The organism is Paenibacillus pinihumi DSM 23905 = JCM 16419 (assembly GCF_000422505.1).
Classification (GTDB): domain Bacteria; phylum Bacillota; class Bacilli; order Paenibacillales; family Paenibacillaceae; genus Paenibacillus_D; species Paenibacillus_D pinihumi.
This window is the reverse complement of record NZ_AULX01000019.1, coordinates 57,672-115,342: the sequence shown is the minus strand read 5'-3', so window position 1 is coordinate 115,342 and position 57,671 is coordinate 57,672. Positions and strand designations below refer to the sequence as shown.

Below are 57,671 nucleotides of genomic sequence, written 5' to 3'. Positions count from 1 at the left end.
GTCGCTTCTATCCAGATCGGCTTCTCTACCTGGCCGGGCCGGAGATCATTTCCGCGATTGTCCTGTACAATCTTCTCCCGCGCATTGGCCCAGACCCGGGAGAAAGTAAGCGTACGTGCACCCTCAAATGGGGACTTGCCGTCGATTAACAGCTCCCGCTCAATGGCTGAGCTCTTCCCGGAAATCGGGAAGTATCTCAGACGAATGTTATACAACCCGGCCTTTGGGACATCTACCTCCCAACTGACAGAACCTGTCTCCTCCGTCAGAATCGATGGAGATGCGGCTCCTTCAAATTCAGGCAGCGTTTGTACCGTCATTCCTTCCGCATGCACGTATGAATCCGCCTCTATGACGATTCGCTCTTGCGGTCTTGGATGATTTTCGTATGTACGCATGTAATGATCATATCCGTCCTTGCGGAAGGAGACGATCTCCTCAGCCTGCCTGGCCGTTTGGCTTGCTCCCTGCGCAAATAACTCATGGCTGATGACCGGGCCGACAGAAAGCGTCAACACCGATATGAACAGGAGGACGACACCAAGATGACGACTGTGTCGATTCAGCAGATTTCTCATCCGATTGCAACGCTCCTCATGATACGTAATCAGGAAAAACAAGAGCCCATTCCATTGATAACCGCATAAGTGAAATCAATTCAGCAGGGCTCTTGCATTCACTGTTTGATTACTTCTTCAGTATTTCGTTCATCTTGTTTTGTGCCACTTGCTTGATTCGTTCTACAGCAGTTGCCGGAGGCTCTTTTCCACTGGTAATATTGACCACCGCATCAATGAATTCGCCCTCGAAGCGATAGCCTCTCCAGCCTTCAAAAACTCCTTTGTCCATCATTCGTTTCGCTGTGTTGATCGAGCTTTCATCCGGCAGGTTGGCCTCCAGGAAGTCTTGATAGCTCTCTTCCTGCGTATCCCACAGAACAAGCTCCTTCCACATTTCAAAGCTTTCTTTGGCGTGGGGCGCGCCTTTTGGAATGAAGTACATATCGGCAATCGTTACCGGCACAACAAAGTCTGCCGCTTTCGGGCCTTTCGGGAAGAAGACATATCCCCAATCATCCGTCATCGTCTTCATACGCTCTTCGCCTTCCCATACTCCAGCCTGGGTCATTGCGACATGGCCTTGTGTAAAGAAGTTTTTCGGGTCGAGCCAATTGTTGCCTTCGTTCGCCTTGACTACTTTATGCACATTGTACAAATCATTCATGAATTGAAGCGCTTCCATCGATTCGGCAGAATCGAAAGCAATTTTACCGTTCTCCGGATCGACGATTCGTCCGTTATTGGAAAGAATCAGATGCTCGGCTAAAACCGCCTGGTCAAAGCTAAGACCGTACTGGTCGATTTTACCGTCGCCATTGGTGTCCTTGGTGAGCGCCTTCGCCGCATTCAGCAATGCCTCCCAGGTCCATTCGTCCCTCTCTTGCAATTCATAAGGATCAGGCAAGCCGGCTTCAGCAAACATGCGCTTGTTGTATACCAGACCGCTGCTCGGGTTAAAGGAATCGACAAAGCCGTACTGCAATCCGTTAAACTTGCCGACCTGCTTGACCGATTCCGGAAGCAGAGATTCCTTGCCCACATCTGTAAAATCATCGAGTGGTGTTAAGTAGCCGCCGGCAGCAAGTCCCGGAATCCACTTGAGGTCAAGACGAACCATATCTGCAAACGGCTCGCCCGCCATAACAGTTGAGGTCAATCTCTCCTCCAGCTCTCCCCATGGGATGGTGATATACTCGATGTCCGCATTAAATTTCTTTTTCACTTCATCATGTTTGGCTACATTGCGGTCTCCAAGCTCTGTTCCTGCTGCCGGAGCACCATCCCACCACATTGCCATTTTGATTTTATCCCCACCCAGATCAAAAGCAGGTGTCTCTTCACCCGCCGGAACAGACTCTGGTTCTGTCGTTGATTCTGCTGCCTGCGGTGGCGTCGCCTCCGGCTTGGAACCTCCGCTGCACGCTGCAACAAATACAAGCGCGAGCACTAACCCCAGGCTCAAAAACATTTTTGCCTTGTTCACTGAAATTGCCTCCCTTTTATCTTTGTTTTTATCTGAATGAATTGCCCGGCAAAAGAGAACCGGGGCAATCCATTAAGATCACGTCAACCTCTATTGATCAATGTTCCTTGACGATAGTATAATATCCTACCTTGGTTTGCTCATGTAGGGATTTGTACTTGAATGTAATCATGTCACCGTCGGAATGCGACTCTACTTTCCCAATCTGTTCACCGTCGCAGGTGTAAGAAATTACGCTGCCACTGTTCCATGACTTCGGAAGCTTGACCGATAGTGATGTTGCCCATCCTACAGGCTGGAATACCTTTACCTCATCCTGAGACCGGACTTCCAACAAGTAATGCTCTCCGGTGTCGAGTGGCACACCGTTGTAGGCGTCAAACACCCCGCCTGTAACCGTGCCATCCGCTGATGCAAGAGCCGCCCCTCCCTTGGAGATGACATGCTCTTCCCATGGGTAAGCATCTTCCTCGTTCCAATTCGCTACGACCTGGAAGGTTTCAAACTTTGTTTGTGTGATATCCGGAGCCACCCGCTCAAAGCCTGTCACCAACTCATCCGCATAACGGGACAACGCATATTTTTGGAAAACACCGATTAATTGAAGCCATGAATCGAATTCCAGACTGGAGGGACTGGCAATTTCACCACTAAATTGATAGCCCTGGGCCAGATTCCAGCGGAACATCTCCTTGTCATCCGTCCATGTATCCGCAGCCAGATCATGCTGATACAGCAATACTTTGTCACGGGCAAGCATTCCGATCATCGGATAGTATTGTGTAAAGTCTGCTGTCTCCTTGCGGTAGCCGGCTATATCCCACAAATAATTAGTGCCCATAAATCCGACTTCATGCTCCGCCAGCATATCGATGCCGACCTCTGTCATCAGCAGGTTATCTTTGTGTCTGCGCGCATGGTCCAGAACGCCTTCAAAGTAAGCTGTCGACGGATCATATCCGCTCGTTGGAGCCTGTGCGAAATGGTAGTCCATCGGTGCCGTCCGCGCCCCCCATTGATCCTCGAATATGCCATCCATCCCGATTTCCTTCATAAGCAGGCCGTGCTGTTCTGAAATCGTCTGTTTCACATATTCATCATGCGGATTGACAACGTAACCCTGGTGCGGTCCATATTGCTCCATTGCCGGCAAGCCGTCCGCCCCTTTCACCGTCGCTTGCTGAAGGGCTTCCGGTGACAAACCGGCCATGTAACGGGATTCCCCGTCCCACCAGGAGAAGTTCGTATACGGTACGACCAGGTTTCCGCGCTCCTGGGCATACGTTGTAAATTTTCTGAAGTCATCCACTGTACCCCATCTCGCATCCGGAGGAACAAAGTCCGGATAGCTTTGATCATGCCCTTGCTGCTGGAAGGCAACCGGGTGGATCATCCCGGGAATTTGAATTTGGTCCACGACCTCTGTCTTCAACTCGTTGAATGAAAGCCCTAACCGCTCCAGATCGAGCTTATACATCGCAGAATTGAAGTAGGCTTCGCTCTTCTCCCCCAGTTTAGCCGCCAGATTCTCAAACTTGTCAAATCTATTATCTGACCGGTAGCCTGCAATCGTGTCCCCGTAATCCTGCCCGACGCGGATTGCAATTCGGGGAGAAATCCACTCTTCCTTCCCATATGTCCGAAACTCCCGGATGATCCGGGCTTTATCCGAATCGCTATCCCCCTCGAGACGGAAACCGATGTTTACAGGCTGTACAGTATCCCCCCGGATACCATAAACGGATAAATTGCCATGCGCCGTGCGTAACCCCATATAATCTGCGAACATTACACCGGGGTACAGTGCGCTGAACGTCCGTTTGGCGTCGAAAAATCCCCTTGTGAGAAGCGCGCCAGGCAGCATCGGAACCAGACCATCCTCAACTGCTTCTGCATCGACAGTCAGCTCATGCGGGAAGCTGAACTTCTCCAGCACTTTATCCGACCCGTTATGAACAGAAGCCTGCATCAAAAGTTCATGTCCCCCGGTCAGCTCGACCACCACTGTTACAGACAACTCACCGTCATATTGAAAGGTCAGTTTTGAATCGTTTTTGTCGAACTCATAACTGAAAGCGCCTACATATGTATGACTGCTTCGTGTCTCTCCATCGGATAGAGTGGCCTCCCATAGTTTCCCCTCCTTATTTCCCAAAGAGATTTGTTGTTTTGTCGTGTTATCTATTATGTATGCGATTTCACCAGTAACTTTTGAAAAGCTGATCTCGTAGAATTTGTTTTTAAATCGGATATAACTTTGATCGCTTTGGTCCATAATCAATTGGGATTCACATCCTGTCGCAAGTATTATGAGGATTGAAAGACAAAGCAGGAATATGCGCTTATATAAAGCACAGAAAATAGGGTACACCTCCCTTCTTGTTTGGCCCGGTCCAATGTGTTGCTCTTACAGGTTTCTTGCCGTGCTCTGTCTTACCTTTAACGTGATGGGAAGCACGATATTTTTCTGAATTGGGGGCACGCCTTCGATTTGATCCAGGAGCAGACGTACGGCCCGTTGGCCTTTATCAATAATATTCTGGTTGATCGTTGTCAAAGGGGGAGAAGAATATTCCGTATAACGGATATCGTCAAATCCCAATACCGAAATTGTACCCGGGACGGAGTACCCCAGTTCAGTTAATCCTTTAATTAATCCGATAGCTGTTACGTCAGACAGGACAAACACTGCCGTTACGTCCCCGTCTTTTTGAAAAATCTGCTGGGCAGCATGATAACCTCCGTCGAAGGTCAGGCCGCTTTCGATAATCAAATTCGGATCGTACTCAATCTGATGCTCTTCCAATGCTGTCTTATAGCCCAGCCACCGTTTATAATTTAACCCACGGTCCAGCAGCAAATCTGTAATGAACGCAATTCTCCGGTGTCCTAAATCAATGAGGTGCTTGGCACCGACATAACCGCCCATCCTGTCATCCAGATGCACTTGAAAGACCTCGGGGTCGGACAAGTAGCTGTCCAGCACAACGAAGGGCACGCCATAACCTTTGAGCTGGGCAACGAGCGGAGATTCATCACTGGTACCGATTACAATCACACCGTCCAGATTGCGGTCACGCACAAAGGAGACATCCTGATCTTTATCAAGTCCGGTAAGCAAGACATGCAAATTATGATCCCTCGCCCCCGCCTCGATGCTGGTTGCCAGTTCCCAATAAAACGGGGAATCATGAATGGTGGATTTCTCAAGAAAAGGTACAATCAGAGCAATAAGATGCGACTTTTGGGCCCGCAAATTTCTTGCTGAACTGTTGGGCGTATACTTCAGTGCCTCGGCTACCTTTTTCACTTTAAGAATCGTATCTTCCGCTACACGGCCTGTTCCATTGAGCACATTGGAGACTGTACCGATCGACACGCCTGCTTCCCTGGCGATCGATTTAATCGTTATTTTTGAGCTCTCTTCCATTTGTTCTCCTGTTATTCATAGTTTAATGAAACGTTTTATCATTATTTCATTTGAATTATTGTACTTCAGAATAAATTGATTATAATTTCATCCTTTTCATCTGTCAATAAAAATAATGAAACGTTTCATCAAAAATTCATTTCAAACGGCAACAATTGATTTAAGAAAATGAATAAGACTTATAATCAGCGCAAAAAGAAGCGTTAACTGTGACCGAAGTTTCCTGATCATAGTTAACGCTTGGCAGGTCTTTATAAAACCTTCTTCAATAACATAAAAATCTGCAGATGAAGACATTATTGAAGTTGGATCGCTGCAAGCTTGCATCAAGTAGTGGGCAGTGGGATGGGAGCATTTTTTCGTATAGCCTGTAACCAATTGCCTCCCCATAATACTATGAATTATTGTAAATCAAAGGCAGCGAGTACATCGTCGATTTTCATACTGTCTGCTGTAGGTCCGTTCAGCATCCAATGTCTGGATGACATCTTGTACACATGTCCTTGCTTAACCGCAGGAATTGACTTCCATGCATTCAGCTCTTCCACTGCATTCATTTCCTTTAAAGCAGCCTGCGCTTCAACCTCAGAATCAAACGAGCCGCCTACCGTGACAAATAAATAGTCCGCGGTCAAATCAGGCAGTGTCTCAAGCGATGCTTCTATCCCCCAAGCTCCTTCTTCCTCTTTATCCTGCAAACTTGCCAACATCGGTTCAAGTGTCAAACCTAAATCTTTGTAAGCGATGCTCGTATAGGAGAAAGCCGGAAAAAATAGTTGAACATCATGCTGCGATGGCCGGATAAAAGCTAGCGTTCGATCAGCCCCTATTTTTGCAACAATAGCCTCTTTAGCCTTAAGCAACTTTTCCTCGTAGTCTTGAATGACAGACTGAGCTTTCTCTTCGAGGTCAAGTGCTTTGCCGATCGCAGCTATGGACGCCTTCCAGTCGCTGCGATCATAGACGATAGTCGGGGCAATTTTGCTTAGCTGTTTATATGACTCTGTATCCGAGGCCAAAAGATTGGCAATAATCAAATCAGGTTTAGAATTGAGAATGGACTCAAAATTCAAACTGCCTGGCGTGTAGACGGACGGAACTTTTTTTGCTTGCAGTGTTTCATACAAGTATTGTCCCTTCATGGATTGGGCATGAACCATCGGAGCATCAAGCGCAAGCATAATGTCTTCCAGCCCGTTCACGGCTATGCGCTGCGGGTTGACTGGAATTTCGCTTTCTCCCATCATATGATTAACCTTCTTTGTATGCTGTTGCTCCTGTGCGGCAGTTGCTGGAGAGCCAACTGCAACGGATGAATCATTGAAACCTGTTGAAGCCCCGCAACCACTGAATAACAAAGTCATGCAGAGCAGCATCACTGCGCCTGCTGACAGCTTCAAATCTTTGTACATCGTTAAATCTCCCTCTTTTTCATAATGAGAATAATTATCATTATAGCTGTGAGCTTTGCGAGGGACAATAGCTTGTTCTGAACTATTGAATGGATTTTTCTGAACCGGTTTCTGTGCTGCCAGTGATCTATAGCGCAGCGGCGGTACACCGGTTTGTTTTTTGAACACGCGGCTGAAATAGTAGACGTCCAAATATCCTATGCTCGATGAAATTTCTTGCAGAGATGCCTTCGTTTCTGTCAACAGCCTGCTGGCATGCCCGATACGAACTTGGATCAAATATTCATTAGGCGTTATTCCTAGCTGCTTTTTGAATAAACGGGACAAATAACTGGAGCTGCATCCGAACAGCTCGGCCAGACCCTGAACCGTAATGGCTTCCGAATAGCTAGTCTCTATGTAATGTGTAGCTCGGGACACAAGGTCAACTCGTTTCACCCCTAGCTCCTGCCTTGCCATCTGACCAAGGCATTCATGTACAAATCGATAAAGAACAGCTTTTGCATACAGCTTGTCCAACAGCGTAAGCTTGCGCCAGCTTTGTTCCATGATCTCGAATTTTGAATGGAGGGCAAGCGGAGCATGAGGCGTGAATCCATATTGAATTTGGAAAGGATTGCTGCGTTTTAACAAGCGGTCCACGTAGCGGTTGCCCGGGACAGCTAACAGCGCCTTGTACATAATAAGATCATATTCGAGGCGATCCCCTGAGGAGATAATATCCAGATTCATGCCTTTGCCGCCGTGAAGCAAATGAAAGCCATCGATGGCATAACCAACTCCGTCCAGCATCACCCGCCCGCGTCCGTATGTCACCCACAGAAAAGCATTGGATGGAAGCTTGTAACTGCGAAGCTCGTCTCCTTGTGCCAACGACTGATGTCTAATGTCGAGCAGCTTGACATTAGCTTCGTTCCACAGCAACAGATGTTCATCCCAATTCATACCCATCACTTCCTGCTACTAAAAAATTGCCTATCCATTGAGACTGTACCTCATTATAATTGAAATTGATTCTCATAACTAGTATTTTGTATGACCTATGAAAGCTAGTAAGAAATTTCCCTGAACTGTTCAACGGTAAGAAACATCATCTTTAGGATTCGACTGTTACATATACAAGTAAATTTGTGAAAGATGGAACTACAGTGATTGGGGAGTTTAGACTATATTCCTCAAGAGGCGCACGCATCGACCGTTCTGGTTTCTTCTTTTCCCCTTACGGATACGGCCAAACACCAAAAAGAAGAAATACAAAACTGTATTTCTTCTTCCCTGCTGCTTTTATTCTATTCCATGTTCTGTTTTGCAAAAAGTGACTCTTCAGCAACCTGAGCCAATTCCTCTGACTTCACGCTAATCTCTTGGATCGTAGCAGCAAATTCCTGTATGGCTTCGGATTGGCTATCTGTTAACTTGTTAATGTCAGCAAAAGCCTGGTTTAAGCGAAGTAAGAGGTCCTGAATATTGTTCGTAACCTCATTAATCTGATTCACATTTTCTTTGGAGCTCGTTGCCAGCTTCCGGATCTCATCCGCAACGACGGAGAAGCCTCTGCCCGCTTCGCCGGCTCTTGCCGCTTCAATGGCAGCATTGAGCCCCAGCAGGTTACTCTGGTCGGAAATTTGCTTGACTACCGAGGAAATCTTGTCTATCTCCTGTGCACTGGAGCTGACGTCCTTCATTTGATGCGTTACGTCCGACACACTGTTGGTAAGATGTGACACGGACTGTCTGATATCTTCAATGGACGCCGTTGTCTGTTCTACAATAGCTGAAAAACTTTCCGCCATCTCAAACAATTTATTCGCTTTCTCGAGACTAGTCCCCATACCTACGCCACCGATGACTCTCCCCTGCTCGTCATGCAGCGGGATGGCGCGTGCAGCAAGCGGAAATCCAAACAATTCTTTTGGAACAAGAGCCGACAGAGCCGTGTTATTCCGAATCGCGTTGTACACGATATCCCCTTCCACTAGCGGGTCGCCGGGGCTGACATTCAGAGAGAACGTTTTGCCCGGAATGTTGATGATCAGCTTCTCCGTGTCATAAATGCCAATTGTAATATCATCATTCGTAAGATTTTGCAGCAGCGGCGCTATCTTTACGAAAGCTCCGACCAACTCATGCTGTGCTTGCTCTTCTTTAACATTGCTCATCCTTGATCCCCCAGACCTTAATACGGGAATTTTCTTTGACCATAATTGACTGAAATCCATTTCAACGTTGTAAATTCATCCAGACTCCATTGACCATTCAAACGGCCCAAACCAGACTGCTTCTCTCCGCCAAAAGCTACAATCGGCTCGTCATTGATCGTAATGTCGTTGACGTGAATCATACCGGTGTGAATCTTCTTCGCCATTTCGACACCACGTTCAATATTGGAAGTATGAATAGCCCCGCTAAGCCCGAAACGAGTATCGTTAGCGATTTCAATTGCTTCCTCTTCCGTTTCAAATGGAATAATACATACAACCGGACCGAACAATTCCTCTTGGGCTACATCCATTTCTGGTGTCACATTGACGAATACAGTAGGCTCTACCATTCTGCCGGCAATACTGCCTTGTACAAGAGGAACGGCTCCTTGCTCAATACCCTTGGCAATTAACTTCTCCAGCGTCTCTGCTTGGCGGTTGTTTATGACCGGGCCAATAATGGTCTGCGGATCACCCGGATCACCAGTTGTAAGTGTAGAAACTTTCTCTTTATATTGGTCCACAAAATTTTGATAAATAGCCTTATGTATGAGAATACGGTTGGCGGACATACAAATTTGGCCTTGATGCGTAAATCTGCTAAATGTAGCCGCTTGTACTGCATAATCGATATCGGCATCCTCCAGAATGATGAATGCACTATTTCCTCCGAGCTCCAGCAACGGCTTTTTGAAGTGTTTGACTGCTATTTGGCCAATATGGCTCCCGACCTTTGTCGAACCCGTAAAGGAAATGATACGGGGAATCGGATGTTCGACGAATGAATCACCAATCTCCTTAATATCTGTCACGACAACATTCAATAGACCTTTGGGTACACCAGCTTCTTCAAAGATTTTGCCGATCAGAGTGCCTCCCGTAATCGGTGAATCCTCATGCGGCTTCAACACCACGCCATTTCCTGCACCGAGCGCTGGAGCAACGGACTTTATAGATAAGAAGAAAGGGAAGTTAAACGGACTGATAACCCCAACAACGCCAGCCGGAATCCGGTACAAGCGGTTCTCCTTCCCATCTTCTGTAGAAGGCAAAATTTTACCCTCCATTCGAAGCGGGAACGTTGCCGCTTCTTTAATCATATTTTTCACAAGACCGATCTCAAAGGCGGCCTTCAGCCGGGTCCCTCCGAGTTCCTGAACAATAATAGAAGCAATCTCTTCCTCATGCGCTTCAATATATTTGACAGCATTCTCAAGAATATCACGTTTGTTGTATGCGTTAACTTTGTCCCATTCCAGCTTAGCTTTTAGTGCAGCCTGATAAGCATCATCGATATCTTCAACATTGGCAATTTTAAAAGATGTGATAACCTCACTAGTATATGGATTGATATCAATTAGCGTGTTATCGCTCTTTCCGTCTCTCCATTCCCCGCCTATAAATTGTTGTCCTAGCTGTGAGTAGATCATACTTATCCCTCCAATGTCAATAAACCTCTATCTATACTTATTATTTATCGACATAATACCCTTAATTGTTAATTTTTTATATGCAGTTGTTCAATTGAATGACTCCCCACATGTTTCCATTAAGATCAATAAATTTAAGAACCCATCCAAACCCTTCATCTTGATAAAACGTTATTTCAACATTCTTCGACTTTAAATGATCATGCAATGTATGTATTTCCCTTGTATTAAAGAGTAGTACCGGCATTGTTTGTCCGTTAAATTTAAAGTTTGCATGGGTATCTTCCTTGGTTTCCCATAACATCAGCATGGGGCCTTCTTCTAAAGATAGAAAAGCATGATGATGTTCTATTGATTTACCTGTTAATTGAAATCCCAGATTCGTTACATACCAATGAATAGATTGATCTAAATCTCTAACAGGTATTTGCATGTGTTCCAGTTTGGTTAAAAAAGCATCGTTCATTTTATTCGCTCCTTTTGGTTCAGAAGACCAGCAGCAAAAACGCCGCGGCGCCGGATGGCCATCCTCGTTCAGCAGCTCCAGCTCTGATTTTTGCCATGCCTTCACTCCATGTTCTTCTGCCGGGATCTAAATCGACGAACTTTCATCAAGTTACCGCATTCTTTGTCATCGCACCAACGACGTGCTCGGTTACGGCTCTGATCAAAAAACACTTCATTCAAATCATCAAATTGATTCTGATGCACCTCTTGTTATACTGGCAGGTGGTTTTGAATTAGTCTATTTCTTTTAATCTATACAGCGAAGAAGCTGCCAACCAGTACGGTGTATGCCGTATTTGTCGGTTTAGGCACAATGGGGACAGTCATGAATGAAATGACATTTTTTGATGAGCCGTTTCGTTGGAGCAAGATTGGACTTATCGTCGTTCTTATAATAGGCATCTTGGGTCTTAAAATGGTAACGGATGAAGCCGAAATTTCCCCATCCAGAACGGAGCTAATTTATTTGTTTTCATCTGTATTACTAGAAATTATCCATCATAGCATCCATGATCATACTATTATGGATATAAAATTAACATTGTAGTTCTCAAAAGTAAAGCTCACCTTATGAATAGTTTCTGCTACGCTTTTTTGAAGCACATAGTAAAGCACCAATTTCAGTTTTGCTCAAAACACTGTGGCTGGAGCGGGGAGAATTGACCGCTTGGGGACGGCTTTCATTCCCCGTAAAAAAATAGAGTTCACAAGCCTGCCGCTTGTAAACTCTATTTTTTCGTTGATGCAAAATATCTAACATAACCTTCGGGAAATATTTCAGTATCCCATATCCTTTAATATTTTGGATAACGTACGCAGACGTTCGCCGATCAGTTCATCGTCATCGCTCAAAGCTTGGCTGAACAGCTTTATGTCTTCATTAATTTTCTCATTGTCCGTACATATCTCTACCGTCATGGCATCGCCTTGCAGGCCAATCCGGTCAATGGCTGGTTGTTCCGGGTCATATAAATGCTCATACCGGTAGGCTTCGCGAAAATGAGCCAGAGACCGGCAAATTAGAACAGACAAATCAAGCACGCGATGGAGAGGCAGTTCTTCCGATTGCCTGGACCATTTTTCACCTGTATATCTCCATACCTTGGCCGAAATATCAATCTTTCCTCTATCGTTCCATTGAGCCAATCCCAGGGAAAGACCTTTCGCATCCGTGTTCATGGCTAATCGGCCGTCAACCTTCTCATAATTTTCCACAACGACAACCGGCTTATGCTTTAACGTCGTAGGTATTTTCATCTTTCCCCTTCTTTCCTCTTTCCAATTTACTAGTTCACTAAACGTCGGTTTCATCTTATCTTGGATTTCATCGTTAGTCAATCCCGCGGCTGCGAAGCAAACCATGGTTTTGGCAACTCGAGTGCCCCGACATTTAAATATTGTTACAAATGATGAAAACCCGCCAATTTTCAGATTGGCGGGTTGCTTTATTCTAACCTTTTTACTGTATATTATATTCTCTGTCTTTGTTGACTATAATACTCGACCATTCTCTGCTTTTCTGCTTTTATCAATGACAAGAGGAAGCAGCAGAATCGCACCGGCAATAATCAAAACGCCGCTCGCGGCATACACCGAAAGCAAGGAGAACGATTCCTTCAGGTAGCCGGTAATGAACATCCCCGTTACCATCATCCCCATAAACACTGGCATGATGGCCCCGGATACCCGGCCAATAAAAGAACCTTCTGTATTCCGTACAATTAGCGTCTGAATTCCCCCTTGAATACAAGGGTAAACCAAACCGCTAAGTACTAAAAGAACGATTGTCAGCCAAATCATCGATGACGCCCCGATTCCAATTGTACAGACAGAAGTAACAAGCAAACCGATGAAGAGCAATACCTGTGGCTTCACTTTCTTGGCGATCCCCATAATGACAGCTCCGCCTGCCAGCATTGCTGCACCATTGGCCATAACGAGCCACTGAAGGAATTGTTTGTCCTGTCCCAATTTCTCGATGACAAGGAATATCTGCAGCGGTTGAGTCAGTCCTGATGCCAATCCGACAGCCGCGAAAGTCACGCTTAGTGTCCTCAAGGATTTGTTGGACCCGATATATTTCAGCCCTGCGGTCAATTCCTTCATAAAGCCTCCTGCATTGCCGGACCTCTCTTCTGCTCCGTCACGCGGAAGTGACAACAGAATAAGCGAGGAACCCAGGAACATAACTGCCGTGAGAATCAGGGAGACGTGAATTCCAAACTTAATGAAAATAAATGTACCGATAACCGGACCCAAAACCGTAAAGACAGCAACAACCGTTTGGGACATTGCCATAACACCCTGAAGCTGTTCAGCCGGCACATGACGCTTATATAGTTTCATGGCCGAAGGCTGAGAAAATTGAGACAAACTCGCAGAAATAAACGAACCGACAAGAAGTGGAATCCACCCCCCGTTCATAACGGCCACCAGCACAGCAACAACGGACAAGGAAGAAAGCAGATCACTCCATACCATCGTCCGCTTTGGCCGCCACCTGTCGGCAAAGGTGCCGCCAATCAGGCCGAACAGAAAGATGGGCGCGAATTCCGCTACCGAAATCAAAGAAACATATACCGGATTATTATTCGTTAATTCGGTAACAAAAAGAAGGACAGAATAATTTCGGATCCAAATTCCCAATTGCAGCAGCACCCGGGAAAGAATAATAGTTCGTACATAACGATTGGCAAACATACTAATACCCCATATCCACTAAAATTTGTGATAACGACCTCAGGCGTTCGGCAATCAGCTCATCGTCGTCGCTCAGAGCCCGGCTGAACTGTTTGATATCGTCATTAATGCTTTCATTATCCGTGCAGATTCCCACCCTCCTATTTACTAATTTACTTTTTTACTAAATTACTAATTTACTAAATAACTGCTTTATATTAACTTGGATTTTTTCGTTCGTCAAGCCGTTTTTTCTTTCCGTTTTTTTACAGCTGTTTTTTGACTGCTTGTCAGGTAACTAAATCGTGCAGCCCAAGCCGACAGCGAATATTGAGCAGAATCGAACGCAAAAAAAGAAGCAGGCAAAGCTGCTTTTTAAGGGAATTGATATTTCGCCCTATCCTGTGCAAAATATCAAAAAGGATAATCGTTCCATAAATCATAATTTCAGAAGCCATCATCTCAAACTCTACCTTTAATCCTCTTTGCTTGATATCGACTACTATTAATTATTTTCAAGAAGTAACTTGCCTGTCTGACTAATAATAAGGTCATTTACTGTTGAACTTGATATTTATATATGTATGCGATATATTACATATTAGTAAACGGGACGTATTATGTCATGCTTGTGATAGAACCGTCATTTTCTGATATCTCAAAGCTTGAAGGGAGCTGCTAATATGCCAGACCAGAACAATGAACAGGACCTGCGAATTCGAAGCAAGGTCATCAGTGAAGGAGTCAACCGGGTTCCGAACCGGGCGATGCTGCGGGCTGTAGGCTTTACCGACGAAAGTTTCAAGAAGCCGATGATCGGCGTGGCAAGCACCTGGAGTGAAGTTACACCGTGCAATATTCATATCAATAATCTCGCGGTTCAAGTTAAAAATGGCGCACAGTCCAATGACGGCTCACCTCTAATTTTCAATACTATTACCGTGTCTGATGGCATTGCCATGGGTCATGAAGGGATGCGTTTCTCCCTGCCGAGCAGGGAGATTATTGCCGATTCCATTGAAACTGTCGCCAATGCGGAACGATTCGACGGACTTGTCGCCATTGGCGGCTGTGACAAAAATACGCCCGCATGCCTGATGGCTATTGGCAGACTGAATATCCCTTCTGTCTATGTGTATGGGGGTACGATTCAACCTGGCAAGTTGGATGGCCGCGATCTTAATATCGTTTCCGCTTTTGAGGCAGTCGGCCAATATCAGGAAGGTTTGATCGATGAACATGAGCTCCATCAGGTTGAATGTCATGCCTGTCCGGGCGCAGGCGCATGCGGCGGGATGTATACAGCGAATACTATGGCGGCTGCGGCTGAAGCAATGGGCATGACTTTGCCGGGCTCTTCTTCAATTCCGGCTATTTCCCCTGATAAAGCTGTTGAATGCGCCGAAGCCGGCAAGGCGGTCGTCGAACTTCTTCGTCTTGGCATCTATCCGCGTGATATTATGACGTTCAAGGCTTTTGAGAATGCCATAACGGTCGTCATGGCACTTGGCGGTTCTACGAACGCACTGCTCCATTTGACAGCCATTGCCCATTCCGTTCAAGTGAAGCTGACGCTTGATGATTTCGAGCGGATTCGGCTCCGCGTACCGCATATCGCCGACTTGAAGCCGAGCGGGCAGTATTTAATGCAGGATTTAAACGATGTCGGCGGCGTTCCGGGCGTGATGAAGCTGCTGCTCGCACATGGCCTGCTTCATGGAGATTGCATGTCCGTCACAGGCAAGACACTGGCGGAAAATCTGCAACGTATTCCAGATTTGCAAGAAGGGCAGAAAATCATTTATCCGCTGGACAATCCGCTGAAAGCAACCGGCCCGCTTGTCGTCCTTAGAGGCAATCTCGCGCCGGAAGGTGCGGTAGCGAAGATGTCCGGCCTGAGCGTTCACCAATTCTCCGGTCCTGCACGTGTATATGACAGTGAGGAAGAAGCAGCGGAAGCGATCATGAGCAACCAAATTCAGACCGGCGATGTCGTTGTCATTCGCTATGTCGGTCCCAAGGGCGGACCCGGCATGCCCGAGATGCTCTCCGTGACCGCCATGATTTCGGGCAAAGGCCTCGGCGGCAAAGTCGCGCTCATTACAGACGGCCGATTTTCCGGCGGTTCGCACGGTTTTGTTATCGGCCACGTTGCTCCGGAAGCGCAGGACGGCGGACCAATCGCCTTTCTGCAGGAGGGCGACCGGGTAACAATCGACAGCGACACACAGCAAATTACGTTCCATGTATCGCCGGAAGAGATTGATGCACGGCGACGGCACTGGCAGGCTCCCCCACTCAAGGCAACCACAGGCGTACTTCGTAAATATGCCCGTCTTGTCTCATCAGCCTCTACAGGAGCAGTTACGGACGCTTAATATATGCCAGCAATAAGAGCCGCTGCTGCACGGATTCCAGCCGGCACCCGGTATTTCCAAAGACATTAAACCGAAGCTGCTCAATGCAGCCTCGGTTTTTTTGGGATATCAAAACGCTCCTTTCAGTCTTTGCAATCTTCTGTCGTGAACCGATTGATTTGCTTGGCAGAATGCGATATATTAAAATTTAAAATATGAATGCACTATAATTACATTCAAGATGTCAACGAAGAGGATGAATGCTATGCCAATTCCTTCCGATTATCCGACTCCGGCCCGTACAACAGCCAAAGACCGGGCTTTGTCCCAATTGCAGAAGTGGATCATTGAAGGTACGCTGCAACCGGACGAAAAGCTGAATGACGCCGAGATCGCCAATGCTCTGGGTGTCAGCCGGACACCTGTCCGGGAAGCGCTGCAACTGCTCGAAGCGCAAGGTCTTGTGCAGATGTTTCCTGGCAAGGACACTCGGGTAACGACCATTAATAAGCACGAGATCAGCAAACTGTACGAGCCGCTTGAGGCACTCCATGCAGTAGCTGTCAAGTCTGCGGCCAATAACATTCAGCCTGAGCAAATCCGGCAATTGCGTGAGCTGAACCTTTCATTTAGCGAAAGCATTATGGACAAGGATCCCTATCAGGCTCTGAAATATGACGAACAATTTCACGACCTGATTTTGGAAATTGCGGATAACCCCTATATCATTTCTTTCTGCTCATCGCTGCAAATGCATATTCGGCGCTTCAAATTTCTCTTTTTGAATCAGCCTCTTGGTCAGACACAGACAGCTGTCCATGAGCATGAGGAAATTATTCAAGCCTTGGAAGTGCAGGATGCAGAGAAAGCAGCCCGCATCATTAAGCAAAATTTGACCCGGCCGCTGCATGAATTTGAGGGGCAGCTATAAAAAAAACCTCCCCGGTCACGGGATGAAGTCCACTGTCGGCAGTGAACTTTCCCGGCTCAGGGAGGTTTTTTTGAGAATTGAACCGGATAAGGCCCGCCAATGCATGCTTCAGTTTGCATTTTGATGTTTATATGATAATCTGAGCAACAGGAGTCGTTAGAGGAACACTGTGAGGAGTGAAAATGAAATGCAGCCGTTTACAAGCAAAGTCATCCATATCATAAAGGCAATCCCGCCCGGGAAGGTCATGACATACAGCCAGATAGCAGCATGCGCAGGCAGCTCCAGAGCGGCAAGGCAAGTCGTCAGAATACTTCATTCGATGAGCGAAAAGCACGGCCTGCCCTGGCACAGAGTGGTGAATATCCGGGGTGAAATCTCCCTGGCAGATACGGGAGCCACTCAACAACAAAACATGCTGGAAGATGAGGGCATTGAGTTTGTCAAAGATCGTACTGTCGATTTGTCCATCTATCAATATAAAGTAGACGCTATGGATTTTGAATTTAATAGTGAATTTTTTTAAGCCTTATTATTGTTTAATCCCTGATTGCAAAGTAACCACCAGTTCCCCGGCAGATAGTCAGGGACTGGTGGTTTTAGTTTGTCCTATGGCAGACAAAGAAGCTAGAGTTTAATCGTTACAGTCTCCGGCAAGCTGACCTGCCCGGCTCCAATTTGTTTTGCAAACGTGTCAAAGGCTTCAACCAGGCGGGATTTGTGGCTGCTGGACCAGGAAATGTCCGATTCAAGGGAAATTAATTGAATATTCAGGATGCCGTTTTTTCTGTCAAAGAGGGGGTCCATCCTCCCAACCAAGTTCCCGTCCATCAAGATCGGCATCACATATGCCCCATATGTCCGTTTTTCCTTGGGGGTGTAGATCTCCCAGCGGTAATAAAAATCATACACATCCACGATACGCTCCCTGTACCATAGCAGCGAGTCAAGCGGAGAAATAAAATGGATGCCCCTTGGCGTCTCCAGTTCCAGGCAATTCAGAAGCTCAGGCAAATCCTCGGTTAATACCGCATAAGACCGTTTTACGCCTTCGATTTGAATTTCCGTAAAGGTTCCATTATCTACAAACTGTTGATGCAGGCCTCTGCGGACTGCCGCCGGGCATTTGGGCTGCCAGCCGTAGCGGGCGTCGTCGGCACTGAACAAACGGTACGCTCTGGCATACTTTCTGAGCAGGGCATGGCACCTCTCTTCACTGCTTTGCTCCAATTCCTGCTGTTGCAAGGCTAAAGGGATTGCTTCCTCCGTTCTGGCGAAAAACCGCGTTGCTCCGTCACGGCCTACGACTTGAATTTGCCCGGACTGGAACAACAATGTCAGCACATGCGAGGTTTCCTTTGTCTTCTCCTCCCCGGTATGCCACCCTCCACGAACTTTAGTCTCACTGGCAAAAGCATTGGACGGAAGCGGGCCTTCATCGGCCAATTTGGATAAAATATAGCTGGCAGCCGATTCATACCGCTTTAATTCATCCTGCGAACCAGCTCTCATCTGCCCCCTAAGATCCGCAAAAAGCGGATAGTCCTTCATCGGCAGTATGCAAGCAGCTTGTGCGAAATATTCAAAGGCTTGTCCGTTCTTCAATGTATTTTCCAGGTCCGCCGGTGTGAATGCAGGCAGACGCAGACCGGCCACCAGATGGTGGTTGCGTTCTACAGTGGCCACCGGATCAAGCTGGATGGCTTCCAGACATTGCAACAGTTGAACGACGCCCTGCTGCTGCAATTCCGGGTAAATCATGCGGCGCAGCAAAAAATTTCTCGCAGTTTGCTTTGTAATGGTTATCATTCAGACAACTCCCTCCCTTCTTTATTTCTCCAGAACTTTTGTGTCTCTGCACGTGGCGCCATATGTCAGCACTGATTCTGGCATCATCTCTTTGTATCAGAATTGTCGTTTATAGGTATCATATAAAAAAAGTACTGCCAACTCAAGACTTTATCAGAACTTACGTTCTGGAAAATGAGTTCAAGACTGCCATTCCGAACCTGAGATTCAGGTGAGCAATGTATGGAAAGAAGCATATCTGAATCATTCTGACATGTTTCTTGTTAGAATAACTTTGTCACTGACGAGCAGTTCGACCGCATTTTGCGATATCCTCCGGTTCCCCAAGGCACCCAAAGGCATTCATTCGACTGAACGAATCGATTAATTGTCTAGTTAAAATAAAGTTATAGACTGAAAGACTTGATCTAACGGGGTTTATGAGGATTGAAAATCGTCAGACTTCGAAAAATAAGTATTAGACTGACTATAAAAATGAAACAGCGGCGGACCAAGACTTGAAAAATAAAGTCTTAGACTGCCGCTGTATTTGTTCAAATAACGTCTCCCGTTAATTCAACTGAACGTCAATAGCTTGATTGTTGGCCTTACTTCACTACCCCATATGTGTTCCCATCAGGATCCTGAATTGAAAACCCTTGCATTCCGTCGAACTCCTCAATCTCACCAACATCGGCTCCTCGCTGCCGTAGCAGGTTATATGCCGACTCTACATCGTACGTATGAAAGTTATAATACTGTCCTACACCATAATCATTTTTCGGAAACGGTATCTGTTCAATGTTATAGGAACGCACGAGACAAAAAATGATCTTGTTATCATTCATCATAGTCACAGTAGCGTTCGGTTCATCTTTATGCCTGATTTCAAATCCTAACACACGGGTGTACCATTCAGTTGATCGATTCAGGTCGCTGACCGGGACGAAAATACCAACTCCAAAAAATGGGCTTTGACTCATCTTGAAGATTTCCTCCTTAAGTATTAATGTGAACTCGACTTATAAACGACACACTCACTGAAAACCAAACAGAGGGTTTAGTATTTTTTTCTGTAACCATAAATTGATTCCCGTCTGGATCTTCTATTTACACATAATTCTTGACAGACCCATTTTCGCCGCGGCTCTCACCCTACTGCTCCATTCTTTTTTCTTCTTTTCATAGATAATATTCCCTCTTTGTTTAATAAATGAGAATTCAGATGATAAATTAATTTTCTGTTTACTCTAGTATTTTGACCTCTTCTCTATGGAGAAGATACAAACCTTCAAATACCATAAACAATTCATTAGGATATGCAAATTTCCTCTATATTTCTCTTTTATTTTACAATAAATCCAATAAATAAGCACTATACTTTGCCACAAGAGAGCTCGTCTAGATTTAAGCCTTACCCGCCTAAGAAAAACCGTTCGTAGCTAAAAACAAAAAAATAAGGCGCGACGAATTTCTCTTCTTTCGCGGGCCTTGTTTGTCTTCTTTGCGACCAATACTCCAATACAAGTTGCAAGAAAAAAAGCCGCAAACGCGGCTTGAATACTTTGTCACTATAAAATTTTGTTCACTATTCAACCTCGCAAGGTTCTTTCTCTTCCTTTGCAGAACGGCTGTCTTTTCCTCCATAAGCGGTCCAAACCAGCGCGGTAACAGTTACCACCGCAACAAGCTGCGGCCATTTGTTTTTGTTTTTCATCACGTTCATCATCTCCTTTACAGATCAGGTGATTCTCACACCCTTATATTACCCCGTAAAGAAGCTTTTGAATGTGACGGATATCACGGCTTGGGCAGCTGCCCCAGAACGTTCGAATTCTGACATAGTCCTATCTCTTTATTTTTTTTCTAAACGGATCATTACGCGAAATTAAGAAAAAAATTATATTTTTCCTACTTCTTTTTAAACGTTGTTTCTTATTCTGGTATATATCATCCGATCCAACAGGATCACATCCACAACACATAACAGGAGACTACCATGAGAGACAAGAAAATGTACAGCGGACTGGACTGGCTGAAAATCATTGCCGCCCTGCTGGTCGTCGCGAATCACACAGGACCGTTCAGCACTTACAGCAAGGAAGCAGATTTCTTCTTTAGCGGAATGCTTAGCCGTGTTGCCGTGCCGATCTTTTTTATCTCTGCCGGATTTCTATTGTTCCGCAAGTTTACAGAGGATACACAATATAACCGGACGTTATTGCGCAGGTACGCCAAGAAGATTGTGCTTCTCTATGCGTTCGCCATAGCAGCGTTTATCCCCTTGAACCTGTATACAGGCTATTTCACCAAAAAAGTTACCTTTTATTCAATTGTCAGGGATATCTTGTTTGACGGAACCTTCTATCATCTGTGGTTCTTTCCCTCTCTGCTGATCGGGGTTCACATTGTCTATTTCCTTTACAACAAAGTATCCAGACTGATGCTGCTGTTAATTACAGGTACCCTATTTTTGATCGGCCTGTTTGGGGACAGCTATTACGGGCTGGCCGTGCAACTGCCTGGCGTGAAGCAAATGTATGATGGAATGTTCCAATGGTTCGACTATACACGCAACGGTCTGTTCTTCGCCCCGCTGCCGATTGCACTTGGAGCCATCGTTCTTAAAAAGGCAGATACCACCCCGCCCCGTCCTCTGTTCTATGGTGTCATTAGCCTGCTATCTCTGGCGCTTCTAATGGCCGAAGGCAGCTGGCTGCGCGAGGCGGGATACCCGCGCCATGAGAGCATGTATGCTGCCGCGATTCTGGCTAGTTACTTTCTCTGCCGGTGGGCAGTTTCCTGGAAGCTGAAAGATGTGGCGTCATTCAGAAAATGGAGAGTTTGGATCTACCTTGTACATCCGTTAGCGGTTGTACTGGTTCGAGGGGCATCCAAAGCCGCCAATCTGGATCATCTTTTTATTGCAAATACGCTGCTGCACTATCTGGCTGTCTGCCTGCTGTCAATTGTCATGTCCGCTGTCATCGTACGCATTCCCATACTGCGCAAGCTGACCGGATGATGAAACACTGTACCTGCACGCTCCCTGACCGTGAAGGGTCACTTCAGGGGGTTGCAGTATTCTCGAACAGCTGTCAAGGCCGCTTCTATATCCATAAGGCGGCTCCCCTCCTCCGCTCTGAACTTAAGCTCGACCTGCCCTTCGCCTGCCAGCTTGCCGATCACGATACGGACAGGAATACCGATCAGGTCGGCATCCTTGAACTTGATGCCCGGGCGTTCCTCGCGATTATCCAGCAGCACCTCAAGCCCTGCAGCCCGAAGCTGCTTATACAGACTGGATGCTGCCGAAGCCTGGGCTTCATCCTTGTCCGAGATTGTCAGCAGATGTATCTGAAACGGCGCAATAGCCAGCGGCCAGCGAATACCCCCGGTATCATGATGCTGCTCGGCAATTGCCGCCATCAGGCGAGAAATGCCAATCCCATAGCAGCCCATCATTACATCCTGCTGCATGCCCTCCCGGTTGACGAACTGGGCGCCAAGCTTCGCACTATATTTTGTACCCAGCTCAAATACATGCCCGACCTCAATACCGCGGTGGAATTCAAGCCTTCCTTCCGCACAACGCGGACAACCTTCGCCTTCCAGCACATTGACAATATCCCCGGTCAGCTCCACATTGAAATCCCGGCCCGGCTTGACATGACGGAAATGAACATCCTGCTCGCCGCCGCCAGTCACAGCCTCATTCATGACCGCTGCATGCCGGTCGACAATCAGCGGAATTTTCAAGCCGACTGGACCGACAAATCCGCATGGCGCCCCGGTCAGCCGCCGGATGGTCTCTTCATCTGCCAGCTCGAGCTTTGCAGCCTTGCAGAGCTGGCCCAGCTTGATCTCGTTCACCTCATGACCGCCCTGTAACAGCACTGCTAACGGCTCACCATCAGCCATATAAATCAGTGTTTTGATGATATTCTCCGGCTTTAGTCCAAGCCCGCTGCACAGCTCATCGATCGTTCTCATACCAGGAGTAGGGAATCTCTCGATAGGCCGTATCTCTGCAAGAGCATCCAAGGAATCAGCAGCCAACGAATCCGCGACTGGCATAGCCGATTCAGCTCTCTCCAGGTTGGCCGCATAACCACAACTGCTGCAAGCCGCGATGGTATCCTCGCCAATCTCTGACAAAACTATAAATTCATGCGTATCACCTTCTCCGCCAATTGAGCCTGCGTCGGCTTCCACCGCACGGAAATTCAGTCCGCATCGTGTCATAATCCGTTCATAAGCCTGAAACATCTGCACATAGATTACACGAAGGTCTTCCCGGCTTTCGCTAAATGAATACGCATCCTTCATCATGAACTCCCGTCCGCGCAGCAGGCCGAAGCGGGGGCGGCGCTCATCGCGGAATTTGCTCTGAATCTGATACAGCGTGAGCGGGAGCTGCCGGTAGGAGCTGATTTCGCTGCGCACCAGAGCCGTAATAATTTCCTCATGTGTCGGACCGAGTGCAAATTCCCGTCCGTGACGGTCATGGATGCGCATCAACTCCGGTCCATATTCATGATAACGGCCAGACTCCTCCCACAGCTCAGTCGGTTGAAGCACGGGCAGCAGAAGTTCCTGGGCACCCGCCGCATTCAACTCTTCCCGGATAATGGCGCTAATTTTATGCAATACTTTAAGTCCCAGGGGCAAAAACGTATAAATTCCCGCTGCCATTTGGCGGATATATCCGGCACGTAGCAGCAGCTGGTGGCTGGCAGCCTCTGCATCGGAAGGGGCTTCACGCAGTGTAGGCACTAATAATTGATTTTGCAGCACGTTCATTCATCCTCTCTCTTCGCAGTCAGGGGCTAACGTATATTCGTGAAGCTTGCAACTCTTATCCCTGTACCTGTATAAGCTTGGCGGCTATTATGCTCATTCCATCCTTGCAGCAGCCCATGTCCTGCACGGTGGAACAACAAAAAGACGCATCCGTCAGGGACGAATGCGTCGTGGTACCACCCTAATTTGAGCACAGCAAAGCAAGGCTGTACTCCTTCAAGCTTATAACAGGCTCAGCCTGGAAACCGCTACTTGACTAACATCGTTCGCCATTTCTGCTCACAAGGCGGGTGGAATCAGCCTGAACCGAAAAGCCTCGCAGCCTTGGGCCCTCTCTCTGGAACGGCAGTGCCTGATTTCATTCCTTGGTCATCACATTTTACGTTTGAAATTTTTTATAACTTTACAGCATTTCCCACGGACCGTCAAGAACAGATTTTTTCATATCGCCTATAAGCTGCCCGGGTGGACCGGTGGCTAATCTGCCAGCCAGGGCTGCATGACAGGCAACATCTGCCGCAGAAAACCTCTGGTATTAGGCAATTTCACTGCAATTTACCCTTGATGCTCCCGCACCAGCCGCTTCTTCAAATCCCATGCCTCATCGCTCAGATGGACACGGTAAACCTCCGGGTTGAGCTTGCGCAAATATTCCGGCCAGAACAGCTTCTTCTGCTGCTCGTGGTGCCTGCGGATTTGCTCCAGCGACGGCAGCGCGTACACCAGCTCTCCCTCTTCAAAGACCGGCTCCAGCAGCGGCACCGCCTCGTAATTCTCGATTTGCTTTTGGCGATAAGAGTGAAGCGGATCGGTCAGCTTGATCGGCTTGCCGGCAGCAGGCGGTGCCTCACCGGCAAGTGTAATATAATCGGCTTCGGCTTTGCCGGTCTCCGTGTTAATAAGACGGTACACATCCTTGGCTCCAGGATTGGATATCTTCTCCGGATTGCCCGAAATCTTGATGACGGGCTCGTACGCGCCATCCTTCTCTCTGGCAACCAGCTTGTATACGCCCCCGAGCGCTGGCTGGTCGGCAGCCGTAATCAATTGTGTGCCTACGCCCCAAATATCGATGCGTGCCCCTTCCGCCTTCAGATTGAGCATAATATTTTCGTCCAGATCATTGGAAGCTACAATCTTGACCGCAGGGAACCCGGCATCGTCCAGCATCTGTCTGGCCTGCTTGGACAAGTAGGCCAAGTCGCCGCTGTCCAGACGGATTGCACTCAATTCCTTCGACTGCTCCCTCAGCATCCGGGCGATTTTGATCGCTGCCGGAACACCGCTTTTCAGCGTGTCATACGTATCGACCAGGAGCGTCACCCCGTCAGGCAGCGCCTCCGCATAACGGCGGAACGCTTCTTCTTCTGTATCATGGCTCTGCACCCAGGCATGTGCGTGCGTGCCCTTGGCCGGGATGCCGAACAGCATGCCTGCCCGCATATTCGAGGTCGCGTGGAAGCCCGAGATGTAAGCGGCCCGTGCTCCCCATACGGCGGCGTCCGCCTCCTGCGCCCTTCTCGTACCGAACTCCAGCAGCGTATCATTCGGCGCAACCTGCTTGATCCGTGAAGCTTTAGTCGCTATCAGCGTCTGATAATTCATAAAGTTCAGCATGGCGGTTTCCAGCAAATGCGCCTCGAACAGCCTGGCTTCCACCCGGATCAGCGGTTCACCGGGGAAGACGAGTGTCCCTTCCGTCACTGAATCCAGTCTGCCGGTAAACCGGAAGCTGCGCAGCTCTTCAAGGAAGGCATCGGAATACTGCTCCTCCTGCATCCGCAAATACTCGATTTCGGCATCGTCGAACTTCAGATTTTGAATATAATGGACAATCCGCTCCAGTCCCGCAAATACAGCATAGCCGTTGCCGAACGGCAGCTTGCGGAAATAGATTTCAAATACAGACTTGTTGTTATGCGTTCCCTGAATCCAGTGGGCATACATCATATTCAGCTGATATTTATCGGTATGAAGCGTCAAATTCTCGTAATTCATGTTGGGTCCCTCCAAGTCTCTCCTGGCAGCTCATATCTCATCTGCACTGCACTCCGTGCTTTGCAACTTGCATATTCTTTATCTTACCCGTTATTGTTGCCCGCCACCTGCGCCCCCAGCGTATGCTCAAAATGCCCCAGCGCCCATTCATGGCCCGCCTGGTTAAAGCTCGCTGTCGCATCAGCATGAACGGTAATCGCAAACCCTTTGTTGTAAGCATCCACAGCAGTATGCAGCACGCAAATATCCGTACATACGCCGACAAGATGAAGCTCTGTAATGCCTCTTGCCCGCAGCTCCAGCTCAAGGTTCGTCCCGCAAAACGCACTGTATCTCGTTTTGTCCATCCAGACGATCCGTTCCTGTAATTCCTCATAGACATCGCTAAGCTTGCCATACAGATCGCGTCCCTCTGTGCCCCGGATATTATGAGGCGGGAACAGCTTGTGCTCCGGATGATAGACATCGCCCTCATCATGAAGATCGACAGCCATGACGACAAAGTCGCCAGCCCCGGCAAACTGCCTGGTCAGCTCCGCAATCCGCCCCTCAATGGCAATTGCAGGATCACCGCACGGAAGCTTGCCCGTTACAAAATCCACTGTATAATCCACGACAATCAATGCTTTCATATCCTTCATCCTCCCGGTGCAGACATGTCTGCAATATTAGCTGTACAAGGACAACTGGGGCTTATAGCCTGTAAACCGGTAAAGCTGTGCAGCCCGCTGGGAATAGCGATTGGACATTTTGCGCTTGCCGTCCTCATCCAGCACTTCTTCAATAATTCCTTTGCGGCTTTGTGTCGATGTAATTTTCCTCAGAAAGTTCTGATCCGCGAATTCCGGCACAATAGTCTGAATCACCTGATACAGCTCACTGACGGTAAATTCCTCGGGCAAAAATTCCTTGGCAATCGTCGTCGTCAGCATTTTGTGGCGGATATGGGCGAGCGCGTCCTCCAGCACCTGATTATGGTCAAAAGCAAGCTCCATCTTCTGCGCTTCACTAACCGGAAACAGTCTGACATCGGCAGCATCATCGGCCGCCCGCCTGCCTGTAAGCTCTGTCTCATTAACCAGCGCGACGAAGGCGTGAGAGATAATCCAGCCACGCGGGTCGCGGCCCGGCGCACTGTACACATTGCAGTATTCAATATGGACATCGCGCACCCCGGTCTCTTCCTCCAGCTCCCGCCTTGCGCAATCTTCCATCGATTCGGATTCATTGCAGAAGCCGCCCGGGAGCGCCCATTTGCCTTCATAAGGCCAGCGCTTCCGTTCAATCAGCATCACTTGAAGTTCCCGGGCCGGCAGAGCTTTCTTCGCACCTGCCCGTTCTTCAGACGTAATGGTGAAAATAATAATATCTGCCGGTGCCCCGTCAGGCGTACGGTATTTGCCTGCTGAATAATTGGATTCGTTCTCGATTTGTTCGCTCAATCTGTCACCTGCTTCATCCCGGTCAAAAGGGCTTTGAATTTATAATGTCATTTAGATATTATCATTATGATATTATGAAAACAATTTGTCAATGGCCGGCCTGCTATTTTTTTCAATGACGATCAGACAAGTGCTGTCTGGCAGCGGCACCAGTTGCCCGTCCTCATCCATAACTTCCACCTTGCGGGCCAATGCTTCCGTATATCCCTCCTGCAAGTAGTGGCGGCTGACAATAATTTTTGCGTTGTCCCCGAGCACTTCCTCAATGAATGCCACATACTCGCCCGGGGTAAAGTAGCCAAATTGCTCTTGCACCTCATGGATATAGGACTCGTCGCCCCAGGTATACGTATATAAAAATTCCATGGCGTCATTGACCGGCATCAATACCTCATTGTCTGCAAGCCGTTCGAATAAAATTTCCCTCCCCTGAAAGTCATCCGCATACCGCTCCAGCCGTTCTATGCCCAGCGGATCCAAAAAACGGACACGCCGCATCAATGTGACCGGTTCTGTCATTATGCCGTCGCGGATAATGATTCTGCCGCCTTCATGAAGCACCTCGAAAGCGCTCCTTAAAGCGGCTGCGATCGTATCTCGGTTGAACCGCTGTCCATTGAACGGAATATAGGAATACAGCTCATGGATGATGGAAGAGAAAATGACGGTGCCCACACTGCCGGGCTTGACGTATTCGCTCAAGCGCAGCGCATCCCCCTGCATGACCCCCCAACGACGTCCCTCCAACTGCTTGCGTTTGCCAAGGGTCTCAATAACATTAATTGAAATATCAATTCCCAGCGGCTCTGTATCCGGCATTTCCTGCTCCAGCAGGTCAAGCAGCACCCCGCCCCCCGGGCCGATATCCATAACCTGCTTGCCGGTCACATATTCCAGAATGACCCGTTTGTAATCGACCGTCTGATTCATCGTCTCCAGATAAGCTTCCTCATTGTGGAAACGGTCATAAGCGTCGCGGCGCAGCCCGAACAGATCAAACAGCATCAGTACCGCCCGGTCATATAATGGCGACTTCTCCGCTTCGATGCAAAACTCAATGAGCTTCTCGGCAGCCGGGGAAAACGCCAGATTGAAAAAGATCGTATCCTCAAGCCCCTGCTTCTTGTCCAGCCGATGGCTGAGATGCGCTGTAGCCGAAGCATCCGCTCTGCTCATAATATCTTCCCAGTCAAGCTGCTTCAGATAATGCTCAATCATCCGCTGCTTGTACACGTTTATCTTCTTGGCGCCCTTGTAATCATAGTACATCGTATTCATGAGCGGCTCGAAGCTGATATGATGAATGCCACCCGCATACGGCCCGTTCAGGGCAAGAGCCATTACCTTAAGGAAGTGGTCCAGCGAGAAACTGCCGAGCGCTGATTCCACATACCAGAACGTCTTATCTGCCATGCCGGATAACAATTGCTCCAGATCCGTCTCCTGCATAATGACAGCAAGCTGGCGGTCAAAGTCCTCCCCTCTCTGAATCGGGGCGGCGCGCAGCTGGCGAAGCCGGTCCGGCCAGGGAATCTGGGGCGCTTCCTGCTCATAAGCCAGCCCTTCAATGAGCCGCTTAACCTCATCCTTCACCTCATTCCACAGCTCTACGGATACCGCGGCAATGACGCAATAATTCAGCGCAGTCAGCAGATGGAACAGCTCCTCTGGAGCGAGCAGCCTATCCTGTACCAGAGCTGACAGCGGGAGGTTGTCCGAAGCCGGGACCTCTCCCCTCAGCTGCTGTCCGATCAGTCCGTGAGTGCGGATTAAAGTATGTATGACTCTTGTCCTTTCGGTGTCCGACTGCCCGGATTGCTGCATATACAGCTGTGCGGAGCCCATATTATGAACAAAAATATTGACCCCCTGCTCCTGCCAGCCGATCCGCTCCTTCACAGAGCCTCCCTTGGCCGTCTCCGACCAGATAAGCACCTCTTCCAAAATATCCTTCATCCAAAATGACAGCCTGAGCGGCTCCAGCAACTGCAGGCTGCGCTGCACATAATCCAGAACCGGATTGGCATTCGTCAGTTCCTCCAATGAGGCAATCCGTTCATAATTGACAATCCTCTCCTCGGCTGATGCCAGATAGTGCAGCCACAGATGCCGGTTCAACACCTCCTGATTGCCGCCCCTGTATGCTGCGATCGCCTGAAGTGATTTTAATGTCATGCTTGTTGCCCCCTGTTTCTCCTAAATCTGATCTTCTTATTTTACAACAATCATGCCGTGGCAACAAAGCCTCAGCACAAATCTGAACGGCTGCGCATTTCATCGCCGGCTAAGACGATGGATGGACCGCTTTAACGGTGTGGCAAGCAAGTATCTGCAAAACTGCTTGGCCTGGTTCTGTTATTTAGATAGCAAGGAATATGAGAACAGCACGTCGAATAAGAAAAATATGTTAGTTTCTTCCTGTCTGTTTTCTGTAAGAGAGACAAATGCTCATCTTCCTCAAGCATCGTTTGCTTGCTAAGGGAACGGGGCGCTTCCCTACTTATATTTTGGAGTTGATTTCAATGGATTTGGAGCAAAGAAGGGTTTGGAATGAAAACCATAAGAAGTTAACTGAAATCATATTAAATCCACACGAACATGTTCGAGCGATTGAGCTATTTCTCAATCACCATGCTTTGTTATACTCAGCGAAAATGAGTAACGGCTGCATCAATACTTTGGAGGATATCGTTTTGGAAAGTTTGGAGGAAAGTGCATTAAGGAGGTATCCAGTAAATGCTTCAGATACAAAGAACTCAATCGTATGGCATCTCTGGCATATTGCAAGAGTCGAGGACATGACAATGAATATTTTGGTTGCAGACAGTCAGCAGGTGCTTCATGCTGATAATTGGCTACAAAAAATGAACATCAGATTTCCCCATAGCGGAAACAGCATGAGTGATAACGATATCGCAGAACTAAGTTCAGTTATTCATATAGATTCACTATTGGAATATAGAATAGCTGTAGGAAAACAAACCCGACAAATAATTTCGTCACTGCAACCAGGCGAGTTCAGAAATAAAGTTCAAGATTGCAGAATCAAAAAGTTGTTTGATGAAAATGCTATTCTTCAAGAAGCAAGCGGTATCGCTGATTATTGGAGCAAAAAAACAATTGCTGGACTTGTGTTAATGCCATCAACAAGACATAATTTTTTACACTTAAATAAATGTGCCCGTATAATGGAAAAGTTGCAAAAGGAAATGAAAAAATCAAAACATTAACATAGCCTATTAAATTTATAAAAAAACCGTTCTATCGGAAAATTACTCCTTAGAACGGCCTTTCTGGTCTCGTATGTACGATGTTTCCCTTCGGTTCTGATTCTGATATATGTCTGCAAATTCACATGCTCGTCCATGTTGCGCGCGTATAGCCGAGCTTCATGCCTGAGCGCTCCATATTCCGGGCGCTGGCAGACACATAGGCCGCCTGGCCGACTGCCAGCGTACATCCGGACCGGCTAGCCTGATCCAGCCGTCTCCTGATAAGCGCCTGATGAATACCCCGCCCCCGATACTCCGGCAGTACAGCCGCAAACGTCAGACTGGCTGTGCCTTTATTCATATACATCACGGCTGCGCCCGCCGGGGTCTTCCCGTTTACATAGGCAATACAGAAGCTCCATTCCCCCTTTTTGATAGCATTTGCGCTACGTATTACGGCCCCCAGAGCTGAATGAAGCTTTGCTTTCAAACAATCAAGAAGGGCTAACAGAAACAAGCCCGCATCATCATCTCTGATGCGGACTCGTCTTACAAAAAAGCCCTAATTTGCAATTACTTCGACAGCCGGTCAAAAAAACCTTCTGCAACTCCATAATAACTTAAAACGCACTCGCCTTATGCGTATCCGGACACCAGCGTGCCGAACGGTACGCACGAACCAGAACATCGATGGCTTCTTCTGTCCGAAGATGGGCAAGCGCTTCGAACGCATATGCCCGGACATAACGGTCCTTGCTGTTCAATGCGGTATTCAAAGCGTGGACGACAACTTTGGCGTCTCCCAGCTTGCCCGTACGGAGCAAAGAAAGCGCTGCTGTGTATCCAATTTTATTCGTGATATAGCCTTGACTCTGCTCATGCGGATCATCCTCTGCGGAAATTGTGGCAGACTCTGCCTCAACAGCTGTAATTAATGCTTTTGCGAGTGCCGGGACCACCTGCTCCGGATGTTCACCGATCATTCCGAGCGCTTCTGCAGCGTTTCGGCGGACCCAGGCGCTCTCATCATTCAAGGCATCAATCAAGAAAGGAATGCTGCACCTGGCGGCAGACCCGATACTTCCAAGTGCAAACGCTGTCAATGCCCGGCGTCTTGCATCCCCGCGACGCAGCAAATCCACTAGCCCCGGAACAGCCTCAGCACCGCTTGCCTGTAATCCGTAGGCAGCACGCAAGGCGGCCAGATTCGTGCCTTCTTCCAGCAGTCCGAGCAATTCTTCGGCTCCCTTTGGCCCTAATCTTCCGAGTGCATAAGCAGCGTTCAAAGCGACCGTCTCCACCGGGTCGGAAAGCAATTGCCCCAGGACCGGCGCATATCCGGCCGCAGCTTCTCCACCTGTCCCCAGCCCGTCCGCCGCCTGTTCCCGTACAGAAGCATCTGGCGATGCAAGTTCATTCGCCCATTTTTGCAATAGCTTCTCTTCTGCCTGCTGTCCGTTTGCGCCCGCTGTCTTGTCTCCACGCAGCCAGTCCCACACATCCTGCCAAAGACTGCGGTGGACAATTGATGCCCCCTCAGGAATAATCAATTCTTGCTTCTTATGATTCCAGCTCGGAAGTTCGGGAGCACGCAGCCTGACAAATTGAAATTTGAGCATGTAGCGGTCATACTGGGATACATTCAGGGACGCTTTGTGCCACAGGTCAAAATGCACCAAAACCATGGTTCCGGCTTTTCCGGTCGGCAAAATCGTCTCCCCTCTGTCCCCCAGAAACTTTTCATAATACTGCGTTCCCGGCATAATGGCTGTCGGTCCCAGTTCCTCGGTGACATCCTGCGTATAGTAGAAGACCATCGCCCACCATGGGCGGTGGCTTCGCATGGATGACCAATATCCGTCCTTATGCCATTGACCTCCGCCAGGAGCCTGGTTTCCAGGCTGATTGTAGTGGCAGTGCCGGTGGGGATGCATGTAATAATCCGGCCCAAGCACACTCGTCAGCGCCCCGCGAACGGCTGGTGTGTCGAAAAACTGCTGAATGTCGGGTACCCGCGGCAAAATGTTGTTTCCCGGATTTCCTTCCTCATGAATGACATTGTAAATACGCTTCATAACATTCTCATGCAACTGCTGAGACAAGTCGTTCTGGAGGACCAGATATCCTTTTGTAATAAATTGCGTCATTTGTTCATCCGTCAACAAATATTTCGTATCCATTATGATGCACCTCTCTGATTTTTACTTATCCTTACAGTGATAAGTGTAACAAGAGGGGGTAAAATTGTATTTACATAAAAGTCATTCTTTTATACAATAGTCAGATTAATATTCGAATAAAAAGGACTGACACAGGATGGATTTCACCGCTTTGCATCCCTATGTGTACTATGCAACAGAGTATCGGTTCTCCAAAGGGCAGACCAGTTATCCTAGAATTTGCTATACCTCATCCCTATATCTGATCAGTGAAGGCAAGGGTATTATCAGCACTTGCGGCCGCAAACATGAGGCTGCCTCCGGGTCCCTTGTATATATCCCGGCCGGACAGCCGCATGAATGGATTGCGGATACGCAAGACCCGATGGTCCACATTTGCTGTTATTTTGACTGGGCTTTTATGGACCGGAGTTCTGTCTTTGAGAATGCCAGCGCAATCTGCTACGATTTCCCCCAGCTTCGCACAACCCTTGTCGGGCCTGCGTTCCCTTACCCGCTCCCCGAGTATTCAAGGGCAGAGAACTTGCGCGTATGGATCGACTGGTTCAGGCGTTTCTATACGGCCAATGATTATACCAGTGAGCGCTCCTTCATGCGCAACCTGAAGGTACAGTACCAATTCCAGCAGTTCATTGATTTTTTCCTGACCCAGGTGCTGCCGGATGATAACTTCCCTGATCCCCGAATGTACAAGCTGCTGGACCGGATGGAGCAGGATATGGTGCAGGGCAATCTGAAGCCTTTGGAGGCTTATTATATGGAGCTGAAAATCAGCCGGGGCTACTTTTTCGAGCTGTTCAAGCAAGCCACTGGACTGTCCCCCGTACAGTACATGAATAACTTTCGGATCAGCAGAGCCAAGGATGACTTGGGCTCTGCTGATCTTAGCATTACGGAAATTGCAGAGAAGCATGGCTTCTCGTCCATTCATTACTTCTCCAAGCTTTTCCGACAGCTTACAGGCTTGACGCCACGGGAGTTCAGGGAGAAGCAGCATACGGAATAATGGTTGCGGGAGCAGCCAAACAACAGAAATGGTATGCCTCTGTTCTTACTCCCCCATCTGTCTGCGATGCATCCCGCCATCCCATGCCTGCTTGAGTCTCGCAGTCCCTTCCTTCAACTGCTGCTCGTTCAAACCGGCGAAACCGAGCAGCAGCCGCGGATACCCGTCCTCCTGAACCATCCGGTAAGGCGAAAGCGGATAGACCTTTACCCCATGCTCCATAGCAGATTTCACAAGTTCAGCCTCGCTGAATGTGGTACGGACTTCTACCGTCAGGTGCAGACCGCAACGGTCGGATATGATGCGTATTTCATCTCCAAACTGATGTCCAATAGACTGAACGAGCACATCATGCTTGCGGCGGTAAATCTTTCTTAAGCGCCGCAGATGCCGCTCCCAATGTCCGCTGCCCATGAAAGATGCCAGTGTCAACTGATGGAGCTTGGAAGCCGTCTGTTCCAGCAGCGCAAACCTGTCCGTGTAGCGGGCAAGCAGTTTCGGCGGCAGTACCATGTAACTCAGTCGCAACGAGGGGAGCAGCGTCTTGGAGAAGGTTCCCAGATAGACGACTCTCCCGTTCATATCGAGCCCTTGAAGCGCCGGAATCGGCTTTGTCCCATACTTGAATTCCCCATTATAATCATCTTCAATAATGAAGGCATCCTGGCGTTCCGCCCATTGCAGCAGCCGCCTCCGTTTGGCGAGCGGCATGACTATCCCGCACGGGAACTGATAAGGCGGCGTGACATACACAAGCTCCGCCCCGCTCTGCTCCAGCACCTCCATGCTGATCCCGTCCGGCTCCAGAGGAATCGGGGACAGCTTGAAGTTAAAGCTGTCAAAAATGATTCGGGCCCCGTCATAACCGGGGTCCTCCATCGCGATGGTCTGCCCGTTGATCCCGATCAACTGCACAATACGCATCAGAAGCTGCTGGATGCCTGCTCCAATTACTATCTGATCAGGCGTACAGACTACACCTCTCGCCGGGTATAAATAAGCTGCAATCTCCTCACGCAGCCGCAACTCACCCTGCTGCATCCCATATGTTGTAGCTTCCTTAAGCTGCGTCTTAAACAGTTCATTGGAGAATTTGCGCCACAATACCAGCGGGAAGCTGTCTGGGTCAACGGAGCCGTGACGAAAATCAAGCAGGGGCTGCGACTGCCCCGCAGTTGCAGCCACAGAGCCCAAACGATTGCTCCTTGCTCTCTGCCCGGCGGCAGGGAGCTTCGGCAGCAGCGGAAGCTCCTCCTGGTCCCAATCCGCAACGAATAGTCCCTTTTTAGCCCTGCTCTCCACATAGCCCTCAGCGATCAGCTGCTGATAGGCTGCCTCCACCGTATTTTTGCTGACACCCAGATTGTCTGCTAGTCCCCGCACAGACGGCAATCGGGATAAGGCAGGCGCTCCTCCCTTCAAAATTTCTGATTTAATATAAGCGTAGATTTGCATATATTTCGGCTCTGTATGATTGTCATACAAAGGAATAGTCCATTCCAGCATTTGTCCCCCTTCTGTCCCTGTCCAAATCTATTAATCTGTCACTTCCCAACAGGACAGAAACTTTATAAACTATATCAGACCGCAAGCAGATTTGAAAGCAGGCAAATCTGCAGGAACTTTACTTCATAGACAAGGAGAACAAGAGAATTGAACAACTTTTTTACAAGCGCATTGCTGGGGCTGTCCATCTCGATTCCGGTAGGGACAGTTACCATTCAAATGATGAAACAGGGACTGCGCAATGGATTTCTTTACGGATGGATGGTTGGACTTGGGGGGATGACCTTTGATCTCCTGATGATTATGCTGATCTACTTTGGATTTTCCACCTATCTGAATCTGCCCGCCGTCCAGCAGGTAATGTGGCTGATCGGCTGTCTGTTCCTGCTTTATTTAAGCATTGACTCTTTCAAAGAGAGCAGGAGAAAAAAAGAGATGGACGGCGAGCCGAACTCCCGCTCCATAAAAAAATCCTATCTGTCCGGTCTGCTGGCTGCTATTTCCCCTTCCAATATTGTGTTCTGGATTGGCGTATTCGGGACCGTGCTTGCCGCTTCCTTCGAGCAATCCACGACTCCGTTCGGTTTCTTGACGGCAGCCGCAGGCATACTGGCGGGCATTTTGCTGCATGATGTATCATTAATGGGATTTGTTCATTATACAAGACGTTTTGTCAGTGAGACCTTCCTGAGATGGTTCTCCATTACAGCCGGCTGCCTGCTGCTTGGCTTCAGCTTCTACTTCGGCTATCAATTTTTCCAGGCAGTGTTCAGCTAACTTCACAAGTGTAAACGGCTGTGCCGTCTTTAACAGGCACAACGTCGTTTCATATAAAACCAGAAGCCGTTTATAAAGTGAAACTTATACTAAAATAAAGATGAGACAGGAGAGTTTTAGATCTCTCCTGCCTCATCTTTTTTTCAAGTGGTCAAACAATTTCACCTGCACAAATCACATCATAACCTTATACATATTTACTACCGCTGCCGGATAAGGTAGAATCATTCATAGCTTAACGGAAAGTCATCCGTACTGATTTCACGGGATACTTGTTATCTTCCATCATGAGAGAGGGGAATTGCCCGATGGTTCGATTTGGAGTGATCGGAACGAATTGGATCACAGAATCATTTATTCAAGCTGCAAGGCTGGTTGATTCCTTCCAGCTCACTGCCGTCTATTCACGTACAGAGGAGCGTGGAGCTGAATTTGCCGCCCGTCACGGAGCTGATCATGTGTTCACGGATTTGGAGACTATGGCCGCAAGTGATCTGCTGGATGCGGTCTATATTGCCAGCCCGAATTGTTACCATGCCCAGCAGGCCATCATATTGCTCCGGCACGGCAAACATGTGCTGTGCGAGAAGCCGATAGCCTCAAATGAACGGGAAGTTCAGGCCATGATTGATGCGGCTGCCGAAAGCGGCGCTGTCCTCATGGAAGCGATGAAGTCCACCCTGCTTCCCAATTTCAAGGCCATTCAGGACAATCTTCACAAGATCGGTCCGATCCGCCGGTATACGGCGAGTTACTGCCAGTATTCATCGCGCTACGATGCGTATAAGAACGGCACCGTTTTGAATGCCTTCAATCCGGTATATTCCAACGGATCGATGATGGATCTGGGCATCTACTGCCTGTATCCGATGATTGTCCTGTTCGGCGAGCCCCAATCTGTCCAGGCATCCGCCTATATGCTGGAGTCCGGCGTCGACGGCGAAGGCAGTGTCATAGCGACATATCCGAACATGCAAGCTGTCATTATGCACTCCAAAATTTCTGCTTCCAGCCTGCCTTCTGAAATCCAGGGCGAGCTTGGCAGCATTGTGCTGGACAAAATCAGCGAGCTTGGCAACGTTGAAATTCAATACCGCGACGGTACTGTCGAGAACCTTTCGGTACCTCAGCAGGAGCAGGCGATGATGTATGAGGTGCAGGAATTCATCGGACTTGTGGAAAATGGTGAAAAGCAGTCGCCCAATAACAGCCACCGCAACTCACTGCTCACCATCAAATGGATCGATGAAATCCGCCGCCAGATCGGGCTGATCTATCCTGCTGATGCCCGTTAATGCATGAAATGAGAGCCGAATGCGGCCCGGGAATCTGTGATTTGCTGAGCTACATAATACCAGCATCAAAATGGACCAATTTCTGAGTCCAGTAATCAATCTGATAAGTACGCTTGATCGGTTTCCTGTTTCTTTTGCTGTCGGAGGAGCCGAATAAAGCGGGGGCGGCTGCAGGGTAATCCTGCAGTTTGCCGCTTTCTACAGCAACCTTCAGCTTTTGCTTGGCATGGTACAGCACCATCTTCACCGTCGATACTGTACAGGAATGGGCCTCTGCAATTTCTCTATACGTATACCGGTATACCTCATACAAAATGAGCATGCGAATTTCCCTGTCGGACAAGTATTCCGTAATCCACTCCAATGTGATACGGATCGATACATAATCGACCGACTGGACGACAAACGTCATATTTTCAATCGGCACAGTTGCCGTAAGGCCTTTATTTTTGCGATGCTGGTCAATCCATATATTTCGGGCTACCGTAATGATCCAGCTCTTGGAAGGAGCTACTTTGCCCGTCTTTTTAAAATGCCCCAGCAGCCGGAGCATGGTCTCCTGATATAAATCCTCCGCATCCCACCCGGATGCTGTCAAATAGGAACAGTAGCCCTGCAGGTCAGTTAAATAGGGCGCTACTGCCTGTTCAAATCGTTCCATATCCGCTTTCAAGCCGTCCCCTCCTTTTTGTGCTGCCCTGGCCGATTCAGCCAGTCCTGAGTCGGGTCCCAATTTAATTACAGGGCAGGATACAGCTAGCGTTGCACCCTGCCCTGCTCATTTAACTTATAATTTCAACCTGATCAGCATCCTTCAATTGATGCTGTCCGCTTGTAACCAACTGCTCCTTCTCGGAGAGTCCTGAAATAATTTCCTGATAGACTCCGTTCAGGCGTCCGAGCTGTACTTTGCGCTTCTCCGCTTTTGTGCCTTTCACGACATAGACGAAGGTTTCATCGCCTTCACGAACGATACTGAGCGACGGAACGGCAACAACGTTTTCCTCATCTTCTGTCGTCAGCTGGACATGCACACGTCCTCCCGGCTTGATGATGCCGCCCGGATTATCGGCTTCCAGCTCCATCGCATACATTCTGGTCTTCGGATTCGCAAACGTGTCGAGAGAATTAATGTTCGCCTTCAGCTTGGTGTCCCTGTGGTCCGGGGTGTAGAATACCAGCTCTTGCTTGCCCCGGACGAGTGAAGCCGCCTGCTCGGTCAGCTTCACCTGAATCACGACACGGTCTGTGCGCTGTACAACCCCGACGACTTCACCGGTCTGAAGATACATTCCCTCACGGAGAGACATATTCGTCAATACGCCGTCGGACGGAGCCTTGATGACATAGTCGCTGAGCGCGATCTGCGTGTCCTTGAGTGTGGCTTCAGCATTAGCCACTTGTGCTTCCAAAGTCGTATTGCTATTGGCGGTATCCATCACAGATAGTTTCTGCTTGAGCAATTTCACGGCATCCGCCGCTTTTTCAGCCGCCTCATCATCCTGGGTCATACGAATTTCCTTATAGGCACGTTCTGCATCCTTGATTTGATTCAGCAACGCATTTCTTTCTACCTGAATTGATTTTTTGCTTGCTGCAAGAGCTTCTTGAGAAAGCTTCAACTGTGTTTTGGCACTATCAAGCTTCGTGTCAACACGCTCAGAGCTGAGTCTTGCAATCACATCATCTTTTTTTACCTGATCGCCGTTTTGCTTGACCCGCTCGACAACTTCCCCGCCTGCTTTCGTAATCATGTCGAACTTCACGGCAGCCGCTACTTCTCCGATCTGCTCGCGCGGATCGCCCATGCTGTGCCGGGCTACCTGTTCAATTTTCACCTGTTTGGTTGCATTTTGCTCGGCAGCCGCATTTTGCGTTTCGGCAGCCGGCACGTTTGTGCAGCCGGCTGCAAGAATCGCAGCCGCCACCAGTAACGTAACAATTTTCAATTTATAATGAAAAGGCCTTGCTTTTCGGTTCATGATCGATTGTTCCCCCTTCTTATACTTCCACCTTGGCTTTTTTGGCTGATTTGCGGTCCCTGTTGCTCCAGTCCGAGAGCTTCGTCTTCCACAGCTCCAGCGTCTCATAGATAACCGGTACAACGACGAGGGTCAGCAAGGTCGAAGATATCAAGCCGCCAATAACGACGATCGCAAGTCCCTTGGATACAAGCGATGCACCGCCGCTATCCGAGTGGAATAAGCCGATAGCCAGTGGAAGCATGGCGGCTACTGTCGCTCCGGCCGTCATAATAATTGGACGAAGCCTTACCATACCGGCCTCTACAATAGCGTTTCGGACCGTCATGCCTTCATGCAGAAGCTGCTGGGCCCGGTCAAGCAATACAATGGCGTTCGTAATTACGATACCGATCAGCATCATAAATCCGATCAGCGTCGTGACGTTGAGTGTCTCGCTCGTTATCAGTAGTCCAATGAGTCCCCCGATCACCGCAAGCGGCAGAGAGAACAAAATCGCGAATGGCGTGCTGGCATTCCCGAACGCCAATACCATGATCAGATAAACAATACCTATGGCAATTCCCATCGCCACAAACATTTCGGTAAAGCTCTTCATAATATCATCGGTTACACCGCTCACCTGCGTATTCACGCCTTCCGGCAACTGCAGCTTGGCGAGCTCTGTGCTGACCTGAATACTGACTGCCGCTTTGTTTTCCGATTTGATACTCGCCGTAATTTTGACATGCTGCTTCAAGTCTTCACGATTCAAGGCTACCCGCGCCTGTACTTCTTTAATGTCCGCCACTTCATTGAGATAGACGGTCTGTCCTGTCGGAGATTGAATCGGAATTCTTCCGAGCTGTTCCAATGAGTTTTTATGATGCTCGGCCAATTGCAGAGTTGTTTTGTACACTACATTGTCAAAACGCAAGTCCCCGAGATTTTCCTTCCAAATCCAAGAGCGGACAGCGGTTTGAATTTGCGCAGTGCTCAGCCCGAATTGCTGGGCCTTTGTCTGGCTAACTGCAATATTGACCTCTTTTTTGGCATCGCCCATCGTAGATTTCACACCATTCAGTTCAGGGAAATCCTTGAGCTTATCCATGACCAATTGGGCCCCCAGCTCAAGCTGCTCCTGGTTATCCCCTTGAAGCGCATAAGAGAAGTCCGTCGTACCGAAGCCACCGCCTCCGCCCAGTGAGTCCTCCTTGAGTTCCGAGCCTTTTGGAAGCATGGTATTGATTTTTTTCACATATTCCTGACGTACTTCTTCACCGCTTGAATTCTCATTCACCTCGGCCACAATTTGGGCCATATACGGAACCTTGTTGCTAGTACCGTCATAACCTACCAGTGATTGATAGAATACAAACTGCGCATCTCCATTTGGATCTTTGGCTTCCTGAAGCAGTTTTTCTATCTGCTGAACCTGCAAATCCGTGCTTTCCAGCGAGGTTTCGTAAGGAAGCTTAATATTGAAACTGATCTGCTTGGAGCCTTCTCCTTCCGGCATGAAAGTGAGCGGAAGAAACGGTACGGTTCCAATAATACTTACAAGGAAGAAGATAATAGAAAACACAATCGTTTTTACACGGTGAGTCAAACTCCACAGTAATACTTTTTTATAGAAGCGATTAAGTTTGCTATCCGTATGCTCAGAATGCTCGCCCTTGCCTACTTTCTTCAATACAAGCAGCTTGCTCAGCATTGGAATAACGGTCAAAGCGACCAGCAATGATGCCAGCAGCGCACAAGATACGGTAATCGCAAACGGTCGGAAAATTTGTCCGATAACACCCGATACAAGGCCGATTGGCAGGAATACAGCTGCGGTTACGAGTGTGGAGGATGTAATGGCCATTGCAACCTGTTTGGTTGCCATCAGGACGACGGATTCATTCCGCTCCTGAGCCTTCTCCAGATTGCTGTACACATTCTCAATAACTACGATGCTGTCGTCTACAATCCGTCCGACGGCAATGAACATGCCCCCTAGCGTCATAATGTTCAGGGTAATATTAAAGGCATGCATTAAAATCAGCGTCAGCAGAATCGATAACGGGATGGAGACGAGCACAATCAATGTCATCCGCACATTGCGCAGGAAGAACAAAATCATCGCCGCTGCCAGTATCATACCGATGATCCCTTCGCGCAGCAGGCCGCTGAGTGAACTTTTAACTTCATCTGCAGAATCATAAATCTTCTTGAATGAGATTCCCGGGTACTGCTTCTCCCACTGCTCAATCATCTTTTTTGCCTGGGCGGAGAAATCCACGACGTTGGCGTCACCTGTTTTGTAAAGGTTAATGCCGATCGCAACATTGCCGTCCATGCGAGAGATATATTCCGAGTCGGTAATCGCCTTGATATCGGCTACTTCACCAAGCAGCACGATCTGACCGCTGCTGTTCATAATCTCCATATTTTTAAAGTTATACAAACTTTTCATGTCGCCGGTAATACGCGCCATCTGGGTCTGCCCATTGAATTCAACTGTACCGATTGCACCGTCTGCCAGATTTGCTCTAATGGCTTGCGATACCTCTGAAGGAGTCAGTCCGTAGGAATTCAACACATCAACATCCAACTGGATATCGAGTTTGGTCTCCCGCTGGCCGACAGAATCGATATGGTCAATTCCGTTGATTGACTCAAAGCCCGGCTTGATAATATCCTTATAAAGCTTGTCAAGCTCTAACTGGCTCATATCTTTGGCATTCAATGCCAGGTAATACGAAGGGAATGAGGAAAAGCCGAATGTTGCAGCCTTTGGCTTGCTCGCACCTTCAGGCAAGGAGAGATCAGAGAGCAAGCTTTCAATCTCACGCTTTTTCTCCTCTTCATCCTCGCTTTCTATCAGCTTCACCATGACATTGGAGACATTATCACTGGAGACCGATGTGATAAGCTCAACGCCCTGCACATTGTTGATTCTTTCTTCAATCGGCTTGGTGATGTCATTCATGATATCCTGGGGTGAAGCTGCATATGTAGTTGTAATTGAAACATAAGGGGCTTTAATGTTCGGCATCATCTCCATTTTCAATGAAGATCCCGAAAAAAGTCCTACCCCAAAAAGAAGTGCAATCATGATCATCATGGCTGCTATTCTTCTCATGGAAAAACTGATTAATCCATTCAACCGGTTTACCCTCCTCTTATCTATTTACGCTCATTATAGCGCTGCAATATGAACGGAGTATGAACCAGGGTTAATTGGATCTTCCAAAATAATTGAACAAATTGTGACAAAAATTCTCAATTATCTTTGATTTCAGTGGAATAATCAGGAATGATAACAGTAAATGTGGTTCCTTCACCGGGCTTGCTTTTGACAAAAATAAAACCTTTATGCAAAAGAATGATTTTACGGACAATCGCAAGACCCAGCCCGCTGCCGGATTTGGTCTTGCTTCTGGAACGGTCTGATTTAAAAAACCTGTCAAATATCCGGTTTAAATCTTGTTCAGCAATACCGATGCCCGTATCGGCGATCCTGATTTCGACCTGGTCAACTCTTTTTTTGCATGTAATCATAATTTTCCCGCCATGGGGTGTAAATTTGATGCTGTTGCCTATCAGATTCGTCCACACCTGAATGAGCTGGTCTTTATTGGCCTGTATGCGGACCGGAGGCAGCTGAATGTCAATATCGATCTCCTTCTCCGACCATTGCGGCTCCAGCGATAAAATAATTTCCCTGATTTGCTCATCCAACTCATAGGACTCCGTGCTGACCGGGGCGCTGTTATTATCCAGCGAGGCCAGACGCAGCAGATTATCACAAAGCCTGGAAAGCCGTTCGCTTTCCGATTGAATAATCGCCAGATAACGGTTCTTGTCCGCCTCCGACACCTGCTGATGCTGAAGCGCCTTGGAAAACCCGGAAATGGAGGTGAGCGGGGATTGGATCTCATGAGATACATTGGATACAAATGCCTGGCGCATATTTTCCAGCTGCTTGATTTCATGCGTCATATAGTGAAAGCTCTGGGCAAGCTCGCCCAGCTCATCCTTGCGGTTTTCCAGCTTCAAGGAAATATTGAAATCCCCCTTGGCAATTGATTCGGCCGCACGCTTCATTGCCCGCAGCGGCTTGACCAGATATCTGGCTGCAACGCCCATAAGCAGTGTCCCGAATACGAGTGCCAGCACCTGCATGCTGACCAACACAAATTCATAATACTGCCCCTGAATTCCGGGTTGGAATTCCAGGATCAGTGCATATGGCAAATTTTCAACCTCGAACGGGAGTCCGACCAGAAATCCCTTGCTGCTTCGGTAGCTTTGGCCGGACAATACGGTATCCAGAAATTCCGTGGTGTCCGGCTCGATCTGCTGCTTCTCCTGCCCGCCGGCCGCATAGATATGTGCTCCTTTATTATTATAGATATGAATGCGGAAGGTATTAAAATAGGTCATGCCGAGCAGCACGGAATTGACTTCCTCCACTCCCTTCTCCTTGTACATGCGGATAATATCATGACCATTGCGGATAAGATTTTCATTCTCGGAATTAATAATATATTTCTGGTAGGACAGGGCAATCACGAACGAGGCCGCAATGAGTGCCAACGCGGTTACGGCCAGATAAGTCAAGACGACCTTGACGTAAATCGTCTTGATCATGGCTTCATCTCCAGTTTATAGCCTAGCCCGCGCTTAGTCACAATGATGAAAGGCGCTTCCTCATCGGGAAACCGCTCCCTGATCCGCTTGATATGTACATCAACCGTCCGGTCATTGCCGTCAAAATCAGCACCCCAGATCTGGTCAATAAGCTGATTGCGGGTGAAAATTTTCCCCGGTGCGCTCCCTAGCTTGAACAGCAGGTCAAACTCCTTAAGAGGAAGTGTAATCATCCTTCCGTTCCACTCCACCTCATAACGCTGCTTGTCCAGCACCACCTGACCGAGCTGCACCTTCATCGAGGCCTGGATCCGGTACCGCTTGAGCAATGCTTTGACCCGCATGACCAGTTCCAGCGGATCGAAGGGCTTGACCATGTAATCGTCTGTCCCGAGACGAAAGCCGCGCAGCTTGTCCTGTGTCTCCCCTTTGGCGGACAGCATCAGCATTGGCATTTCTGGGTAGTCCTGACGAAGCCGCTCACACAGCTCCCAGCCGTCCATATGAGGCATCATAATGTCGAGAATAACCAGATCCGCCTGCACGTTCGAAATGATCTCCATGGCTTCCACACCATCGCTTGCTTCCGTTACCGAATAGCCTTCTCCCGCCAGATAAATACGGATTAGCTCGCGTATATCCTCGTCATCGTCCACGACCAAAATTTTTGCCACGTTGGTTCCTCCTATAGTGTGTTGGTATAGATTTAATTTCTAAAACACAACCAACAAATTGGCTTATGATTCCAAGTTTTTTCTAGTTGTGTTGTTTATCAATTCCTGCACTTGCACTACTCATTCTCATAGCAAGTCCAAGGACTTGAGCATCCCGGTCCGTCTGCTTCGCGCCGCTGCTGGTCGGCGGATATGCAAGCTCATAGTAGAGACCATTCTCATACCAGCTTACTTCATTAGCAGTTGTCGTAATTAAATGCACTTGATCATTCTCTTCATCCGTCCCGTAATAATGATAGGTATAAGAGCTGGCGGTTGTTATTCTATGATGCACAATCGGTGATGCTGCTTCTCCCGGATATGCCTCTACCAGATTGCCAAAGTCGTCTTTGGAGACGCCAAGTGGCGGCAGCTTGCTCTCCATCGGGTTTTGTGGCGCCTCGCTGATACGAATGACAAAAAAATCACCCGTGGCGTTTTTTTCCGGCAAATAGGTAAGCTGCAACTGGTTGTATAATTTATCATCCCCAGGCTTGCTGTAAGAGGTTGAATAAGCCAGTCTTTTGGGAAACTCAAAAGGCAGCCATTCGTTGGCAGGCAGCACCGGCACATATTGCAGCAACTCCTCATCAAACAAATCTTCCGCAATCAGCTCCCCTTCACTAAAGTCAAACGAACGGAGGAAATTAGGCTTGATACCTGCCCCTCCCAATTTGTAATGTCCGCCTTCTGCCAGTGTATCCGGCCCTTCCACGACCTCAACAAGCGTGCTTGAACTGCAGCCCCATAAAAGTAAAGCCAGCCCCATAAGCACAAGAATGATCTTATGTTTCTTCATCTATAACGTCCTCCCCAAAATTATTGCCCGCTGAACATCTCGCGAAGCCGCTCAGGTACAGCAACACTCTTGCGGGACTCTGTATCTACTGTTACGCAAGTAACCAGCGCATCGATACAAATTTCGTCCGCTGCATTCGCAATTTCCTGACGAAGAACGAAGCTCTTGTTCCCGACCTTCTCGGTAAAAGTCCTAATCGTCAGTTCCTCACCCTGTACGCACTCCTTGCGGTAATTAATATTGATGTTGACGGTGACGGTCAATACGCCAAGGTCGCGCAGCACCTGATAGTAAAGGCCCGCCTTCTCGTACCATTCCTCCCGACCCCATTCGAGGTACTCCAGATATTTGGCATTGTTCACATGCCCGTTCACATCAATTTCCGTGGAACGGACTACAATGGTAAGTGACGCAGTTGTCATGTTTCTCTTCCTTTCCGGTCTCATGCCCATGCTGGGAATCTTTTGTATTTTAACTTACCGCAATGGCGCCTGACAACAGAACTCCCCTTTAATATTTCCTAAATTTGCAATGAACTCTGTTTTGCGAATGGATCTTCATGGATAAACGATTCAATGAACTCGGCAATCCGTTTTATAAAAAACGGCATCTGATCGTTAGACAGATGCCGTGATGGTATAAATGAAGTTTCGTATAGGAGGAGATTTATTCTGCTGTCGTTGTCACAGTCCTAAAAGCATGACTCTTACGTTAACCATGTTAAAATTATCAAAATTATACCATTTTTGGCTCAATCTAAGAATCAGTGCTTGATAGCCTAACGTCGAACAAGCGGAGAGGAAGAGGGAGGCTGGAGAAGTGAAACGTTCGCCTTTGTCCCCGGATTTCAACCGGTGAGGCGGTTAAAATCCGGGGACAACAGCGATCGGAAGCCCCCCTCTTGCTCGCAGCGCTCCCACCAAAGTTGGTGTCAAGCACTGAATTCTGTATCTCTCACATTCTCAAACGGTATTCCGTAGGCCGGTAGCCCGTCTCCCGCCTGAATGTTTTGGAGAAATAATTGGCATCGTCAAACCCTAACGACAAAGCAATTTCTTTGATGCTTGCAGAGGTCGTCTGAAGCATAAATTTGGCGCGCTCCATCCGCTTCAGATTGATATACCTGAGTGGCGGTATGCCAAAATGCCGCTTGAAGTACTTAATAAAGTAATTCGGATGCAAATGCAAAACAGCGGCCATGCTCTCAACCGTTACCTCTTCATGGAGATGGCTGTCGATATACTGCTGAATGGCAGACAAACGTTCCATTTCGTCGGTTTTGCTCTGCATGATTTGCAGCGGCTCCTGCTCGATAATGCGGGACAACAGATCCAGCAGAACTGATTTCTCCTTGAGCCTTGCCGTTACCGAGCTTTGCTTGTAAGCATCAACGAGCTCTCCGAACAGTGTTGCCATGATGTCCGGGTCCATATCATCAAAGCAATATGGAACCTTCAGCCATTGGAAGACATCGGATGTGCCTACCGTAGCAGAGAAATGACACCAATATTTCAGGAATGGCCTGTCACTGATCGTTGAGTAAGACTGCTGCATATAGGCAGGCATCAGAATGAGCTGCCCCGGCGTGGGCCATAGCTCATAGTCCCCGATTTTCAGCCAGCCCTCCCCATCCAAAATATAATAAAATTTATTATAGGCGGGCGTATAATCAAGCTCCTGCCATTCCGGCCAGCATTGGGATTTGTTCGCGTCCCATACTTGTACCTGCATGTTGGCAACCATCTGCTGAATTGCCATATTGCCAGTATTATGGTTCATGATGCGGCTCCTCATTAAAGTTAATTTTCTCCCCTTACAGGTTAGGCATCTATCTGTCTATTCTATCACAAGCTTGCTAAAATCAAAGGCATTCCAACTACGGGAGGCCGATTCCATGACAGCATCATCCAAGCTGATTGAAGAGAGAGAAAAACGTACAGAGTGGTTCCGCAAGGACCGCTTCGGCATGTTTATCCACTGGGGATTGTATGCGATCCCAGCCAGAGGCGAATGGATACGAAAAGATGAGAATATTACCGTTGAAGAATACCAGACTTACTTTGATGAGTTCAATCCTGTTCATTACAATCCGCGTGAATGGGCAAAAGCAGCGAAGCAGGCCGGCATGAAATACGCTGTCCTGACCGCAAAGCACCATGACGGCTTCTGCCTGTTCGACAGCAAGCTGACCGATTATAAAGCGACCCGGACAAAAGCCGGCAAAGATCTGGTTCGCGAGTTCCTCGACGCCTTTCGGGAGGAAGGGCTGAAGGTCGGCCTCTATTACTCTCTGATTGACTGGCATCATCAGGACTATCCCGCTTACGGCGATGACTTTCATCCGATGCGCGCGAACGAAGCCTTCCAGCGGGATCCGGATAATTTCAGCCGCTATGTCGATTATATGCACGGCCAGGTGCGCGAGCTGATCACCAATTATGGGAAGCTGGACATTATGTGGTTCGACTTCTCATATGGCGAGATGAGCGGCGAGAAGTGGCGGGCCACCGAACTGATCAGCATGATTCGCGAGATACAGCCGCATATTGTTATCGACAACCGTCTGGAGAGCAACAGCCATGTCAGCAGCATCTACACCGATAATCCGACGTTATACTCCGGTGATTTCGCATCTCCCGAGCAGACGATCCCTCCCGGCGGCCTGACCCGCAAGGACGGAGTCCCGATTCCGTGGGAAGCCTGTGTGACCCTGAATAACAATTGGGGCTATGCGGCAGCGGATCATAACTACAAATCTCAAACAACGGTTATCCGCAAGCTTGTGGAATGCGTCAGTAAAAACGGGAACCTGCTGCTCAATGTCGGCCCTGATGCAAAAGGGCTCATCCCCAAGGCATCACTGGATATTCTTGCTGAAGTCGGGGAATGGATGAGCCTTAATAGCGACAGCATTTATGGTTGCGGTGCCTCCAGCTTACCGAAACCTGACTGGGGGCGCTACACACAGCGCGGCAATACGCTATATGCCCATGTCTTTGAGGAGAGCATCGGAGCCATAAGTTTCCCCGGACTTGCCGGCAAAGTAAAGCATGCGCGCCTGCTCTCGGACGGCTCCGAGCTGCAGATCAGCCAACCTTGGAATACAGCGGATTATACAAGTGCTGCCTTTGTCAATTTTGCGAAGCCTGAGCATTTCAGCTATCCGCTCCCTGACCCCCGGAATACCGTAATCAAGCTTGAACTAATCGAACCCAATTAAATGATCCGGATCAAAGAACCCGCAACCTTCGCGGGTTCTTTCGTTTTTTTCAGCCCGGACACAACGCCAATATATAAGTAAATAGTGTTACGCCACGCCAGTACGAAATCGTCTCTGGCCTCCCGGTCCAGACTTTTTTACTTCGTGTCTATTGACGGTTGAATTCATTTCTTGTATGGTTATATACATAACTATATAACCATATAACAAAAAGGGCGACTGAGGCGGTGAGAACTTTTGAGTATGCCATTTGATGAACATAAGCCGATATTTTTGCAAATTAAAGAACGGATTGAGGATCAGATTGTGAATGACCAACTCAGGGAGCAGGATCAGATTCCGTCCACAACACAGCTTGTCAATTTTTATAAAATCAATCATTTAACGATCTCCAAAGGAATCAGCCTGCTCGTGGATGCGGGGATTATTTACAAGAAACGGGGTGTCGGAATGTTTGTAGCTGAAGGAGCCAAGCAGAAGCTGCTTGAGCAGCGCAAGGATGTATTTGTAGACGGATACATCGTGCCCATGATGCAGGAGGCGGGCAAACTGGGCATATCGGAGAGCGACATTATTGCACTGATGAAACAAGTGAAAGGAAGTGGCAGAAATGAGCTATGAAACAGCTTTCCATCAGGTCAATATGACCTATGGGAATTTCCAGGCGCTGAAGGATATCAGCTTTCGTCTGGAGGAAGAGAAAATTTACGGACTGCTCGGACGCAATGGCGCAGGCAAATCAACCCTGCTTTCTCTTCTGGCTGCCTACAGGAAGCCATCTACGGGTACCGTTACAATCGGAGGGCAGGAAGTATTTGAGAATTCGCAGCTGATGTCCCAGGTAGCCCTATCCTACAATACGGATTATAGTGAAGAGTCGGATAAGGTGAAGGATATGCTGGATGCCGCTGCCTGTTACAGGCCGAACTTTGACAGCAGCTATGCGGAGCATCTGGTCAAGCAATTCAAGCTTCCGCGGGATAAACAGGTCAAGAAGTTGTCCAACGGCATGAAATCTGCGCTCAATGTGACCATCGGGCTTGCAAGCCGCTGTCCGGTGACGATTTTCGATGAGGCCTATGTCGGCATGGATGCGCCTACGCGTGAGATTTTCTATAGAGAATTGCTGGAGGATCATGCACGACATCCGCGCACAATTATCTTGTCTACCCATCTGGTTTCGGAGATGGATTATCTGTTTGAGGAAATCATCATCATTAAAAGAGGGCGGCTGCTGATGCAGGAGCGCTCGGATCAATTTCTTGAGCTTGGCGTGTCGGTCACTGGCGCAACACAGGTTGTCGAAGACTTCGTACGTGGAATGAAACGACTCAGTACCCGGCAGCTAGGCGGCACGACATCCGTCCGGATCTACGGAGAACTGTCAGAAATGCAGCACAAGGAAGCCAGAAAGCTGGGACTGGAACTGGGGAACGTGTCGATGCAGGACTTATTTATCCATCTGACCGAGGAGGAGGATACGGATGACGTTCAAAAATAGAATCGCCCAGGTAGCGTCTGATTCAGCCAAATATCATCTCTCTGTTGCTGCATGGTTTATCGTTGTGGTAAGTATTATTTACATCGTGCTGGGAAGCATTTTTACAACGAATGATTTTACACCAAGCGGTTTTATGGCCTTTATTTACCGCCCCGCCAAAATTTTCAGTCTCATATATGCCATTTCGGCTACGGGCAGCTTTCTTACCTTTTTTGTCAGACACGGCGTGACGAGAAGGGACTACTTTTTCGGTACGGCGATTGCCCTGGTCCTTGTATCCTTTGCGATCATGATCATAGCTGCCATTATTGCTTCCATCGAGAATTTCATCTTCCCGGCGGCGGAGTCCGTAAGCTTCTTTGGCTCATCAGGTTTGGCCCTGGCAGCAATTGCGGAATACAGTTTGAATATCATTTGCTATTATTTAACCGGCTGGCTGATCGCAACGATGTTTTACGGATACGATATGCTCAGGAAAAACCTCTCCATTCTGGGGGCTGCTCTGATTGTCATCATGTTAAGCATGCTCTGGGGAGAATCCGGGTTTGAACAAAGTATCACAAAAATGTTCAACCCCCATAGCCCTTGGGAACTTTCCCTGGCCATTTCCATCCTTGGCACGCTTCTGCTGATCGCCCTGGTGCTGTGGATCATACGTGCATTTACGAAAAGCATCACCATTAAAATGAAATAAAGCAGGATAGGTTACAAAAGACGCCTCCATTTCGCCGCATTTCATACGGCTTTGGAGGCATCTTTGGTTTTGAGTATCATCGGGCAATCCGAACGGTCTCCCTCTTGCCTCACACTTATTTTTTCGCCATATATTTACGAATATCGAAGGCAACGGCAGCCACAATGATCAGACCTTTGATAATCAGCTGCCAATAGGCACTGACGCCGATAAAGGTCAAACCATAGTTGATAACACCGAAAATCAACACACCCGCCATCACGCCCGGCACTGTTCCGATTCCGCCCGCCGTGGATACACCGCCAACAACACAAGCGGCGATGGCATCCAGCTCGTACATATTGCCGTAGTTATTCGTTGCTCCCCCTGTACGCGCTGTCTCCAGCACCCCGGCCAGTCCGTACAAGGCACCGGCAATGGCGTAAATCATAATAATATTGCGGGCGACGTGGATACCTGATACATGGGCCGCCTGTATGTTGCCGCCAATGGCGTACATATTTTTTCCCAGCCGTGTTTTGTTGAAGATGACCCAGCAGATGAGAGCAACAGCGATCGCAATAATTACAATGAACGGAATCGAGTAATCTCCCCATAGCGGGATTGAGCCGGAGCCGATACTCGTGAAGTCTTTCCTCAGTCCTGCAATCGGCTGTGAGTTATTCGGGTCCATATCGAAATAAATAGAGTTGACCCCGTAGATCGCGACCATCGTCCCCAGCGTTGCGATGAATGGAGGTACGTGAAGCTTGGCGACAATGATGCCGTTAATCAGACCGACAACGAGACCCGCGGCAATCCCGATGACAATGGGCATCCAAAGCGGAAGCTGCGGCAAATCCGGAAAGAAACGGTTCGCATACGTATCCAGTTGCAGCAAGGATGCCGAGATGACTGCCGTCAGCCCCACTACTCTGCCTGCCGACAGATCTACACCGCCCGTAATCAGAATAAAGGCAGCCCCAAGTGCAATAATGGCGCGGGTGGATGACTGCTGCAAAATATCCCGCAGCGTGGAAAACGCCAGAAAATTCGGATCGGCAATGGCAATTCCGATCACAAGCAGCACCAGGACGACAAAAATCGCCCGGTTCATCAAATAGTCCTTCACTTTAAAGAATACATGCAGATTCATGGTTCCCCTCCTGCTATGCTCTGCGCTGCTGTGCAGCCAGCCGCATAATATCCTGCTCCGTTGCTTGCCTGCTGTCTACAATCCCGGTGAGCCGCCCTTCACTCATCACCATAATCCGATCCGACATGCCAATCAGCTCCGGCATTTCGGACGAAATCATAATAATGCTCTTCCCTTGAAGGGCAAGCTGGGTAATGATCGTATAAATCTCGTATTTCGCGCCTACATCAATGCCCCTGGTCGGCTCGTCTAGCAACAGAATATCCGGGTCAGTCAGCAGCCAGCGCGCCAGCAGCACCTTCTGCTGATTGCCGCCGGACAGATTGCGTATCGGCGTATCCACCGATGGAGTCTTTGTGCGCAGCTTATCCACATGTGCCGCCGCCTCCTGCCGCCCTTTTCGTTCATTCAGCAGAATAAAAGCCGAGCGGTAGCGAGTGAGATTGGCAATGATCGTATTTTCATAGATGGACAGCACAGGGAAAATTCCCGTCGCTCTCCGCTCCTCGGTCAAGAGGGCAATCCGCTGCTTCTTCGCATCCGCCGGTGATTTGATCCGAACTTTCTTTCCGTTAATCCGGATCGTTCCTCCAGAGATCGCGCGCAGGCCAAACAGTGCCTCGATCAGCTCTGTCCGCTGTGCGCCGACAAGACCGCCTACTCCCAGCACCTCGCCCTTGCGCAGCGAGAAAGAGACATCCTGAAAGGACTTCAAATTTGGCGAGGACAGCCTATCCACCTCCATGACCACCTTGCCCGGCTGATGAAGACGCTCCGGGTAGCGCTCCGTGAGGTCGCGTCCGACCATGCGGGTAATGATCAGGTCGGTGGTCAGCTCTTCTGCTTGCCAGGTTCCTATGGGCTTGCCGTCTCTCATAATGGACACCTCATCAGAAATACGGAGAATTTCCTCCATTTTGTGAGAGATATAGATAATCGATACGCCACGGTCACGAAGCCGGTTAATAATTTTGAAGAGCTGCTCGACTTCATTGCCTGTGAGCGACGAGGTCGGCTCATCCATTACGATAACTCTGGATTGAAAGGAGACGGCCTTGGCGATCTCAATGGATTGGATCTTGGAGACAGACAGTGATCCGGTTCGGGCCAGCGGGTCAATATTCATTTCCAGGTCTGCGAACAGCTTGACCGTTTCCTCATACATCCGCCGGTGATCCACAAACTGGAGAGGCCAGAAGCCCTTCATAGGGAAACGGCCGAGCCATATGTTCTCCATCACATTGCGGTGAGGGACCGGATGTAGCTCTTGATGAATCATCGCCACACCGTTGTCCATTGCCATGCGCGAACTATGAATGTCCTTGCGGACGCCCTGAATATAAATCTCACCCGCGTCAGGACGGTAAATGCCGAAGAGGCATTTCATCAGGGTCGATTTGCCTGCTCCGTTCTCACCCATCAGCGCATGGACTGTTCCGGGCCTGACCTTCAAGGTGACATCGCTTAATGCCTGAACGCCCGGAAATGCTTTGGATATGCTCCTCATCTCAAGTGCATACTGCTGCGTCATGGACTTTCCTCCCTTCTTATGGACTTCCTGATTGAAATAAAAAGGGGCAACGCCTATTTCTTGAACGCTGCCCCTTCTCTATTCCTATTGCGCTTCCGAGACGTTGTCCTTCGTAATTTTCTTGTAAGCGATCCATACGTATTTGCCGTCAATAAGGTCGTAGCCCGTATTTTCCTTGCTTGGCGTCTCGCCTTTGCCGAGTACGGAAGCCAGAGCTACCGTTGCCGCACCCTGGTTTTTCGCATCATTAAGCACCGTACCGAGCAATGTGCCGTCCTGCAGCGCCTGAATAGCTGGAGCAGTCGCATCAACACCGACAACCGGAATAAATTTATCGCCTGTGAAATAACCGGCTGCTTTCAGCGCTTCGATTGCTCCAAGCGCCATGTCGTCGTTATTAGCCAGCACAGCTTCGATTTTATCGCCATGCGCAGCGAGGAATGCCTGCATTTTCTCCTGCCCTTTTACACGGTCCCACATGGCCGTATCATCCGCCAGCGCTTCGACTTCGATCCCTGCATCCTTGATCGCCTGGATGGAGAACTTGGAACGCAGCTCCGCATCCTGATGGCCCGGTTCACCTCTGAGCAGCACATACTGGAGCTTGCCGTCCCCGTTTTTGTCCGCCTCCGGATGTGACTTCCAGTAGTCAACAATGAGCTGTCCGGAGATCGTACCGGATTCTTCAGCCTTCGCTCCCACATAGTACACCTTATCCCACTTGTTCATATCCTCGGCCATGGGCTCGCGGTTCAGGAAAACGACGGGAATATTAGCCGCTTGGGCCTTGTCGATAATGACGCCTGCAGCTGTACGGTCAACAGCGTTGATTGCCATGGCGTTATATTTTTTGGAGATGAACAGGTCGACCTTCTCATTTTGCGTCGGTTGTGAGTTTTGGCTGTCGACAATATCCAGGGTTGCCTTGCCCCCTGCCGCGCTCTGCATCGCATTGCGCACCCCGGTCATGAAGGTATCGTCGTATTTGTAAATGGCCACCCCGACTTTTGGGGTCCCGTCTCCACCGGAAGCTCCTTGTCCCTTGCCACCCGTGTCGCTGCTGCAGCCTGCCGTCAGCAATACGGCGCCCGCAAGAGCCGCGTACATCCATTTTCTCATCTGTTCAATGACCTCCTTTTAAAATTGGCTTACCGTTATTATGCAGGATGCAGCGCCTAGTTCGAATTCAAAATTCTGCTGTTTTCTATTAAAATTCTCATGAAATGAATATTTCGGATAATACGGGTCACTCCACAAAAGGAAAAAGCAGCTTCTGGTTATCCATCCAGAACATATTGTCCGAATCGATGACTCTCGTATCCAGCCTGGTCAGCTTGTTCACCCGCTCGCCGTTCAATAGGGCGACCGCCTGCTTAACGCCGAGATAGCCGACGCTAAAGCCGCTCTGAACGACTGTTTTTTGAATCAGGTTATCCTGCAGCAGCTCCAGCTGCTCAAATTCATTCCCAAAGGTCACAATCTTGAGCGTCCCGGCAATACCCCGGCGCTGTGCCTCCTTCACAGCTCCCAGCGAAGCCGCTTCCTCCAGCGCAATAATCCCTTCTACGGCAGAACGGCCCAGCATCTGCATCACCGCCTGCCAGCATGCATCATGAGAGCTTCCGCATACGGCCCTATCGGCGACCCGGATGCCCGGATAACCGGCAATGGCCTCACGCAGTCCGGCCTCCCTGGCTGCCAGATCCGGGTCATCCAGCTCCGAGCCGATGACCGCCACCCCTCCGCTGCCGCCCAGCAAGCCCGCCATTGCTTCACCTGCCTTGCGTCCGGCTTGCAGATTGTCGACGGAAATTGCAGCCATAACTCCCTTCGCTGTACGCTCATCATTGAGTAGAATCACAGGCGCCTGCTTGGCTGCGCTCAGCTCTCCGATAACCTCCAGGATTTCATTATCCGCCGGGTCAATAAGAACAGCTGCTACATCATTCTTGAGCGCTTGCTCCACCGCCTTTCGCTGCTGGGCAGCCCCATCCTGCTGCTTCAAGCCGATATAGACCAGTTCCACCCCAAATTCCTTGGCAGCTGCGTCTGCCCCCAGCCTCATCGCCTCCCCCAGCTCGCGGGCATGAACAGGAGAAATGAGGGCGATTTTATGTACCGTTTCCTCGGGAAGCTGTGTGCAGAAGCGGAGGGCGAAGAAGAACAAGACCGCTGTTATCAAGATGCCGGATACCGTGAACCAGGTTCTCGCTTTGCTCATGCCATGTCCCCCTCTTCCCGCTCTTCAATAGGCTCCCTTAGCACAGGGATGCGTACGCGGGCGATTGTCCCTTCCTCCGGTTCGCTCTCAAATTCCAGGCCGTACTGCGGGCCGTAATAGAGCTGGATGCGGTCATGAATATTTTTCACCGCTACGCCCGACCCGGTTCCCGCTCCCGGGGATTGCTCAACACTGCCCGACAAGAGCCTGGCGCATGTCTCCGGCAGCATCCCGACACCGTTATCCTGCACCTCCAAAACAAGTACCCCCTCACGAATGTCCGCTCTGACCCTGATCACGCCTTCATCTACGCTATATTCAATTCCATGAACAATCGCATTCTCAATCAACGGCTGAAGCACCAGCTTGAGGGTCATGCAAGTAAGCGCTCCCTTATCTCCCTCGATTGAAAATGTGAACTTGCGCCGGAACCTCATCTGCTGAATGTTCAAATAATGCCGTGCATGCTCAAGCTCCTCCTCGACTGTAATGACGGTCTTTCCCTTGCTCAGACTAAGACGGAACAACTTGGATAACGATGTAATCATCGCAATAACCTCTTCGTTTTTGCTCATGCCGATCATCCGGACAACCGAATTCAATGTATTGTACAGAAAGTGCGGATTAATCTGGGCCTGCAGCGCCTCCAGCTCATATTTGCGCTTGGACTCCTGCTCTACAATAATCTGGCTCATCAGATGCCGGATTTTGTCCAGCATCAGATTGAATCTTCTGGAGAGCCGCTCGACCTCCAGCGGGCCTTCAACCGTAAGCTTCACATTGAAATTCCCTTTTTCCACAGCCTTCATCGTTCGCTCCATGCGCCGGATCGGGCGGGTCAACACAGCGGCAAGCAGCATGGACATCACCATCACAAACAGCAGAGCCACGGACAGTACGATGATAAGATAGCGGTTCAGCTCGCCACGGGTGGTCAGCATTTCATTCATATAGGCAACCCCTACTACCTTCCAACCGATATTGGGAATGGATTGAATCGCATTCAGCCGCTTTAGTCCCTCGGATTCATCAATATAATAGTGCTGCACCGATTTGAGCGCCTGTTCGACATTTTCCTTCTTGAGGCCCATGTAGATCAGCTGCTGCTGTGGATGAAACACCATATTGCCCGCGCCTTCATCGATAACGTAGACGTACCCCCGTTTGCCCAGACTGATGCGGCTGCACAGCTCATCGATCTGCCGGAAATTGATATCCACCAGCAAAATAACATTCGTCGGGCGTCCCTCATGCATAATGGTAATGCCCTTGCTCATCGAAACCACCCACTTGTATACCCCGTGATACAAATTCTGAATATGCGGCAAGGAGAAACTGAGATGCTCAGGAACGCGAATAGCGGAGTGAAACCAGCTCTGTCCGGTCACGTTCGCACTGTTCCTCAGCGGCGCATCCGGATAATTGCGCAGCAGGCGGCCCTGCTCGTCGAACAGGGCTACCGATACAATATCATCCCGGCTGCTCATGATCATATCCAGCTCATGCGTCACCCGGTCATCCGTCCACAGCCCTTCAGCCAGCATATTGCGCTCTATTGTGCGGTACAGGCGTGACATGCCTTTTACATAATCCTCCAAGTTATAGCTGACCTGATCCACAATCTGCTGTGTGCTCAGCACTGCGCTTTGTTCGGCTGTACGTGAAAACTTATCGTAAAGGAGCACAGCCACCGTGAGCAGCAGCAGTACAATTAACACGGAGAACGACCAGGCCATTATGGAGCGGATGCTGCTCTTCAACAGCTTCTGTTTCCATTCGGAGGGCCGTACCAACCACCTGAAACGGCTGCGGCTGCTCATCCGTTCACATCCGCCTCCATCCTGCTTATTTTGTTCCGGTACTCCTTCGGAGAAGCACCCGTCTGCTTCTTGAAGCAAAAGCTGAAATAATTGGCATCGGCAAATCCCACCTGTTCGGCAACTTCGAATGCCCTCAGCTCTGTCGCCCGCAGCAGCTCCCTGGCCGCTTCCATCCGAAGCTGCATCAGATACTGGACAAAGGTCATTTTCACTTCCTTCTTGAACAAGAAGCTGAAATACCCGGTGCTGATATGAAGATGCGAGCATACCTGCTGGATTGAAATATCTGCACTCTGATAATTGGCCTTCATATAGGAGACAGCCTTTTCAATGATTTCCCTGTACGCATGCTGCCGCCGGCTGGACAATTGCTGCATTAGCGCTCCGCATCTGTCCGCGAACCATTGCCGGGCTTCCGGCAGGCTCTGGAATCGGAACAAC

At 48.8% G+C, this 57,671-nt stretch carries 48 protein-coding genes and 2 pseudogenes (2 of these 50 cut by a window edge); 13 read left to right on the top strand and 37 right to left on the bottom strand.

What is annotated here, in order from left to right; all coding sequences use genetic code 11:
* The 9 genes and pseudogenes from H583_RS0105515 to H583_RS35935 all read right to left on the bottom strand — a co-directional run.
* Positions 1 to 578, bottom strand: the start of a protein-coding gene (locus tag H583_RS0105515) for an extracellular solute-binding protein (protein WP_051236020.1). The gene continues 2,362 nt to the left of window position 1, outside the view; the window shows 578 of its 2,940 coding nt (coding positions 1–578); its start codon is at positions 576 to 578; its stop codon lies off the left edge, out of view.
* 109 nt (positions 579 to 687) lie between these two features.
* Positions 688 to 2,043, bottom strand: coding sequence for an extracellular solute-binding protein (locus H583_RS0105510; RefSeq protein ID WP_028559603.1), 1,356 nt, complete (start codon positions 2,041 to 2,043; stop codon positions 688 to 690).
* Positions 2,044 to 2,140: 97 nt separating this feature from the next.
* Positions 2,141 to 4,318: a DUF6259 domain-containing protein gene (locus tag H583_RS0105505; RefSeq protein WP_245585850.1), complete on the bottom strand. Its 2,178-nt coding sequence runs from the start codon at positions 4,316 to 4,318 to the stop codon at positions 2,141 to 2,143.
* Between the two features lie 132 nt (positions 4,319 to 4,450).
* Positions 4,451 to 5,473: a LacI family DNA-binding transcriptional regulator gene (locus tag H583_RS0105500; protein ID WP_028559601.1), complete on the bottom strand. Its 1,023-nt coding sequence runs from the start codon at positions 5,471 to 5,473 to the stop codon at positions 4,451 to 4,453.
* Between the two features lie 401 nt (positions 5,474 to 5,874).
* Positions 5,875 to 7,830 carry an AraC family transcriptional regulator gene (locus tag H583_RS0105495; protein WP_028559600.1) on the bottom strand — a complete coding sequence of 652 codons (1,956 nt, stop codon included), beginning with the start codon at positions 7,828 to 7,830 and terminating at the stop codon, positions 5,875 to 5,877.
* Positions 7,831 to 8,174: 344 nt separating this feature from the next.
* On the bottom strand, positions 8,175 to 9,044 hold the full coding sequence (locus H583_RS0105490; RefSeq protein WP_028559599.1) for a methyl-accepting chemotaxis protein: 870 nt from the start codon (positions 9,042 to 9,044) through the stop codon (positions 8,175 to 8,177).
* A gap of 17 nt (positions 9,045 to 9,061) precedes the next feature.
* Positions 9,062 to 10,516 carry a benzaldehyde dehydrogenase gene (gene yfmT, locus H583_RS0105485; RefSeq protein WP_028559598.1) on the bottom strand — a complete coding sequence of 485 codons (1,455 nt, stop codon included), beginning with the start codon at positions 10,514 to 10,516 and terminating at the stop codon, positions 9,062 to 9,064.
* 76 nt (positions 10,517 to 10,592) lie between these two features.
* On the bottom strand, positions 10,593 to 11,087 hold the full coding sequence (locus tag H583_RS0105480; protein WP_245585846.1) for a VOC family protein: 495 nt from the start codon (positions 11,085 to 11,087) through the stop codon (positions 10,593 to 10,595).
* A pseudogene (locus H583_RS35935) lies at positions 11,084 to 11,209 on the bottom strand (CGNR zinc finger domain-containing protein); the annotation flags it as partial. The gene H583_RS0105480 and the pseudogene H583_RS35935, both read right to left, overlap by 4 nt.
* A gap of 46 nt (positions 11,210 to 11,255) precedes the next feature.
* On the opposite strand from H583_RS35935, the gene H583_RS37850 reads away from it, so the two are divergent.
* Positions 11,256 to 11,570 (top strand): DMT family transporter, encoded by a 315-nt coding sequence (locus H583_RS37850; protein ID WP_081666996.1) that lies wholly within the window; start codon positions 11,256 to 11,258, stop codon positions 11,568 to 11,570.
* 230 nt (positions 11,571 to 11,800) lie between these two features.
* On the opposite strand, the gene H583_RS0105470 is transcribed toward H583_RS37850, so the two are convergent.
* The 3 genes and pseudogenes from H583_RS0105470 to H583_RS37480 form a co-directional block, all read right to left on the bottom strand.
* Positions 11,801 to 12,280: a DUF6530 family protein gene (locus H583_RS0105470; protein ID WP_028559596.1), complete on the bottom strand. Its 480-nt coding sequence runs from the start codon at positions 12,278 to 12,280 to the stop codon at positions 11,801 to 11,803.
* Between the two features lie 234 nt (positions 12,281 to 12,514).
* Positions 12,515 to 13,723 (bottom strand): MFS transporter, encoded by a 1,209-nt coding sequence (locus H583_RS0105465; protein ID WP_028559595.1) that lies wholly within the window; start codon positions 13,721 to 13,723, stop codon positions 12,515 to 12,517.
* A 1-nt stretch (position 13,724) separates the two neighbouring features.
* A pseudogene (locus H583_RS37480) lies at positions 13,725 to 13,859 on the bottom strand (DUF6530 family protein); the annotation flags it as partial.
* 526 nt (positions 13,860 to 14,385) lie between these two features.
* Here H583_RS37480 and ilvD point away from each other — a divergent pair.
* The 3 genes from ilvD to H583_RS0105435 all read left to right on the top strand — a co-directional run bounded on the left by ilvD (position 14,386) and on the right by H583_RS0105435 (position 17,516).
* Entirely contained in the window at positions 14,386 to 16,080 is a 1,695-nt protein-coding gene (gene ilvD, locus H583_RS0105450) for a dihydroxy-acid dehydratase (RefSeq protein ID WP_028559594.1), read from the top strand.
* Between the two features lie 244 nt (positions 16,081 to 16,324).
* Entirely contained in the window at positions 16,325 to 16,990 is a 666-nt protein-coding gene (locus H583_RS0105440; protein WP_028559593.1) for a GntR family transcriptional regulator, read from the top strand.
* Between the two features lie 187 nt (positions 16,991 to 17,177).
* Positions 17,178 to 17,516, top strand: coding sequence for an MGMT family protein (locus tag H583_RS0105435; RefSeq protein ID WP_028559592.1), 339 nt, complete (start codon positions 17,178 to 17,180; stop codon positions 17,514 to 17,516).
* Between the two features lie 101 nt (positions 17,517 to 17,617).
* Here the strand turns inward: H583_RS0105435 and H583_RS31960 are convergent, their stop codons facing one another.
* The 3 genes from H583_RS31960 to H583_RS37845 form a co-directional block, all read right to left on the bottom strand.
* Positions 17,618 to 18,799, bottom strand: a complete 1,182-nt coding sequence (locus H583_RS31960; RefSeq protein ID WP_051236016.1) for a DNA glycosylase AlkZ-like family protein — start codon at positions 18,797 to 18,799, stop codon at positions 17,618 to 17,620.
* A 587-nt stretch (positions 18,800 to 19,386) separates the two neighbouring features.
* On the bottom strand, positions 19,387 to 19,761 hold the full coding sequence (locus H583_RS0105425) for a VOC family protein (protein WP_028559591.1): 375 nt from the start codon (positions 19,759 to 19,761) through the stop codon (positions 19,387 to 19,389).
* A gap of 605 nt (positions 19,762 to 20,366) precedes the next feature.
* Positions 20,367 to 20,498, bottom strand: coding sequence for a hypothetical protein (locus H583_RS37845; RefSeq protein WP_281170097.1), 132 nt, complete (start codon positions 20,496 to 20,498; stop codon positions 20,367 to 20,369).
* A 279-nt stretch (positions 20,499 to 20,777) separates the two neighbouring features.
* Here H583_RS37845 and H583_RS31955 point away from each other — a divergent pair, with 279 nt between their 5' ends.
* Complete coding sequence (locus H583_RS31955) at positions 20,778 to 21,803, top strand: acyltransferase family protein (protein WP_051236014.1); 1,026 nt, start codon at positions 20,778 to 20,780, stop codon at positions 21,801 to 21,803.
* Positions 21,804 to 21,841: 38 nt separating this feature from the next.
* Here the strand turns inward: H583_RS31955 and H583_RS0105410 are convergent, their stop codons facing one another.
* The 5 genes from H583_RS0105410 to H583_RS0105390 form a co-directional block, all read right to left on the bottom strand.
* Positions 21,842 to 23,575: a proline--tRNA ligase gene (locus H583_RS0105410; protein WP_028559590.1), complete on the bottom strand. Its 1,734-nt coding sequence runs from the start codon at positions 23,573 to 23,575 to the stop codon at positions 21,842 to 21,844.
* A gap of 561 nt (positions 23,576 to 24,136) precedes the next feature.
* Positions 24,137 to 25,579 carry a nicotinate phosphoribosyltransferase gene (locus tag H583_RS0105405; RefSeq protein ID WP_028559589.1) on the bottom strand — a complete coding sequence of 481 codons (1,443 nt, stop codon included), beginning with the start codon at positions 25,577 to 25,579 and terminating at the stop codon, positions 24,137 to 24,139.
* Between the two features lie 83 nt (positions 25,580 to 25,662).
* Complete coding sequence (locus H583_RS0105400) at positions 25,663 to 26,211, bottom strand: cysteine hydrolase family protein (RefSeq protein ID WP_028559588.1); 549 nt, start codon at positions 26,209 to 26,211, stop codon at positions 25,663 to 25,665.
* 36 nt (positions 26,212 to 26,247) lie between these two features.
* A complete protein-coding gene (locus H583_RS0105395) occupies positions 26,248 to 27,021 on the bottom strand; it encodes an NUDIX hydrolase (RefSeq protein WP_028559587.1) in 774 nt (257 codons plus the stop codon).
* 72 nt (positions 27,022 to 27,093) lie between these two features.
* On the bottom strand, positions 27,094 to 29,196 hold the full coding sequence (locus H583_RS0105390) for a class I SAM-dependent methyltransferase (protein WP_028559586.1): 2,103 nt from the start codon (positions 29,194 to 29,196) through the stop codon (positions 27,094 to 27,096).
* Between the two features lie 347 nt (positions 29,197 to 29,543).
* Between H583_RS0105390 and H583_RS0105385 the strand changes: the two genes are divergently transcribed.
* Positions 29,544 to 30,251, top strand: a complete 708-nt coding sequence (locus H583_RS0105385) for a DinB family protein (RefSeq protein WP_028559585.1) — start codon at positions 29,544 to 29,546, stop codon at positions 30,249 to 30,251.
* 121 nt (positions 30,252 to 30,372) lie between these two features.
* Here H583_RS0105385 and H583_RS0105380 read toward each other — a convergent pair whose 3' ends face one another.
* Both H583_RS0105380 and H583_RS0105375 read right to left on the bottom strand, forming a co-directional pair.
* Positions 30,373 to 30,723, bottom strand: coding sequence for a GNAT family N-acetyltransferase (locus H583_RS0105380; RefSeq protein WP_245585849.1), 351 nt, complete (start codon positions 30,721 to 30,723; stop codon positions 30,373 to 30,375).
* A 130-nt stretch (positions 30,724 to 30,853) separates the two neighbouring features.
* Positions 30,854 to 32,413, bottom strand: a complete 1,560-nt coding sequence (locus H583_RS0105375) for a HEAT repeat domain-containing protein (RefSeq protein ID WP_245585845.1) — start codon at positions 32,411 to 32,413, stop codon at positions 30,854 to 30,856.
* 136 nt (positions 32,414 to 32,549) lie between these two features.
* On the opposite strand from H583_RS0105375, the gene H583_RS0105370 reads away from it, so the two are divergent.
* Positions 32,550 to 33,419 (top strand): AraC family transcriptional regulator, encoded by an 870-nt coding sequence (locus H583_RS0105370; RefSeq protein ID WP_028559582.1) that lies wholly within the window; start codon positions 32,550 to 32,552, stop codon positions 33,417 to 33,419.
* Positions 33,420 to 33,464: 45 nt separating this feature from the next.
* Here H583_RS0105370 and pdxR read toward each other — a convergent pair whose 3' ends face one another.
* Positions 33,465 to 34,925, bottom strand: a complete 1,461-nt coding sequence (gene pdxR / locus H583_RS0105365) for a MocR-like pyridoxine biosynthesis transcription factor PdxR (protein ID WP_028559581.1) — start codon at positions 34,923 to 34,925, stop codon at positions 33,465 to 33,467.
* Between the two features lie 147 nt (positions 34,926 to 35,072).
* Between pdxR and H583_RS0105360 the strand changes: the two genes are divergently transcribed.
* Together H583_RS0105360 and H583_RS0105355 are read left to right on the top strand one after the other, a co-directional pair.
* The gene (locus tag H583_RS0105360; RefSeq protein WP_028559580.1) at positions 35,073 to 35,702 is read left to right on the top strand and encodes a LysE family translocator; all 630 of its coding nucleotides are present in this window, start codon (positions 35,073 to 35,075) and stop codon (positions 35,700 to 35,702) included.
* A gap of 308 nt (positions 35,703 to 36,010) precedes the next feature.
* Positions 36,011 to 36,997 (top strand): Gfo/Idh/MocA family protein, encoded by a 987-nt coding sequence (locus H583_RS0105355; RefSeq protein WP_028559579.1) that lies wholly within the window; start codon positions 36,011 to 36,013, stop codon positions 36,995 to 36,997.
* Positions 36,998 to 37,046: 49 nt separating this feature from the next.
* Here the strand turns inward: H583_RS0105355 and H583_RS0105350 are convergent, their stop codons facing one another.
* From H583_RS0105350 to H583_RS0105315, 8 genes are all read right to left on the bottom strand, one after another.
* Complete coding sequence (locus tag H583_RS0105350; protein WP_028559578.1) at positions 37,047 to 37,670, bottom strand: RNA polymerase sigma factor; 624 nt, start codon at positions 37,668 to 37,670, stop codon at positions 37,047 to 37,049.
* Positions 37,671 to 37,779: 109 nt separating this feature from the next.
* A complete protein-coding gene (locus H583_RS31950) occupies positions 37,780 to 38,979 on the bottom strand; it encodes an efflux RND transporter periplasmic adaptor subunit (protein WP_051236012.1) in 1,200 nt (399 codons plus the stop codon).
* A 19-nt stretch (positions 38,980 to 38,998) separates the two neighbouring features.
* Complete coding sequence (locus H583_RS0105340; protein WP_028559577.1) at positions 38,999 to 42,109, bottom strand: efflux RND transporter permease subunit; 3,111 nt, start codon at positions 42,107 to 42,109, stop codon at positions 38,999 to 39,001.
* Positions 42,110 to 42,225: 116 nt separating this feature from the next.
* Positions 42,226 to 43,596 carry a sensor histidine kinase gene (locus H583_RS0105335; RefSeq protein WP_028559576.1) on the bottom strand — a complete coding sequence of 457 codons (1,371 nt, stop codon included), beginning with the start codon at positions 43,594 to 43,596 and terminating at the stop codon, positions 42,226 to 42,228.
* The gene (locus tag H583_RS0105330) at positions 43,593 to 44,270 is read right to left on the bottom strand and encodes a response regulator transcription factor (RefSeq protein ID WP_028559575.1); all 678 of its coding nucleotides are present in this window, start codon (positions 44,268 to 44,270) and stop codon (positions 43,593 to 43,595) included. Before H583_RS0105330 ends, H583_RS0105335 begins: the two co-directional genes overlap by 4 nt.
* A gap of 82 nt (positions 44,271 to 44,352) precedes the next feature.
* Entirely contained in the window at positions 44,353 to 45,108 is a 756-nt protein-coding gene (locus tag H583_RS0105325; protein WP_028559574.1) for a hypothetical protein, read from the bottom strand.
* Between the two features lie 20 nt (positions 45,109 to 45,128).
* Positions 45,129 to 45,530, bottom strand: a complete 402-nt coding sequence (locus H583_RS0105320; RefSeq protein WP_028559573.1) for a YbgC/FadM family acyl-CoA thioesterase — start codon at positions 45,528 to 45,530, stop codon at positions 45,129 to 45,131.
* Positions 45,531 to 46,062: 532 nt separating this feature from the next.
* Positions 46,063 to 46,887 carry an AraC family transcriptional regulator gene (locus H583_RS0105315; RefSeq protein ID WP_028559572.1) on the bottom strand — a complete coding sequence of 275 codons (825 nt, stop codon included), beginning with the start codon at positions 46,885 to 46,887 and terminating at the stop codon, positions 46,063 to 46,065.
* Positions 46,888 to 47,002: 115 nt separating this feature from the next.
* Here H583_RS0105315 and H583_RS0105310 point away from each other — a divergent pair, with 115 nt between their 5' ends.
* The 4 genes from H583_RS0105310 (at position 47,003) to H583_RS0105295 (ending at position 50,523) form a co-directional block, all read left to right on the top strand.
* Entirely contained in the window at positions 47,003 to 48,328 is a 1,326-nt protein-coding gene (locus tag H583_RS0105310; RefSeq protein WP_028559571.1) for an alpha-L-fucosidase, read from the top strand.
* A gap of 237 nt (positions 48,329 to 48,565) precedes the next feature.
* A complete protein-coding gene (locus H583_RS0105305; protein WP_028559570.1) occupies positions 48,566 to 48,949 on the top strand; it encodes a GntR family transcriptional regulator in 384 nt (127 codons plus the stop codon).
* Positions 48,939 to 49,829 (top strand): ATP-binding cassette domain-containing protein, encoded by an 891-nt coding sequence (locus H583_RS0105300; RefSeq protein ID WP_028559569.1) that lies wholly within the window; start codon positions 48,939 to 48,941, stop codon positions 49,827 to 49,829. Before H583_RS0105305 ends, H583_RS0105300 begins: the two co-directional genes overlap by 11 nt.
* Positions 49,813 to 50,523, top strand: coding sequence for a hypothetical protein (locus H583_RS0105295; RefSeq protein WP_028559568.1), 711 nt, complete (start codon positions 49,813 to 49,815; stop codon positions 50,521 to 50,523). The genes H583_RS0105300 and H583_RS0105295 overlap by 17 nt, the downstream gene beginning before the upstream one ends.
* A gap of 115 nt (positions 50,524 to 50,638) precedes the next feature.
* Here the strand turns inward: H583_RS0105295 and mglC are convergent, their stop codons facing one another.
* The 6 genes from mglC to H583_RS0105265 all read right to left on the bottom strand — a co-directional run.
* On the bottom strand, positions 50,639 to 51,658 hold the full coding sequence (gene mglC / locus H583_RS0105290; protein ID WP_028559567.1) for a galactose/methyl galactoside ABC transporter permease MglC: 1,020 nt from the start codon (positions 51,656 to 51,658) through the stop codon (positions 50,639 to 50,641).
* A 13-nt stretch (positions 51,659 to 51,671) separates the two neighbouring features.
* Positions 51,672 to 53,189 carry a sugar ABC transporter ATP-binding protein gene (locus tag H583_RS0105285; protein WP_028559566.1) on the bottom strand — a complete coding sequence of 506 codons (1,518 nt, stop codon included), beginning with the start codon at positions 53,187 to 53,189 and terminating at the stop codon, positions 51,672 to 51,674.
* Positions 53,190 to 53,273: 84 nt separating this feature from the next.
* Positions 53,274 to 54,308, bottom strand: a complete 1,035-nt coding sequence (locus H583_RS0105280; protein ID WP_028559565.1) for a galactose ABC transporter substrate-binding protein — start codon at positions 54,306 to 54,308, stop codon at positions 53,274 to 53,276.
* A 127-nt stretch (positions 54,309 to 54,435) separates the two neighbouring features.
* Positions 54,436 to 55,410 (bottom strand): substrate-binding domain-containing protein, encoded by a 975-nt coding sequence (locus tag H583_RS0105275; protein ID WP_028559564.1) that lies wholly within the window; start codon positions 55,408 to 55,410, stop codon positions 54,436 to 54,438.
* A complete protein-coding gene (locus tag H583_RS0105270; RefSeq protein ID WP_081666993.1) occupies positions 55,407 to 57,230 on the bottom strand; it encodes a cache domain-containing sensor histidine kinase in 1,824 nt (607 codons plus the stop codon). Before H583_RS0105270 ends, H583_RS0105275 begins: the two co-directional genes overlap by 4 nt.
* Positions 57,227 to 57,671: the end of a response regulator gene (locus H583_RS0105265; RefSeq protein ID WP_028559562.1), read on the bottom strand. The gene runs 1,211 nt beyond the window's last position; 445 of the gene's 1,656 nt are visible here — the last part of the coding sequence; its start codon lies off the right edge, out of view — the gene reads right to left on this strand; its stop codon occupies positions 57,227 to 57,229. Before H583_RS0105265 ends, H583_RS0105270 begins: the two co-directional genes overlap by 4 nt.

What these genes read in the sequence shown, in the direction of transcription:
- H583_RS0105505 (WP_245585850.1), bottom strand. Translation starts at nt 4,318, where the DNA reads ATGGACCAAAGCGATCAAAGTTATATCCGATTTAAAAACAAATTCTAC.
- H583_RS0105500 (WP_028559601.1), bottom strand. Translation starts at nt 5,473, where the DNA reads ATGGAAGAGAGCTCAAAAATAACGATTAAATCGATCGCCAGGGAAGCA.
- H583_RS0105495 (WP_028559600.1), bottom strand. Translation starts at nt 7,830, where the DNA reads ATGAATTGGGATGAACATCTGTTGCTGTGGAACGAAGCTAATGTCAAG.
- H583_RS0105490 (WP_028559599.1), bottom strand. Translation starts at nt 9,044, where the DNA reads ATGAGCAATGTTAAAGAAGAGCAAGCACAGCATGAGTTGGTCGGAGCT.
- yfmT (WP_028559598.1), bottom strand. Translation starts at nt 10,516, where the DNA reads ATGATCTACTCACAGCTAGGACAACAATTTATAGGCGGGGAATGGAGA.
- H583_RS0105470 (WP_028559596.1), bottom strand. Translation starts at nt 12,280, where the DNA reads ATGAAAATACCTACGACGTTAAAGCATAAGCCGGTTGTCGTTGTGGAA.
- H583_RS0105465 (WP_028559595.1), bottom strand. Translation starts at nt 13,723, where the DNA reads ATGTTTGCCAATCGTTATGTACGAACTATTATTCTTTCCCGGGTGCTG.
- ilvD (WP_028559594.1), top strand. Translation starts at nt 14,386, where the DNA reads ATGCCAGACCAGAACAATGAACAGGACCTGCGAATTCGAAGCAAGGTC.
- H583_RS0105440 (WP_028559593.1), top strand. Translation starts at nt 16,325, where the DNA reads ATGCCAATTCCTTCCGATTATCCGACTCCGGCCCGTACAACAGCCAAA.
- H583_RS0105435 (WP_028559592.1), top strand. Translation starts at nt 17,178, where the DNA reads ATGCAGCCGTTTACAAGCAAAGTCATCCATATCATAAAGGCAATCCCG.
- H583_RS31960 (WP_051236016.1), bottom strand. Translation starts at nt 18,799, where the DNA reads ATGATAACCATTACAAAGCAAACTGCGAGAAATTTTTTGCTGCGCCGC.
- H583_RS0105425 (WP_028559591.1), bottom strand. Translation starts at nt 19,761, where the DNA reads ATGAGTCAAAGCCCATTTTTTGGAGTTGGTATTTTCGTCCCGGTCAGC.
- H583_RS31955 (WP_051236014.1), top strand. Translation starts at nt 20,778, where the DNA reads ATGAGAGACAAGAAAATGTACAGCGGACTGGACTGGCTGAAAATCATT.
- H583_RS0105405 (WP_028559589.1), bottom strand. Translation starts at nt 25,579, where the DNA reads ATGAATTACGAGAATTTGACGCTTCATACCGATAAATATCAGCTGAAT.
- H583_RS0105400 (WP_028559588.1), bottom strand. Translation starts at nt 26,211, where the DNA reads ATGAAAGCATTGATTGTCGTGGATTATACAGTGGATTTTGTAACGGGC.
- H583_RS0105390 (WP_028559586.1), bottom strand. Translation starts at nt 29,196, where the DNA reads ATGACATTAAAATCACTTCAGGCGATCGCAGCATACAGGGGCGGCAAT.
- H583_RS0105385 (WP_028559585.1), top strand. Translation starts at nt 29,544, where the DNA reads ATGGATTTGGAGCAAAGAAGGGTTTGGAATGAAAACCATAAGAAGTTA.
- H583_RS0105375 (WP_245585845.1), bottom strand. Translation starts at nt 32,413, where the DNA reads ATGGATACGAAATATTTGTTGACGGATGAACAAATGACGCAATTTATT.
- H583_RS0105370 (WP_028559582.1), top strand. Translation starts at nt 32,550, where the DNA reads ATGGATTTCACCGCTTTGCATCCCTATGTGTACTATGCAACAGAGTAT.
- pdxR (WP_028559581.1), bottom strand. Translation starts at nt 34,925, where the DNA reads ATGCTGGAATGGACTATTCCTTTGTATGACAATCATACAGAGCCGAAA.
- H583_RS0105355 (WP_028559579.1), top strand. Translation starts at nt 36,011, where the DNA reads ATGGTTCGATTTGGAGTGATCGGAACGAATTGGATCACAGAATCATTT.
- H583_RS31950 (WP_051236012.1), bottom strand. Translation starts at nt 38,979, where the DNA reads ATGAACCGAAAAGCAAGGCCTTTTCATTATAAATTGAAAATTGTTACG.
- H583_RS0105335 (WP_028559576.1), bottom strand. Translation starts at nt 43,596, where the DNA reads ATGATCAAGACGATTTACGTCAAGGTCGTCTTGACTTATCTGGCCGTA.
- H583_RS0105325 (WP_028559574.1), bottom strand. Translation starts at nt 45,108, where the DNA reads ATGAAGAAACATAAGATCATTCTTGTGCTTATGGGGCTGGCTTTACTT.
- H583_RS0105320 (WP_028559573.1), bottom strand. Translation starts at nt 45,530, where the DNA reads ATGACAACTGCGTCACTTACCATTGTAGTCCGTTCCACGGAAATTGAT.
- H583_RS0105315 (WP_028559572.1), bottom strand. Translation starts at nt 46,887, where the DNA reads ATGAACCATAATACTGGCAATATGGCAATTCAGCAGATGGTTGCCAAC.
- H583_RS0105310 (WP_028559571.1), top strand. Translation starts at nt 47,003, where the DNA reads ATGACAGCATCATCCAAGCTGATTGAAGAGAGAGAAAAACGTACAGAG.
- H583_RS0105300 (WP_028559569.1), top strand. Translation starts at nt 48,939, where the DNA reads ATGAGCTATGAAACAGCTTTCCATCAGGTCAATATGACCTATGGGAAT.
- H583_RS0105295 (WP_028559568.1), top strand. Translation starts at nt 49,813, where the DNA reads ATGACGTTCAAAAATAGAATCGCCCAGGTAGCGTCTGATTCAGCCAAA.
- mglC (WP_028559567.1), bottom strand. Translation starts at nt 51,658, where the DNA reads ATGAATCTGCATGTATTCTTTAAAGTGAAGGACTATTTGATGAACCGG.
- H583_RS0105285 (WP_028559566.1), bottom strand. Translation starts at nt 53,189, where the DNA reads ATGACGCAGCAGTATGCACTTGAGATGAGGAGCATATCCAAAGCATTT.
- H583_RS0105280 (WP_028559565.1), bottom strand. Translation starts at nt 54,308, where the DNA reads ATGAGAAAATGGATGTACGCGGCTCTTGCGGGCGCCGTATTGCTGACG.
- H583_RS0105275 (WP_028559564.1), bottom strand. Translation starts at nt 55,410, where the DNA reads ATGAGCAAAGCGAGAACCTGGTTCACGGTATCCGGCATCTTGATAACA.
- H583_RS0105270 (WP_081666993.1), bottom strand. Translation starts at nt 57,230, where the DNA reads ATGAGCAGCCGCAGCCGTTTCAGGTGGTTGGTACGGCCCTCCGAATGG.